Source organism: Niabella terrae, assembly GCF_054783135.1.
In genome coordinates this window covers 57,672-115,342 of record NZ_BAAGRD010000042.1, presented here as the reverse complement: position 1 = coordinate 115,342, position 57,671 = coordinate 57,672, and the positions used below count along the sequence as shown (strand labels likewise).

General features: G+C 47.8%; 45 protein-coding genes and 1 tRNA gene (2 of these 46 cut by a window edge). 22 read left to right on the top strand and 24 right to left on the bottom strand.

Translation table 11 applies throughout. The features are described from left to right. The 4 genes from ACYVI9_RS18405 to ACYVI9_RS18390 form a co-directional block, all read left to right on the top strand. Nucleotides 1–436, top strand: the 3' end of a protein-coding gene (locus ACYVI9_RS18405) for a hypothetical protein (RefSeq protein WP_460767728.1). The gene continues 587 nt to the left of window position 1, outside the view; the window shows 436 of its 1,023 coding nt (coding positions 588–1,023); the start codon falls outside the window, past its left edge; the stop codon is at nt 434–436. Continuing rightward, complete coding sequence (locus ACYVI9_RS18400) at nt 433–1,926, top strand: hypothetical protein (RefSeq protein ID WP_460767725.1); 1,494 nt, start codon at nt 433–435, stop codon at nt 1,924–1,926. The genes ACYVI9_RS18405 and ACYVI9_RS18400 overlap by 4 nt, the downstream gene beginning before the upstream one ends. Nucleotides 1,927–1,951: 25 nt before the next feature. Beyond that, nucleotides 1,952–3,325: a hypothetical protein gene (locus ACYVI9_RS18395; protein ID WP_460767722.1), complete on the top strand. Its 1,374-nt coding sequence runs from the start codon at nt 1,952–1,954 to the stop codon at nt 3,323–3,325. A 1,137-nt stretch (nt 3,326–4,462) separates the two neighbouring features. Beyond that, nucleotides 4,463–4,873 (top strand): hypothetical protein, encoded by a 411-nt coding sequence (locus ACYVI9_RS18390; protein WP_460767719.1) that lies wholly within the window; start codon nt 4,463–4,465, stop codon nt 4,871–4,873. 255 nt (nt 4,874–5,128) lie between these two features. Here ACYVI9_RS18390 and ACYVI9_RS18385 read toward each other — a convergent pair. Beyond that, nucleotides 5,129–5,202: transfer RNA gene (locus tag ACYVI9_RS18385), tRNA-Met, on the bottom strand. A gap of 197 nt (nt 5,203–5,399) precedes the next feature. Between ACYVI9_RS18385 and ACYVI9_RS18380 the strand changes: the two genes are divergently transcribed. From ACYVI9_RS18380 to ACYVI9_RS18350, 7 genes are all read left to right on the top strand, one after another. Continuing rightward, entirely contained in the window at nt 5,400–6,386 is a 987-nt protein-coding gene (locus ACYVI9_RS18380) for a WD40/YVTN/BNR-like repeat-containing protein (RefSeq protein WP_460767716.1), read from the top strand. A gap of 505 nt (nt 6,387–6,891) precedes the next feature. Further along, nucleotides 6,892–7,560 (top strand): hypothetical protein, encoded by a 669-nt coding sequence (locus ACYVI9_RS18375; protein WP_460767713.1) that lies wholly within the window; start codon nt 6,892–6,894, stop codon nt 7,558–7,560. After that, nucleotides 7,524–8,312, top strand: a complete 789-nt coding sequence (locus tag ACYVI9_RS18370; RefSeq protein ID WP_460767710.1) for a sensor histidine kinase — start codon at nt 7,524–7,526, stop codon at nt 8,310–8,312. The genes ACYVI9_RS18375 and ACYVI9_RS18370 overlap by 37 nt, the downstream gene beginning before the upstream one ends. After that, nucleotides 8,299–8,943 (top strand): response regulator, encoded by a 645-nt coding sequence (locus ACYVI9_RS18365; protein ID WP_460767707.1) that lies wholly within the window; start codon nt 8,299–8,301, stop codon nt 8,941–8,943. Before ACYVI9_RS18370 ends, ACYVI9_RS18365 begins: the two co-directional genes overlap by 14 nt. A gap of 52 nt (nt 8,944–8,995) precedes the next feature. Further along, complete coding sequence (locus ACYVI9_RS18360) at nt 8,996–9,517, top strand: hypothetical protein (RefSeq protein WP_460767704.1); 522 nt, start codon at nt 8,996–8,998, stop codon at nt 9,515–9,517. A gap of 7 nt (nt 9,518–9,524) precedes the next feature. Continuing rightward, nucleotides 9,525–10,169 carry a hypothetical protein gene (locus tag ACYVI9_RS18355; RefSeq protein WP_460767701.1) on the top strand — a complete coding sequence of 215 codons (645 nt, stop codon included), beginning with the start codon at nt 9,525–9,527 and terminating at the stop codon, nt 10,167–10,169. Then, nucleotides 10,153–10,938: a sensor histidine kinase gene (locus ACYVI9_RS18350; RefSeq protein WP_460767698.1), complete on the top strand. Its 786-nt coding sequence runs from the start codon at nt 10,153–10,155 to the stop codon at nt 10,936–10,938. The genes ACYVI9_RS18355 and ACYVI9_RS18350 overlap by 17 nt, the downstream gene beginning before the upstream one ends. 54 nt (nt 10,939–10,992) lie before the next feature. On the opposite strand, the gene ACYVI9_RS18345 is transcribed toward ACYVI9_RS18350, so the two are convergent. The 3 genes from ACYVI9_RS18345 to ACYVI9_RS18335 are packed head-to-tail and all read right to left on the bottom strand — an operon-like array spanning nt 10,993 to nt 13,151. Next, complete coding sequence (locus ACYVI9_RS18345; protein WP_460767695.1) at nt 10,993–11,337, bottom strand: DMT family protein; 345 nt, start codon at nt 11,335–11,337, stop codon at nt 10,993–10,995. 14 nt (nt 11,338–11,351) lie between these two features. Further along, nucleotides 11,352–12,092, bottom strand: a complete 741-nt coding sequence (locus ACYVI9_RS18340; protein WP_460767692.1) for a copper homeostasis protein CutC — start codon at nt 12,090–12,092, stop codon at nt 11,352–11,354. Nucleotides 12,093–12,134: 42 nt separating this feature from the next. Next, nucleotides 12,135–13,151 carry an isoaspartyl peptidase/L-asparaginase family protein gene (locus tag ACYVI9_RS18335; protein WP_460767689.1) on the bottom strand — a complete coding sequence of 339 codons (1,017 nt, stop codon included), beginning with the start codon at nt 13,149–13,151 and terminating at the stop codon, nt 12,135–12,137. A gap of 252 nt (nt 13,152–13,403) precedes the next feature. Here ACYVI9_RS18335 and ACYVI9_RS18330 point away from each other — a divergent pair, with 252 nt between their 5' ends. Next, nucleotides 13,404–13,949, top strand: coding sequence for an NADPH-dependent FMN reductase (locus ACYVI9_RS18330; RefSeq protein ID WP_460767686.1), 546 nt, complete (start codon nt 13,404–13,406; stop codon nt 13,947–13,949). A gap of 23 nt (nt 13,950–13,972) precedes the next feature. Here ACYVI9_RS18330 and ACYVI9_RS18325 read toward each other — a convergent pair whose 3' ends face one another. Beyond that, the gene (locus tag ACYVI9_RS18325; protein ID WP_460767683.1) at nt 13,973–14,452 is read right to left on the bottom strand and encodes a nuclear transport factor 2 family protein; all 480 of its coding nucleotides are present in this window, start codon (nt 14,450–14,452) and stop codon (nt 13,973–13,975) included. A 129-nt stretch (nt 14,453–14,581) separates the two neighbouring features. Between ACYVI9_RS18325 and ACYVI9_RS18320 the strand changes: the two genes are divergently transcribed. Further along, nucleotides 14,582–16,198, top strand: coding sequence for a beta-N-acetylhexosaminidase (locus ACYVI9_RS18320; RefSeq protein WP_460767680.1), 1,617 nt, complete (start codon nt 14,582–14,584; stop codon nt 16,196–16,198). Between the two features lie 137 nt (nt 16,199–16,335). Continuing rightward, on the top strand, nt 16,336–18,264 hold the full coding sequence (gene nagB / locus ACYVI9_RS18315) for a glucosamine-6-phosphate deaminase (RefSeq protein ID WP_460767677.1): 1,929 nt from the start codon (nt 16,336–16,338) through the stop codon (nt 18,262–18,264). 635 nt (nt 18,265–18,899) lie between these two features. Here nagB and ACYVI9_RS18310 read toward each other — a convergent pair. Next, nucleotides 18,900–20,441, bottom strand: a complete 1,542-nt coding sequence (locus ACYVI9_RS18310) for an alpha-N-arabinofuranosidase (RefSeq protein ID WP_460767674.1) — start codon at nt 20,439–20,441, stop codon at nt 18,900–18,902. Nucleotides 20,442–20,532: 91 nt separating this feature from the next. Beyond that, nucleotides 20,533–23,325, bottom strand: a complete 2,793-nt coding sequence (locus ACYVI9_RS18305) for a family 78 glycoside hydrolase catalytic domain (protein ID WP_460767671.1) — start codon at nt 23,323–23,325, stop codon at nt 20,533–20,535. Between the two features lie 211 nt (nt 23,326–23,536). Here ACYVI9_RS18305 and ACYVI9_RS18300 point away from each other — a divergent pair, with 211 nt between their 5' ends. After that, nucleotides 23,537–24,034, top strand: a complete 498-nt coding sequence (locus tag ACYVI9_RS18300) for a DinB family protein (RefSeq protein ID WP_460767668.1) — start codon at nt 23,537–23,539, stop codon at nt 24,032–24,034. 42 nt (nt 24,035–24,076) lie between these two features. Here ACYVI9_RS18300 and ACYVI9_RS18295 read toward each other — a convergent pair whose 3' ends face one another. The 11 genes from ACYVI9_RS18295 to ACYVI9_RS18245 form a co-directional block, all read right to left on the bottom strand. Beyond that, nucleotides 24,077–25,210 carry a glycoside hydrolase family 26 protein gene (locus ACYVI9_RS18295; RefSeq protein ID WP_460767665.1) on the bottom strand — a complete coding sequence of 378 codons (1,134 nt, stop codon included), beginning with the start codon at nt 25,208–25,210 and terminating at the stop codon, nt 24,077–24,079. A gap of 94 nt (nt 25,211–25,304) precedes the next feature. Then, nucleotides 25,305–26,228 (bottom strand): glycoside hydrolase family 5 protein, encoded by a 924-nt coding sequence (locus ACYVI9_RS18290; protein WP_460767662.1) that lies wholly within the window; start codon nt 26,226–26,228, stop codon nt 25,305–25,307. Between the two features lie 54 nt (nt 26,229–26,282). Beyond that, on the bottom strand, nt 26,283–29,120 hold the full coding sequence (locus tag ACYVI9_RS18285) for a glycoside hydrolase family 31 protein (RefSeq protein ID WP_460767659.1): 2,838 nt from the start codon (nt 29,118–29,120) through the stop codon (nt 26,283–26,285). Nucleotides 29,121–29,201: 81 nt separating this feature from the next. Further along, a complete protein-coding gene (locus tag ACYVI9_RS18280) occupies nt 29,202–30,950 on the bottom strand; it encodes an alpha-L-arabinofuranosidase (protein ID WP_460767656.1) in 1,749 nt (582 codons plus the stop codon). After that, on the bottom strand, nt 30,944–32,173 hold the full coding sequence (locus ACYVI9_RS18275; protein WP_460767653.1) for an AGE family epimerase/isomerase: 1,230 nt from the start codon (nt 32,171–32,173) through the stop codon (nt 30,944–30,946). The genes ACYVI9_RS18280 and ACYVI9_RS18275 overlap by 7 nt, the downstream gene beginning before the upstream one ends. A gap of 62 nt (nt 32,174–32,235) precedes the next feature. Then, entirely contained in the window at nt 32,236–33,420 is a 1,185-nt protein-coding gene (locus ACYVI9_RS18270) for a glycoside hydrolase family 130 protein (RefSeq protein WP_460767651.1), read from the bottom strand. Nucleotides 33,421–33,432: 12 nt separating this feature from the next. After that, on the bottom strand, nt 33,433–34,866 hold the full coding sequence (locus ACYVI9_RS18265; protein WP_460767648.1) for an MFS transporter: 1,434 nt from the start codon (nt 34,864–34,866) through the stop codon (nt 33,433–33,435). A gap of 71 nt (nt 34,867–34,937) precedes the next feature. Then, nucleotides 34,938–36,779: an IPT/TIG domain-containing protein gene (locus ACYVI9_RS18260; protein WP_460767645.1), complete on the bottom strand. Its 1,842-nt coding sequence runs from the start codon at nt 36,777–36,779 to the stop codon at nt 34,938–34,940. A 20-nt stretch (nt 36,780–36,799) separates the two neighbouring features. Continuing rightward, nucleotides 36,800–37,945, bottom strand: a complete 1,146-nt coding sequence (locus ACYVI9_RS18255) for a glycan-binding surface protein (RefSeq protein ID WP_460767642.1) — start codon at nt 37,943–37,945, stop codon at nt 36,800–36,802. Nucleotides 37,946–37,982: 37 nt separating this feature from the next. Then, entirely contained in the window at nt 37,983–39,668 is a 1,686-nt protein-coding gene (locus tag ACYVI9_RS18250; RefSeq protein ID WP_460767639.1) for a RagB/SusD family nutrient uptake outer membrane protein, read from the bottom strand. Nucleotides 39,669–39,678: 10 nt separating this feature from the next. Then, nucleotides 39,679–42,882, bottom strand: a complete 3,204-nt coding sequence (locus tag ACYVI9_RS18245; RefSeq protein ID WP_460767636.1) for a SusC/RagA family TonB-linked outer membrane protein — start codon at nt 42,880–42,882, stop codon at nt 39,679–39,681. 236 nt (nt 42,883–43,118) lie between these two features. Between ACYVI9_RS18245 and ACYVI9_RS18240 the strand changes: the two genes are divergently transcribed. The 6 genes from ACYVI9_RS18240 to ACYVI9_RS18215 all read left to right on the top strand — a co-directional run bounded on the left by ACYVI9_RS18240 (nt 43,119) and on the right by ACYVI9_RS18215 (nt 52,783). Beyond that, entirely contained in the window at nt 43,119–43,997 is an 879-nt protein-coding gene (locus tag ACYVI9_RS18240; RefSeq protein WP_460767634.1) for an AraC family transcriptional regulator, read from the top strand. 95 nt (nt 43,998–44,092) lie between these two features. Beyond that, nucleotides 44,093–44,701, top strand: coding sequence for a MiaE family protein (locus ACYVI9_RS18235; RefSeq protein ID WP_460767631.1), 609 nt, complete (start codon nt 44,093–44,095; stop codon nt 44,699–44,701). Between the two features lie 235 nt (nt 44,702–44,936). Then, nucleotides 44,937–46,175, top strand: a complete 1,239-nt coding sequence (locus ACYVI9_RS18230; protein WP_460767629.1) for an ROK family protein — start codon at nt 44,937–44,939, stop codon at nt 46,173–46,175. Nucleotides 46,176–46,234: 59 nt separating this feature from the next. Next, entirely contained in the window at nt 46,235–49,549 is a 3,315-nt protein-coding gene (locus ACYVI9_RS18225) for a SusC/RagA family TonB-linked outer membrane protein (protein WP_460767627.1), read from the top strand. 92 nt (nt 49,550–49,641) lie between these two features. Continuing rightward, a complete protein-coding gene (locus ACYVI9_RS18220; RefSeq protein WP_460767624.1) occupies nt 49,642–51,210 on the top strand; it encodes a SusD/RagB family nutrient-binding outer membrane lipoprotein in 1,569 nt (522 codons plus the stop codon). A 154-nt stretch (nt 51,211–51,364) separates the two neighbouring features. Continuing rightward, entirely contained in the window at nt 51,365–52,783 is a 1,419-nt protein-coding gene (locus tag ACYVI9_RS18215; RefSeq protein WP_460767621.1) for an alpha-L-fucosidase, read from the top strand. 46 nt (nt 52,784–52,829) lie between these two features. Here ACYVI9_RS18215 and ACYVI9_RS18210 read toward each other — a convergent pair whose 3' ends face one another. From ACYVI9_RS18210 to ACYVI9_RS18190, 5 genes are all read right to left on the bottom strand, one after another. After that, nucleotides 52,830–53,450 (bottom strand): DNA-3-methyladenine glycosylase family protein, encoded by a 621-nt coding sequence (locus ACYVI9_RS18210; protein ID WP_460767618.1) that lies wholly within the window; start codon nt 53,448–53,450, stop codon nt 52,830–52,832. Between the two features lie 61 nt (nt 53,451–53,511). Next, complete coding sequence (locus tag ACYVI9_RS18205; protein ID WP_460767615.1) at nt 53,512–54,072, bottom strand: NUDIX hydrolase; 561 nt, start codon at nt 54,070–54,072, stop codon at nt 53,512–53,514. Nucleotides 54,073–54,160: 88 nt separating this feature from the next. Further along, on the bottom strand, nt 54,161–54,688 hold the full coding sequence (locus ACYVI9_RS18200) for a YfiT family bacillithiol transferase (RefSeq protein WP_460767613.1): 528 nt from the start codon (nt 54,686–54,688) through the stop codon (nt 54,161–54,163). 2 nt (nt 54,689–54,690) lie between these two features. Beyond that, nucleotides 54,691–55,128, bottom strand: coding sequence for an FKBP-type peptidyl-prolyl cis-trans isomerase (locus ACYVI9_RS18195; protein ID WP_460767610.1), 438 nt, complete (start codon nt 55,126–55,128; stop codon nt 54,691–54,693). Nucleotides 55,129–55,236: 108 nt separating this feature from the next. Beyond that, nucleotides 55,237–55,998 (bottom strand): ABC transporter ATP-binding protein, encoded by a 762-nt coding sequence (locus tag ACYVI9_RS18190; RefSeq protein WP_460767607.1) that lies wholly within the window; start codon nt 55,996–55,998, stop codon nt 55,237–55,239. Between the two features lie 240 nt (nt 55,999–56,238). On the opposite strand from ACYVI9_RS18190, the gene ACYVI9_RS18185 reads away from it, so the two are divergent. Next, on the top strand, nt 56,239–57,525 hold the full coding sequence (locus ACYVI9_RS18185; RefSeq protein WP_460767604.1) for an aspartate kinase: 1,287 nt from the start codon (nt 56,239–56,241) through the stop codon (nt 57,523–57,525). Between the two features lie 27 nt (nt 57,526–57,552). Here the strand turns inward: ACYVI9_RS18185 and ACYVI9_RS18180 are convergent, their stop codons facing one another. After that, nucleotides 57,553–57,671 carry the final stretch of a GLPGLI family protein gene (locus ACYVI9_RS18180; protein ID WP_460767601.1) on the bottom strand. The gene runs 640 nt beyond the window's last position, so only the last 119 of its 759 coding nucleotides appear in the window; its start codon lies off the right edge, out of view — the gene reads right to left on this strand; its stop codon occupies nt 57,553–57,555.

Sequence of the window (57,671 nt, the reverse complement as noted above, 5' to 3'; positions counted from 1 at the left end):
CCTGGATATCCTTGATAAAAAGATTTTTTCAAAAATAAGGAAGGAATTTCATTCCGATTACTATGTGCTCAGAAATGCTGCCATCAGATATTTCAGGTCTAATGAAGATTTTGAACTAGAAGATTTTATTAACGAAACCTTTGACGGCTATCAACCCCTGAACGACGGTTTTACCCCCGCCAAGGTCGAGAGTTACAAGAAAAAGATTCGCGAGCTTCCCGAAAAATGGAAGTTTGATCAACGATTTTCAATTACTCGGGCCGATGTCAGCAAGAGAGTGAGCAATCGGTTTAAACTTACGGACACTATCGAACTGGTATTAAACGACTATGTCCCCGACATCGAAAACTCAATAGTAAGCGAGCAGGATGAGGAAGGGACAAAATGGGTTAAAATAAAATCGGACATTGGATACGAGCAATTCAAAAAATTATGAGTTTCAGAGATATCATACAGCAAATATTTCCCATAAAAGACTTGGTATCAGTTTCAGACAAAATCTCTGAATATAAGATTAGTTATACGACCACCCAAGAAGGTTTAAATATAGATGGTCTGCCGCAGTGGTTTCATAACCTGGAAACATCCGATAAAGTAATACTCAGCGTTAAAATTTATGATACGCTTACAATTGATTCTACGGCGGCATCTTTCGATCCTTTTATAGGAAAAGTAAAGGAAGATATCCTCATTGTTGAAGATGAAGACATCGAGGTGACCTTCACCGCTTCCAAGGCTAACAGTAAGGGTACAGTAAATATTTATGATTTTACAGAATTTAATAACTTCTTTCAGGCAAGAACTATTTCAGAAGTATTAAACCTATTATCCCCGTCGCTGATCCGGAATAATACCATAACTTTCAGGATTCTTTACGACGAAGTGGATGAACTTTATAGCGAGCAGATACATTTTCTGAATGCATCCTCACTGCCAGTTGCAACTCCAATCGGCAAAATTGACTCCAATAAGATCAGAACGAATTGCCATTTCGAGAACTTCTCTAACTTCCCATTTACAGCGCACACGTTCAAACTAATTAAAAGGCCGGATGTCCAAAATGTCATCGCCGAAAAACTGGATAGGCTAACATTTATTTTCTATATCGTCGGCCTGTTCGATATAACTTCGATCAGGGAAAATATATTCTACTCGAAGGTGAACGGTTTCAAGTCTTTTGAATTTACCGACAACTTGGATACAATAGACATCGGTTCCATTGCTGAGTATCAGAAAATATATGAATGGGTATACGCAGACACAAGCCATGTAACTGATAAGATTGGACTTGTCCGAAATATATTATCCGTCCACCTTGCTACCAATAGTTATGCCATCAATGACAACGTATTCACTTCCGTAAACTCTGGTTTTAAAACCTATTTACAGAACAACATTAACAAGTATATTGATGTTAGAGGCAGAATTACAGATCAGGTGAATCTAATCTCTCAAAAATTAAACGATCTGGCTGAAAAATATCTGAATAATTATCAAAAAAGCAATTTTGCCTTTATCTCATTTTTCATCTCCGTCTTTCTAATCCGGGTTCTAAGCGCGAAAGACACCAGCCATTTACAAAGCGTATTTGATAGAGACACAACGCTTCTTTTCTTTTCCCTAATAGGGGTTTCACTCCTATATTTTCTTTTTTCTTTAGCAACCTTCGTCACCGATATTAAGAGATTAAAAGTAAAATATGAATTGCTTAAAAGTCGAAACGAGGACTTGTTGGACAAAATAGATATTCAAAAAATTTTAAACAACGACCAGGAATTCAACTCGGACATCGGATATATCAACAAGAGAAAACACTTTTATACTGTCTTGTGGATCATAACAATCCTGATATTTGTCTGTGCCGTGCTTTCTCTTTCCAATCTTATTAACTGGTCAACAATTTTTCACTGCACACACAAAAAGTAATATAAACCATAAAATTCTCATATTCATGGAGGATATTCTTTCCTATTTAAAAAACGTTCCGGATGCATTGCCCTTCCGCACCGATTTTGATGAGCCGAACACCGAAGTAGTTTTTTATGAAGGCGACTACCAACTGAAAATAGGCGATATCTATCACAATATAATGGGCAAGTTGGTATATTCATGGACGCCCGAAATTCGTGCAAAGTTTACCGGCACAATTAGCACTGGCGGTCTGCACGCAGCCCACTCCTTGTTGGGAAGCACCCTAAAAATATTTGTGGGCGACATCCTCGTAGGTCAGGGGTTTATCATGGATATCCAGGTGCCGTCGGAAGGACGGCTTTCCCTCAACGGCATTTTTTCAGGAAAGATTATCCTGGGTGATGAAAAACGTAAGGTGGATAAGGTTTCCTTTTCTATCCCGAACCATTATGAATACCATGGTGAACCGGTTAAAACCAGTATTAGCGTTGGGAACTATCGGCTGCAATTCTCAACAGAAGATCACAAAATCATCATTGATAAACATCCAAAATATAAACAAAGAACTGAAAAGCTTAAAGCTCAGGGAGGTTACCTAATCCTCTGTACAGGAGAGATCCAGTTTAAGAAAGACAAGACTATCGACCAGGCGACAAAGCTCTGTCACTGCTTACGCTATTTCCTCAGTTTTTTGAATGGTCAAAGGACGGCACCCCTGTTCCTCTTTGGCCACAAAAATGACGAGATCGTCTGGCAACACTATGGCAATTTCAATCCATCTCCTTTCATGCAGATCGAGAACTGGGGCACTCGGTATTCAAAAATGGAATTAGGCCCCGCTTGGGCCAATTTTCTAAAACTATGGGATGTGCCCGATCATGCCAGCTTTCTGACTTTCGCCATCCGGTGGTATGTAGAGGCCAACACCAAAAATGGTTTTCCTGAAGGTGCACTTATCATGGCGCAAACAGCGCTGGAATTGATCTTTAACTGGTGGATCGTTGAGAACAAAAAGATCATTCTTGGTAGCGACGCAAAAAACCTCTCCGCCGAAAACAAAATCCGGCTGATACTATCCAATAGTAATGTGCCGGCGGAGCTGCCGCTATATATTCTGGCCGATTTTAAACAACACAATTACAAGGAAGAACATAACGACGGCCCAAACTTCATCGTTACACTCAGAAATGCAATTGTTCATGCAAATCAAAACAAAAGGAAAAAGATATTCGAGCTATCTTCCCGTATCACTTTCTTGGCCCTGCAACTCAGTCTGTGGTATGTGGAAATGGCATTGTTAAGAATATTGGAGTATCAAGGAAAATATTATGACCGCAACAATTCAATACGCTGGCATGGGACAGATCACGAACATTATGTTCCCTGGGTGACACCTCTGAAAGGCCAAGAGTAAAAGAATAAAAACTTGGATAATTAACGCATATATCTAATAACTTACAATTTATCAAAGCGATACGAAGAAAATAAAAACGGGAATTCTCATTTTTTAGATGAAAATTCCCGAATAGTAGCGGAGATGGGACCATATTTGAACACCTTCTAAAGATTTCGCGAGTAATCCGGGATTACGCGACAAAATAATTCCGCGCAAAATAAGAGGCGGCCAAACGGCCACATCTTTTAATGTTTTGGAGCCCAGGGGTACCGGCAGCATTCCCCGGAGTGGAGGCATATAGCCCTTATAACTCCAGAACATAGGTAAGGAGAATGGCTTTTTACTGGTTAGTTGTGCAAAAAGTATTCAGCCTTCAGCACTTTTTCGCAATTCTTTTGGGGGAAATAAATGCTTATGACAAAGACTGAAATCAATGAGCTGGATGCAATTCTGGCTGCATACCATGCAAACGGGAGTCAATTAAAGTGGGATGAGTACAAAAAAGATCATCAGGGTTGACGGATGCTAATATTGCAAATTATAGAAATCGCCTTGTTGCATTAGGGCTGATTTCAATAGTTAGACCGCCGACTCAATTGAAGCTCTCCGGAGAAAATCAGTGCATCACTTCATTAAACGACATCGGAAGTCTGACTACATCGGTGGCGAAATACATGAAAGATCAAAAGACACTGCATTCTGGTGCCGTTTCCAAAGCCTGGCGCGATAAGAACTGGTGGTTTGGATTCCTACTCGGATTGGCGTCCGGAATTATTAATTCATTGGTAGTTTGGCTTATATCGACCCACGACTAGAAAGGATGCCCTATTTACTATATAGGGCAGGTCCCAAAAAATAGGTGAAGACCAGCAGCCTTCACCTGCACCCGGGAGGTGATTGGTTACACCCGCCCCGGCAGCACAAATCTACGAAAAACCCAGGAAATTCATTTTTTCATGTATTTGAAACACCAACAACTGCAATATGACGAAAACGAATCAAAATTAACATGATGTCAATCCGCACCTTATATTGCCGTTCGATCCAAATTAATAAGCATTCGGTTTGAAAAAGACAATTCAGGATTTATAGCGAAAGAACAACTCGCCTTTGCAACCATCAATTAAAAAACTGTTTAACAATAAAACTAAATAAATGAGAAAAAAGTCTAAACTAGTTATTATCGCTGTCGCAGTATTACTAACGCAAAGTTGTGCAACCATTTTTACCGGCTCACGTCAAAAGTTCACTATCGAAAGTACTCCAAGTGAAGCTAAAATTACTATCACCGACATTGACCAGAAAGAAGTATTTACCGGCGTAACGCCCGCCACCGTAAAACTAAAAAAAGGTGCAGGCTTCTTTTACAAAAATGAGTACCTCGTTAAATTATCTACTGATGGGTACGAAGATAAAATCGTGCCTATTAAATTTGGCATCAATGGTTGGTACTTCGGAAACATAATAGTTGGAGGAGCGCTTGGGATGGTAATTGTTGATCCGGCTACTGGGGCTATGTGGCAGTCCCGAAAAAGTGAAATTATCGAGGAATTGAAGAAAAAATAATCGTACAGCAATGAGAAAGGATTGATGTGGGTTACTATGGTTACCGATAAATCCGAACCCATAAGTAAAAGAACCAATTTGCTTCTCAGGTAGTTCAGATGGCTTGAGCATTCAAACTCGTTGCTGTAATCAATTATTGCGGTCCCTGAAAGATAAAAAAGAATAAATCTTGAATTCCAGGCACCACTTTGGGCATAACAAAGCACAAAAAAGGACCTAATCTATTAAATATTAATTGATTAGGTCCATATCATGTAGCGGGGATGGGAGTTGAACCCATGACCTCAGGGTTATGAATCCTGCGCTCTAACCGCCTGAGCTACCCCGCCCTAATTTTTCGGATTCCGTACCTGAAAAGGTGGCCTCCTTTGGCTGCAGTTTGAACTGCTACTGACGTATTGCGGTTGCGCCAGCCCGTAAACGGGGTGCAAAAATAGAGATTTCAGGTTTAATTCTAAAATGATTTTTCAAATTATTATTCCTCATGCAGGTACGTAAAAAAAAGGGTTTTCAGTATTTTTAGTTCATGAGAAATCTAATCATTTGTTTCCTTTTGGGTCTGGGTGGGCTCTCGGCAGGCGCCCAGGAACTGACTTTATTACCCGGCCATGGGAAAACCAGCTTCCGGGGACTGAGTATCGCCGGCAATGCCATATGGGTTAGTGGCAGCCAGGGTACTGTGGGCAAGTCCCTGGACGGGGGCCTTAATTGGGAATGGCTACCGGTTCCGGGCTACGAAAAAGTAGATTTCAGGGACATAGAAGCTTTTGATGAAAACACTGCCATCATCATGGGGATCGCCAGCCCTGCCTACCTATTAAAAACCACCGATGGCGGTTTGAGCTGGAAAAAGGTTTATGAAAATACCGATCCCAATATTTTCCTCGATGCCATGGCTTTCAAAAACAGAAACGAAGGTCTGGTCATTGGCGATCCTATTGACGGAAATATCTTTGTTGCCGCCACGACTGATGGCGGTGAGAGCTGGGAGCCATCCAATATATTACAACTGCCAAAAGCCCTGAATGGAGAAGCTTTCTTTGCCGCCAGTGGTACTAATATCAGCTGGTCCGGGCGGCAGTATCTGCTGGTGAGCGGGGGAACGCATGCCCGCTTTTTTTCTGCCGGGTCCGTCCTTGTCCTACCCACCACGCAGGGCGGTCAAATGACCGGATCCAATAGCATCGCTGCCCGGGGTAAAACCCTGATGGTAGCTTCCGGTAATTACACCGATCCTACGCATCGGGACAGCAGCTTTGTCCTGAGCCGGGACGGCGGACTTAGCTGGCAACTGCCTGAAGTCATGACAGGCGGGTACCGGAGTTGTGTAAGTATCATCAATGAAAAACTTGCCGTCACCTGCGGACTCACAGGCATTGACCTGTCACGGGACGGGGGACTGCGCTGGAAATCTGTCAGCCGGGAAAGCTTTAACAGCTGTGCCTACAGCAAGGCCGATCATGCCGTCTATTTTGTCGGAAATAGTGGCAGGCTGGGTAAAATGCTGTTATAGCATCCCCCAGCCCGCCTAATTGCTCTCCACGGTCAGTTTTGGCGCTTCTCAGAAGTTAGCGGCTATTCGTTTCAAATTGTCCAGACAAAAATAAGCCGCCTGACCGGTACCCGTCAAGGTGGAAATCCCCGTTTTTAATACGGGAAATTTCCCGGTATGGGGTTGAGAATAAGTATGTATGTTTGAATAGTAATTATTTATTAACCTCATAACAACAAAACATGGCGAACAAAGAATGCAAGATCGAGTATTGCTTTACCCGGGAACACATCGAAGAATTGCTTAAAAACAATCCCAGGGCCAAAAACATCATTGTCTCTCACAGTATCGTTATGAAAAGAATTTCCAAGACAGTCACGCTTCCGGTTGTGGAAATTCAGGCTTGTGCTGATAACGGCGGTAAGAAGTCCCGATCAGTAAAAAAGACGGAATGCGTCCCTGGTTGTCCTTATCCCCCCGGATGTCCTACACCCAGAAAAAATAATCCGTCATAAAAGTTCAGTTTTTGAATTTCCTCTATTTTATATTGAATAATTTTGACATTATCGGTCCGTTGTTCCCCATCATCATTTTTCTGTTCAAGAAAAAGGACTTTCCCCCGGAACTTCGGCTGGTCTTCATTTTCTGTTTAATCCAGTTGCTCTGCAACACCACCGCCCAGATTATCGGAACGGGCATGAAATTAAACAATTACTGGGTCTACAAACTCAATACAATCGCTTCCTTTATTACACTTACCCTATTATTTGGAAAACATTTATTAAAAGTCAGTCGCACCAAACTAACTATGATGGTGATTGTGTGGCTGCTGTTCAGCTTTATTCCATTCGCATTTGGGGATGGTGTCATTACCTACAATAGCTATAGTGCCGCTTTAAGCAGCATAGCTATTGTAGCGTATTGTCTTTACTTTTTCTATATCAAACTAATTCAGTCTTCTCCTGAAGAAAGTGTCCCCTCCACACCCGTTTTCTGGTGTGTTATCGGACTTTTCACCTATTATGCCGGCGGGTTCTTTATTTTCATATCTTACAAACTTTTAATTGAGGAGACAACTGGAAATAGTGTAGGTCGCCTGTGGCAGTTTCATAATCTGCTGCTTTTTATTTGCTGTCTGTACATTTGTTACGGCATAATATGGAAAAATTATCAGAAGATATCATTGTCGTCTTAGGCGCATCAGTATTCCTACTACTGATTACCCTATTCATTGTTTTTTTATTGATGGCCTACAAAAAAAGAGATAAAACACATGTACTGGAGCGTAAATCGCTGCAGGAAAAATTCAATACCCAGCTGCTTCAGTCTCAGATTGAAGTGCAGGAACAGACTTTTCAGCAAATCGGCAAAGAGCTTCATGACAATGTCGGGCAGCTACTGAGTACTTCCAGAATGCTGATCGGACTGGCCGAACGCTCCATGAAACAACCACCCGATACCCTCCTGACCGCCAATGCGACCCTGGGCAAAGCCATCAGCGAACTCCGTTCCCTTTCCAAATCCCTGGACAAGGAATGGCTGGAGCAATTCGACCTGATGGACAACCTCCACGCTGAAATCGACCGGATCAATGCGGCGACCATACTGGAAGCCACACTGACTGCCAATGACAAACCAAAAATGCCTTCGGCCAGCCAGATCATATTATTCAGGATCATTCAGGAAGCCATGCAAAACGCCATTAAACACGGACAAAGCAAGCACCTCGATATCCAGATCAGTGCCGCAGGACAACAGTCCCTGATTATTATCAGGGACGACGGCCTCGGATTTGACAGATCCAAAAAATCCAGTGGTATGGGCCTTTCCAATATGCGCTACCGTACCGAACTATTGGGCGGTCATATTGAATTTGATGCCGCACCCGGAGCAGGAACCTGCATAACGATTACCATACCCGAAAAACCTGACAATGGAGAAAATTAAGATCGGTCTTGTTGACGACCACCAGCTATTTTTGAAATCACTAAGCCTGATGCTGGACAGTTTCAAAAATTATGATGTTATTATAGAAGCTTCCAACGGCAAGGACCTGCAACAAAAACTCAGCGGCAAGAAAGAACTGCCCGAAATCATGCTTATTGACGTGAATATGCCCGTCATGAACGGCATCGAAACCGCACGCTGGCTGATGGAAAACTATCCACAGATCAAACCCGTTGCCCTGTCGATGAATGCAGATGACAACGCCATTGTAAGTATGTTCCGCGCGGGATGTTGCGGCTACCTGTTAAAAGACACCCATCCCAATGAACTGGAGAAAGCCCTGGATGAAATTCACAGGAAAGGATATTATAATGCAGATGCCGGCAATATCAATTTCAGGAGATTGCTGACAAAGGCGGACGAGAAGGACAATCTGTCCATTACCCCCCGTGAACTCGAATTCCTGAAATATGCCTGCAGCGATCTTACTTATAAACAAATTGCGTCAGAAATGTCACTCAGTGAGCGAACGATCGATGGGTACCGGGAGTCTCTTTTCAAAAAGATGAATGTATTGAGCCGTGTCGGTCTCTGCCTCGAAGCCCTCCGCCGTGAACTGGTGCAGTTGTAAAAATATATTTTACGTAGATTACGCTTCCTAATTCACCAAAAAACCATCAGTTATGAGCAATTCTGCCAACCTCAGTTTTAAGAAAACCCCGTTATATCTGTTATTGATCCTCCTGGGCATGCTCCTGGCTTATATTATCGGTCTTGCCGGTATTAACAGAGATCCGGTCATAAAGGTGGAAAACAGTGCCGAACTCATCGACGACAGTCTGGCGCGCGCTTTTGTGATGGCCTACGCCGAGGACCAGCGCAAGCTTCCGGAAGCAGACCGCCTGGTGGCGGCAGCTGCACCCCAGGAAGGCTTACAGGGATTCTGGGTCACCAAAGCCACACTGGAAGAGCTGGACAACGCCATCAAGAAAAACAATGTCAAAGCGAAAATTGTAGGATACAGCCTGCTGTTAGGGAAAGCCGATCCGGGCCTGAATAAACGTGCTTATAACCTCGTTATCCGGGGCAGTTTGCTGAAAGAAGACGAGGCGGCCGGCTCCGGAACGGCACAAAAGCTGCTGCGAATTGAAAATTATCAGGATTCAGAAGAAGCCATAGAAATGGTGGATCCTATTATTAACTGACAAGGTCGTGAGAATTGAGCTGCGCTTTATTGTTTATCTGCTGTTATTACTGGCCATCACCGTATTCGGATGCATTCACTATAAAAAGCTTTCGACTTCGTTTCGGCTGATTGTCCTGTTTATCGGCTATACTTTTCTGAGTGAACTGGGGACCCGTTTTCTCAAAAATGGAGGACCGTTTTACCATTTTTTCATTCCGGTACAGTACCTGGTCCTCACGGGCTTTTACAGTTTCTACCTGGAAAAGTTCAGAACCCTTCTTAATTGGTCGGCCCCTGTATTTGTTCTGTTATGTATTATCAATCTCAGATATTATCAGTCCGTTTATGCCATTCCTTCCAACCCCACGCTGGTAGCCGGACTCATTATTACCATCTGTGCCCTGCTCCTTTTTCAGCAAATGCTGAAATCACTGAGCGGCCTGCCCATCTACCGTCAGGAACTGTTCTGGTTCAATACCGGAGTACTGATCCAGTTCAGCATCACTTTTTTCTGCTGGAGTTTCTATAATTATTTTAGAAGAACGGGTATCGATGTCGGCGTGCTGATGAACATGGTCTATTATATTGGCCTGCTGTACAATTGCTTCATTGGGGTGGCCCTGTATTTGAATGCCAGAAACCATAAAAGCGTTAATGATCATGCAAATTAATGCCTCGGAAATATATTTTTTTATCGTTACCGCTATTCTGTTGATCAGCGCCCTGGCCATTTTCATCATATATTTCATCATCACTTATTATAAAAGGCAGAAAGAGAATGAGCGGGAAAAACAACGCCTGGAATCCCGGTTCAGGGAAGACTGGCTCAGGAGTACCATTGAAATTCAGGAAAAAGTATTTGAAGACATCAGTCGTGAACTGCATGATAATATTGGCCAACAACTTTCTGCCGCCTCAATTTACCTGAATCTGGCTTCCCAGGACCCCGGAGAACCCGACCCGAAACTGCTGACCTGCCGTGATATCATTTCCGGCAGTTTACAGGACCTGCGCAGCCTGTCGCAGACCCTGCTCGGTGAAAAGATTTCAGACCTGGGCCTGATCGGATCTTTGGATTTGGAAATAAAAAAAATAAATAAACTTGGTATCAGCACGGCCCGGCTTTGCACTACCGCTTCCGATATAGAGATAGATCGGCAGAAACAGATTATCCTGTTCCGGATCATTCAGGAAGCCATCAGCAATGCGATCAAACACGCGCCAGGTTGCAGGATCGACATTCATCTGGATGAACAGCCGGATCAGATCCGTATACGGATTGCAGATAACGGAAGGGGCTTCGACACAACAGCCGTCAGCCAGAATGGTATCGGGCTCCTGAATATGCACCGGCGGGCCCAAACGATTGGTGCCGATTTTTCATTGCAAAGCAGTCCCGGCCAGGGGACGCAGGTCACGATTTGTCTGCCGACCCGCTGAAAGCGTCACGCCCGGGGGCCGGGTAGATTTACCACGGGGATCCCTGGCAGACAATTATTTAATATCGGCAAAGGCAAAATAGACCGCACCCAACAGTAAAAGAAAACTAATCAGGTATTTCCAATGAAAAGGGTTATTGGGGGTAAAAAATACTGCATAACTGCAGAAAACGACCAATGTCACCACTTCCTGAACCATTTTAAGTTGAAAAAGACTGAGTCCGGATTTATCGCCCAGGCGGTTGGCGGGTACCGTCAGGCAATATTCAAAAAATGCAATACCCCAGCTGATCAGTACCGCCTTCCATAAAGGCCACCCCTGGTGCTTGAGATGAAAATACCAGGCCAGGGTCATAAAGACATTCGAACAGACCAGCAGCAGAATGGTTCTTATCGGCATAGCAGACAGCAGGTTTACTGTAATTGCGCTTTTAACTTTCGGACGGCTGCTGCCTGGACGGTAAAATGATCATTCTCTGCATGGCCCTGAAAAGCCGGTGGAAAAAAATCCATCCGGCTGGGCTCCGGCTCCCGCATCGAAGCATGAAACTCCCGGCAACCTGTATGATCCCGCAACTGACGGACATTATCGGGATGCACCCCGCTTCCGGGCATAATAATAATTCTTCCGGCCGCCTGTCTGTTCAGTGCAGCAATCTGCTCCATACCCTGCGGTGCTGTCGGCTGCTGACCACTGGTCAGAATTCTTTCGCAGCCGATCTCGATGAGTTGCTCCAGGGCTTTTTCCGGCTCCAGGCAACGGTCGAAGGCCCGGTGAAAAGTAACCCCCAAGGGATAAACGCTTTCCACGATGGCGGCTGTCCTTTTGGTATCGATACTGCCGTCACGGTTCAGAAAGCCAATTACTACGCCATCGCAACCCAGTTCCCTGCAAGCGAGTGCATCGGCCTGCATACAGTCAAACTCTTCCTGGGTATACAGGAAATCCCCGCCCCTCAGGCGAATGATCGGGTATAACTTAATGTCATAGGCTTCCCGCAGTTTCCGGATAACACCGATGGACTGTGTGGTACCGCCTTCACCCAGATTGGCGCAGAGTTCAATTCGGTCCGCACCGCCGGCAATGGCATTTTGAGTAGAAGTAAAATCTGAAGTCGCTATTTCGACGATATAAGGTCCAGGGGCATCTTGCATATATACTATTATTGAAAATTCAACGAATCCTTCTTATATAGTTTAGTCATTGAACCAGCTTTTGACGGCTACCAGTCTTTCTCCCGTACCCGTTTTGATGGCATAACTGAAGCCTTTGTGCAGGGCGCAGGCTCCCACGACGCCGTTTTTGTTCAGGGCAATAAAAGCTACCTGAATTTCTTTGGCGGCTTCGCCTTTGATACGGGCGATGCGTTCAATAATTTTCTGGCAGGCCAGTTCAGGGCCATAACCTTGTCGCATCATTTCAACGACGGAATGTGAACCGGCTACCCGGATAACGTCCTCTCCCTGACCGGTAGCAGTGCAGGCACCCACTTCCCCATCCACATAGAGTCCGGCGCCAATTATGGGTGAATCTCCTACCCGACCCCGCATTTTAAATCCCATACCACTGGTAGTGCAGCTGCCGGCCAGTCTGCCCTGGGTGTCGAGGGCGACCATCCCGATCGTATCATGGTTCCAGGCGCCGTCTATCTGATGGGGCGCAAAGGGGGCATGCCCTTTGGTTTCCCGGTTGATTTCGGGATGATAATCAGATTTTTTCAGCCATTCCTTATAAGCTTTTTCGGCATCCGGTGAAAGTTCCTGGGGTTCCAGCGCAAATCCTTCTGCAACTGCAAACTGTTGCGCCCCACTACCCACCAGCATTACATGGGGGGTTTTCTCCATAACTTTTCTTGCTACCGAAATGGGATGTTTGATCCGTTCCAGAAATGCCACACTGCCACAATTGTACTGATGATCCATAATACAGGCATCCAGTGTGACGATCCCATCACGGTCAGGATTGGCGCCCAATCCCACACAACAGTTAATTTCAGACTCGGTCACCATCACCCCTTTTTCAACCGCGTCCAGTGCTGCGCCGCCACTGCCCAGGACCTCCCAGGCGCCCTTATTGGCCCGCAGACCGGCGTCCCAGGTAGAAATGACCACCGGCCCGTTATAGCCAACCGGATTACGGGCCTGTATGGATCTGCCCACCGTGGTGGCCAGCCCGGTCAGGGCCCCTATTTGCAAAAATTTCTTTCTGTTCATCTTTACACCAAATAAGCCGAAGTGCTGAATACTGCATGCGGTCACGGTGTGGCGACCAACTGCTTCGGCGATTAAAACCTGATAACGAAATTAAGGTTTAAACCGATATTGCCGGGGCAGCGCACTGTTTTTTAAAAAGCCGGTTCCTGCCTGTAATAGCACGGATAAGCGGACGAAATCCGAATTTTCAGGCCCGATTGTCAACAATTCTGTTACTTCGTTGTTATTTAGTAAAATTTTTCTGATCCATTCATGAATATTGAAATCATCTCCGGCAGTGCCCGAAAAGATAGTCTTACCGTCCGTGCTGCCTATGCGGTACAAAAATGGCTGACCGAAAACACTGATCATCATATTGGCCTGATTGACTGTCGCGAAGTCCATTTACCCTGGATAGAACGGGTATTTAATTCGTTGGATAATACACCGGACGAGTGGAAACCACTGTTTAGCCGGATTTTTGATGCCGATGCATTTATATTTGTCACGCCTGAGTATAATGGCAGTTACGCACCCAGTCTGAAAAACCTGGTAGATCATTTTCCCAAACAACTGCACAAGACCTTGGGCATTGTGACCGCCTCCAACGGTGGATTCGGTGGTTTGCGCAGCGCACAGCAACTGATACTGCTGGGTGCCGGTATTTTCACCGTTGTCAGCCCGCAGTTACTGGTAATTCCGCAGGTAGATAAAAAATTTGATGCTGAAGGTAATTTGACCGACCCCGCATTCGAAAAGAGCATCCACAATTTTGCATCCGAATACCTCTGGCTGGCAGAGCGTGTCGCAGCAAAATAGGCACTGTCTCTCAAATGCCGGTACTACTGAATCTCGGGATGGGCCAATAGAAAAGCCTCCAGGTTCCGGAGCGCCTGCTTATGAACCTTTTTCTTCATCCAGCCGGTCCAGCCCAGCAGTTTTCCTTTCCATCCGAAAGCCTGTCCCAGCCAGGTACTCAGTCGGAACCCGTCGCTGTGTTCAATGATCAGGCCATCTGCAATCTTCATAAAAGCTTTGGCTCGGTTGGTGACGTGATTTCCGGTGCCGCTGAAACTGTAATCAGCGACCCAGTTACAGGTAATATAGGCTTCGTCCACATCGGCGATTTCACCGTAATTCAGAGTAAAATCCCGGGCGTTGGATAATAACATGGCCCACATACCCCTGACCTGGCGTCCCTCCAGAAGGCCAAATACCGGATCACTAAATAGTATGTCGGCACTGTAACAGCTGTTCATGGACTTATAATCCTTGTTTTTAAAAGCCTCATAGAAAGTTTCCACCAGTTCTTTATTCGTCATAATTACATTTTTAAGGCAAACGTTTGCACGCCCTGCCATGATCATTTGCTGTCCAAAAATACTTATCTTGGCTTCATGAATAGCTTAAAATTTATGCGATGGCCCCTTGCCGTCTTAACGTACTGCCTTTTGGGTCAGGCACTATTTGCCCAATCCCCTCAAATCATCCCCAAACCCCTTGAACTTAGCGTACAATCCGGAAATTTCCTGATTACCAAAAATACACCGATCATTGCCACCACCGGTGAGGACAGAAAATCTGCAGCATTTCTGAATGATTACCTGCAACATTGCTATGGTTTTAGTCTTCCGGTACAACGCTCCGGTAAAAAAGGCATTCTGATCAGCTCCAAAAAAGGAGACCGCGATGCTTATACCCTGATTTCAGGCAAAAACGGTGTACAAATAAAGGGCAGCAGTGCCGCCGGTGCTTTTCTGGGTCTTCAGTCCCTGATCCAGTTATTGCCCACAGAGCGCTCACAGAGCCTTTCCATCCCGGCTGTGACCATAACGGATGCCCCGGCCTCTAAATACAGGGGCCTGATGCTGGATGTTGGCCGGCATTATTTTCCGCTCTCTTTTGTAAAAAGGTATATCGACTATATCGCCTTGCATAAAATGAATTATTTCCACTGGCATCTCACCGAAGATCAGGGCTGGCGGATAGAAATCAAAAAATATCCCAAATTGACCGAAGTGGGTGCCTGGAGAAACGGCACCATCGTCGGCAGGTTCCCCGGCACCGGCACGACCAACGAAAAATATGGCGGTTTTTATACACAGGACGAGGTAAGGGAAATTGTCAAATATGCGGCCGACCGATATATTACCGTAATTCCGGAAATAGAAATGCCCGGGCATGGCAGTGCAGCGATCGCCGCATATCCTTTCCTGAGTTGCTTTCCGGAAAAAGCCACTTTTGAATTTTTCAAAAAGAATAAAAACAAACCCGAATTCTGGGCCGGACCGCAGGAAGGCAAACAGGTCATGCAGAGCTGGGGTGTCTATGATGATATTTTCTGTGCCGGTAAGGAAAGCACTTTTGAATTTCTGCAGAATGTACTGGATGAAGTATTGCCCCTGTTCCCATCCAAAATTGTGCATATCGGCGGGGATGAAGCGCCGAAGACCAATTGGGAACAATGTCCCAATTGTCAGCGCCGGATCAGCGACCTGCATATCAAATCTGATGATAAGCATAAAGCCGAACACTACCTGCAGAGTTATTTCGTACAAAGAATTGAAAAGTACCTGAACAGTAAAGGCAAGACACTGATTGGCTGGGATGAGATCCTGGAGGGCGGACTGGCACCCAATGCCTGGGTGATGAGCTGGCGTGGTGAAAAAGGTGGTATCCAGGCAGCGAAGGAACACCATAATGTGATTATGACGCCGACAACCTACGCCTATATAGATTACCAGCAGGCGCCCAAAGAAGATTCCGTCACTATTACCAATAATAATGGCAGGTACCTGGACATCGCAAAAGTCTACAGCTGGAAACTGTTGCCGGATGCGCTGAGCCCGCAGGAGCAGCAATATATTTATGGCGGCCAGGCCAATCTCTGGACCGAATATATCGATAATGGTTCCAAGGTGGAATACATGATTTTCCCTAGGGTGGCGGCAGTTAGTGAAGTCCTATGGACGCCCCAGAAGAACAAGAACTGGGAAGACTTTTCAAAGCGGCTCATTACCCAGAAAAAACGTTATGATCTCTGGGGAACCAATTATTATGGCAAATAGTCTGGAGATTTATCAGTCCGGCGAAGTCAGCAATCCTGAAAATAGATTAAGTTTGCTGCGCTTTGTTATACCCCCTGCCGGCCGTACCGCCTGAAGGGTACGCTCCATCATAAAAATGACAACTAACTAATATACAGATGAACAAGAAAACAGCACAGGTCGGACAATTAGACAGCCTGGAAAAAATAGGTATTGATATTTACCCGGATGCCCGGGCAGGTTCACTGGCCATCGCCAGGACCATCGCCGACCTGATCCGCAAAAAGCAGAAACTGAAGCAAAACTGTGTACTGGGTCTGGCCACCGGTTCCAGCCCCAAGACCGTCTATGCCGAACTGGTTCGGATGCATAAGGAGGAAAAGCTGAGTTTCAAAAATGTAATCACTTTCAACCTGGATGAGTACTATCCGATCAATAAGGAAGCGATTCAGAGCTATAACCGTTTTATGGATGTGCACCTGTTCAGTCACGTGGACATCAAGCGATCCAATATTCATATACCCGACGGCGAAATATCCAAGGACAAAATTAAATCGGTCTGTGTCGATTATGAAAAGCAGATCGAAGCGGTCGGCGGCATTGACCTGCAGATCCTGGGTATCGGCAACAATGGCCATATAGGTTTTAATGAACCCGGTTCCGGTATTTACACCAAAACCAGGCTGGTCAACCTGACCAATAATACCCGGATGGCCAATGCCTATGAATTTGCCACGATTTCCGAAGTTCCCCGGATGGCCATTACCATGGGCATCAGCACCATCCTGAAATCCAAACAGATTATTCTGATGGCCTGGGGACAGAGCAAGGCCGATGCTGTTAAAAAAGCGGTGGAAGATGACGATACCGATACCGTACCGGCTTCTTTCTTGCAGAATCATGACAATGTTCGCTTTGTCCTGGACGAAGGTGCGGCTTCCAGCCTGACCCGCCTGAAGTCACCCTGGCTGACGGGTGAATGTGAATGGACACCGGCGATGACAAAAAAAGCGGTCGTTCATATGGCACTGAACCTGGGCAAAACCGTACTGAGCCTGACCAATGAAGATTATAATGATAATGGGCTGAGCGACCTGCTGGTGGAAAAAGGGGACGCTTATGAGATCAACCTGGAAGTGTACTATATGCTCCGGGACAGCATTACCGGCTGGCCGGGTGGTAAACCCAATGCCGTTATTCCCAACCATCCGGAACGTTCGGAACCTTATCCCAAAAGATCAGTGATCTTTTCTCCCCATCCGGATGACGATATCATCAGTATGGGCGGTACTTTCCAGCGCTTGGTTGATCAGGGCCATGAAGTGCATGTCGCCTACCAGACTTCCGGCAATATCGCTGTCACCGATGAATTTGTCACCCGTTTTCTGGATTTCGCCGTTGGCTTTAATGAAATCGCCAAAATCAATTCAGAAATTCCGGAAAAAATTCACAAACAGGCCCGTAAATATATTTCCGGCAAGAAACCCGGTCAGACAGATTCGGCGACCATCCGGGCGATCAAAGGACTGATCCGCCGCGGAGAAGCCAAAGCCACTTGTAACTATGTGGGTGTCCAACCCGGGAATGTGCATTTTCAGAACCTGCCCTTCTATGAGACGGGCACCATCGAGAAAAAACCGCTGGGTGAAAAAGACATTAAGATTACCATGGAATTGCTCCGCCAGATCAAACCCCATCAGGTATTCTGCGCCGGTGATTTTGCGGATCCTCACGGTACCCATCTGGTCTGCTTCCAGGCGGTACTCTACGCCCTGCAAAGAATCAAGGCAGAAGGTGATGATTGGGTCGATGACTGCTGGATGTGGCTGTATAAAGGCGCCTGGCAGGAATGGAATATCGAAGACATTGAAATGGCCATTCCCATGAGTCCGGAACAGGTCATGAAAAAGCGTTTTGGCATCTTCATTCACCAATCCCAGAAAGACGCTGTACCCTTCCAGGGAGCCGATGACCGCGAGTTCTGGCAACGCGCCGAAGAAAGAAATGCAGCAACAGCAAAGATTTATGCTGATCTGGGACTAACCCATTATGCAGCAATGGAAGCCTTTGTGAGATGGCATTATTAAAACGGTTCTTATTTAATGTTTTCCGGAAATGTCTTTTTAGTTGAATACAAGGCTTATATAGAGATTATCAAAAAAGTTAGATTACTGTTTGGCAGTAGAGGCTTATTGATTAGTTTCAAACTATTTCCGGAAGATTTAAAAAAATGCAAAAACTTGCAATCCGTGGATTGTAAATTTTCTATAAAATCTTAAGAATATCCTGTCGCTTTAAAATTTATTTCGCTCAAAAATAAGGATTAGCACCAGCTCCAATTGTCAATTTAAACAAGGCCAACTGAAAATCGCTTTTCCTTTATTGACACTGTTTATATTCATAGGTCATAGTGAAAGAGAAAAGTAATATTGCCTTATATTCCGCCAAAACTCACTTTTTTTACTACTTGTGGCGAAATATATTTTTTAATATTATTGGGAACAAGACAATTTTAGGCTGTAACATCTACTCAGTAAGGGTTACAGCTAAATAACCCATATTTAGCCGGATAACAATGTCAAAACATAAAAATAAGAAGTTTACATAGTGTAAAAAAGACGGCGATTAACGCCGTCTTTTTTTTGCAAACCTATAAAGTGCTGAGGGAGGCCAGATAGGGGAAATAATAGCGATCCTCCCACTCGATTACCCTTCCAGCAATTTACTCGAGTACCAAACACACCACACTGAGTGGCGGCAGCTGCAGCTCCAATTTATCTTTTGAAATCTTCGCCTTTGTAAAGGATTGCGGCGTGACCTTGTTTTTATCTTCAAAGCTATTGATATCGGTAAAATGATCGGCTGTGAGGATGCGCCCCGTTACCTTACGAAAGCTTTTGCCGTCCAGTCCCGCCTGTACCGGCAGGGTCCGGTTGGGATCCAGATTGGTCAGGGTGATGCATAATTTTCCGGTACTGTCAAGAGAAGCGGATCCGTTAATCGCCGGTATTTTTTCTCCACCCTTAACATAATCAGGCACTTCCATCTGCAATGGTACAAGTCGGCTGTCCATATGGTGCTGAAACAGATCAAAGACATAATAGGTCGGCGTCAGCAGCATGTCCTTTCCTCGGGTCAGCACAACAGATTGCAATACGTTCAGGGTCTGGGCCAGATTGGCCATTCGTACCCGGTCGGCATGGTTATTAAATATATTGAGGGTAGTCGCGGCAATCAGGGCATCGCGCATACTGTTCTGCTGGTAAAGAAAGCCGGGGTTGGTACCGGGTTCCACATCGGTCCAAATGCCCCATTCATCCACCACCAGGGCTACTTTCTTTTCCTTATCGTATCGATCCATGATTTCCGAATGCCGGCGAACCAGGGTCTCCATTTTCAGGCAATTGGCCATCGTATTAAAATATTCCTGTTCGTCAAACGCCGTTGCAGAACCTTTCTTGCCCCAGTTACCGGTGGGGATGGTGTAATAATGAAGGCTCAGTCCCCACATCTGCGAGGCGGGCACTTTCTTCATCAGAACTTCCGTCCAGTTATAATCAAAGGAATTGGCGCCGCCTGCAATTTTTTTCAGTGGTGCCCCCGGATAATTGCGGGTATAGGTTGCATAGCGACGATACTGGTCGGCATAAAATTCAGGCGTCATATTGCCCCCACAGCCCCAGCTTTCATTACCCACGCCCCAAAACGCTACCTTCCAGGGTTGTTCCCGCCCATTGCTGCGACGCATTTCTGTGACGGTAGAAACCGCAGGTGAGTTTAGGTACTCGACCCATTTGGCCATTTCCTCCACGGTACCGCTTCCGACGTTTCCGGCGATATAGGGTTCGGTGCCCAGCAGTTCACAGAGTTCCAGAAATTCATGGGTTCCAAAACTATTGTCTTCTGAAACCCCGCCCCAATTGGTGTTGACCATTTTGGGCCGGCTTGCAGGCGCCCCGATCCCATCCCGCCAGTGATACTCATCCGCAAAACAGCCACCCGGCCAGCGGAGATTGGGAATATGGATTTTTTTGAGTGCTTCGACAACATCCATGCGGATGCGGCCCTTCTTTGCTACATCCAGACTGCTGTCCACCCAGAAGCCATCGTAAATACACCGGCCCAGGTGTTCTGCAAAATGTCCGTAAATATGGCGGCTGATCAGCGTTTTAGCCTCCCCCACTGACAATCGGGCCGTGGCCTGTTGGGCTGAGATTCCCATAGTCGTCAACATCGTAACACAAGCAATAATAATTTTTTTCATGGCAAATTTTTTAATTGTCATTTAAACAATTAAATATAGGAAATAATTACAAAACAGGCATCGGTTTTTTAACTTTTACGGTCATGCCCGCCTATAAGGGTTCAATTTTTCCAAAACGATACTGCCCTGGCTCCAGCTGGTAGATAAACATACCATCCCGCTGGTCCACCTGCTGTACACCCCGCATGGCTGCGGCTCCGGTAAAAGCATCCGCAGCCGGTACGACGAGTCTGGCGCTGGTATTGGGCGGTACCCGCAAGGCCAGGGCCAGTTGACCGGAGGCGCGCGACCAGTGCAACTGAATGCGGCCCGAAGGGGCGTCAAAACTCGTGCGCACCCATTGCAGATCGGTCGCTGTTGCGGCTGGGGGACGGATGTCAAAACTGGTGAAGCCCGGTGCCGTTTTCTTAATGCCCGCCAGTCCGTCAATCATCCAGGCACCCGGATATAAATAAGAACTGTGCAGTAAGGAATGCCCCGGAAGGTCCTTCTCCCACATTTCCCAGATCGTAGTAGCGTCATTCGCCTTCATAAAGCCCCAGCCAGGATACCCTTTCTGAGACAGCATCGAATAAATCAGGTCATTACGGTTCTGTTGCCGCAGCCATAGAAACAGCAGGGCGCCCCCCGTAATGCCCGCATGAATATGTCCCTTGCGATGTACCAGGATCTCATGCTCCAATGCCGCTTCCACTGCTGCCTGCTGATCGGCCGGCACAACGCCCGCCAACAGGGCGGCCGCCAGATTGGCCATTGAGCCGTCGGCATAAATCTTTTTCTGGTGATCATAAAACCGCTTATGGATGGCAAGGGAAGCGGCATCTGCCTGTTGCTGCCAGCGACGGGCATCAGCTGTCCTTCCCAATACCGTAGCGATTTTGACGGCCGTCCTTAAATTAAAGACTCTGTAACTATTATTCAGACAAAGGGTTTCGGGTTGATCATTGTTCATACCCTCGGCCGTGGCATTCGGCCAGAGCCAATCACCCAGAAAATCCCATTTACCACCAAAGCGCTGTAAGATATCCCCTTCGACATGGGTCTCAAGAAATCCCAGCCAGTTGGTGATCAACGTATAATTGTCTTCGAGGATACGCCGGTTGCCATAATGCTGATAAATAAACCAGGGCAGGCTGACGACAATGCCACCCCAGGCGGGGCCGCCACCACCCCAATAAGTCGGCGCAGTATGCGGCAAGATGCCATTATTCATGATCCGGCCGCTGGTCACTGCCCGGCGTGCATAGCCGGTATCCCGCATATTGCCCACCATGGGTTCGGTTCCCTGTACATCCCGCCAGTCCTGCATCCATTTATTGTAGAAAGCCTCCAGGCCATAATGATACATTCCCGTTTCACTGGTGGCATGGGCATCACCACCATAGCCCATACGTTCCCTTTGCGGACAATCCACGACATAGCCTCCTAACGAAAGATTTTCAAAAGTCCACCTGACCCGGTCTTCAATCCAGTTGATCAGGGTATCCGAACTACTGAAACTGGTTTGATTGCTATAAGCGGTTCGGATCATCCAGCCGGTAATATCTTTCAGCTCCGGTGCAGCATCGAGTCCCCGAATGGTCATCCAGCGGCCGGAACTATAATTGAATCGGTTGCGAAATACACCTTCGCCCGCCGGCCCGATGATAAAGGCACTGCGCATATCGAAAGTCATGGTTTCCTGTGCACGTTCTGAAAATAGCAGGTCAATCCGAGCCCCCGGTTGCCCGCGTAATCTTACCTGAGTCCAGCCTGCGAAATTTGTTCCAAAATCCACCCGGTAATCCCCGTTGGCGAGCCGCTCTATTTTCCGGGGCCGGATCTCGGTTACCTTTTCGTTTCCTTCGACCATCTGAGCCGAAAGCCCGAGCGGGATCCGGTAGCTTTGCGCCTGCTGCCAGCCCGGATGCTGGCAGTTCCCTTGATTCCAGCAACTATCGGCTTGCCGGTCGTCCCAAAGCTCCCCACCCATCTTGGCAAAATCCCAGCTACCCAGTAACTGATTCGGGCTCGGCTTGGTCATCCAGCTTACATCGCTTGAAAGCTTCATAAATGGCACTGAATTACCGGCAGTATAAAATCCGCACCAGGCGGTAAATAGCGGTCGAAGCGGGCGCTGATTACTGACAATATAGGGCGCAAATATCGACCAGGAGGTACCCAGCCATACACCCAGGGTATTGGCCCCCTGCTTCAGGTAAGGGCGGATATCATAGGTAAAATACCTGGCCCGTTTGGTATGATCGGTAACCGCGGGTGCCAATACCTGATGGCCCACTCTTTGTCCATTAACATAGAGTTCATGATAACCGATAGAGGCGATATAGAACATGGCCCGGTCTGGTTGCTGCTCCAACTGAAAACTTTTCCGAAACCAGGGATCCCGGATATTACAGTCTTTCTGCGTCGGATCATACACCTGATCATCCCCAATCCAGTCAGCCCGCCATGCTGCCGGATCCAGAAAACCCGTACTGAACCGGGTGGTTTCACTCCAGTCGGAGCTACGCCCTTTTTCATCCCGTACCCGAACCTTCCAGTAGTAAGTACGGTCGGATTGCAGGGGTTGGCCGCTATATCGGATATGACTCGTGGCTGTCGAAGACACCCAGTGGCTGTCCCAGAGATCCGCCCGACCTGCTACCAGGAGCTTTGGAGAGGAAGCCACCAGCACCTGATATGCCGTCTGGGCCTGTCCATAATCATCCGGCCGGCGGGCGACCAGCTTCCAACTGAAAGGCGGCAGGCTGTCATCGATGCCCAATGGCTTATTGAGAAAGGCAACCCGCATATCATAAATGCCCAGGGAGCAAGGGGGATCGCCGCCGGCTTTCGCCTTTGAAAAGAACAACAGACCTATCAGTATCCAGGACAAGCATTTCATATGTATCGATTTATTTCTATCAATCGTCCGGGGGTATCATTTACGCCCCTGAGCTGCAGGTACAGTATAAGTCAATGATCATGTTCGCTTATACCCGACAACCAACAGGTTCACAATTTAAAAATTATATATTAATCGAGCAGTTTTAAAAGCTACTGACAAGCCGTTGTCACCGGCTTATTTTTTCTTTGCTGTATTAAACAAAAACGATATGACACAATTAGCAACCCTCTCCAAAGATTTTGAAAATGAAATGATCACTACCAGAAAGTTTCTTGAAATTGTACCGGCGGACCGGTTTGATTGGCAACCCCATCCGAAAAGCATGACCCTGAAACGGCTGGCCACGCATATTGCGGAACTACCGGGCTGGGTGCCAATGGTCTTTCAAACTGATGGTATTGATTTTGAAACCGGTGACTATCAGCCTGAAGTGGTTGAAAGCAGGGAAGCCTTACTCGCTTATTTTGAAAAAAATATGGCGGCCGCCAGAACTTATTTTAACGACGCTGAGAATGAACAATATCTGGACCTGCCCTGGACCATGCGTGGTGGCGCAGTCGTTTACAGTACCGATCCCAAAAAAGCGGTCATTCGAACCAGCATCAATCAAATCATTCACCACCGCGCCCAACTGGGTGTTTACCTGCGTCTCCTGGATATCCCCATCCCGGGCAGTTATGGTCCCAGCGCTGATGAAACTTTTTAAACAGGGAAGGGACAGGTGGCATCCGTGCGGCCTGTCCCTTTATTATTTTTTCCGATACAGTCCGAACCGACAGGCCTCTTTTTCGAAAAGGGTGTTTTTAAGCTGGTAGAACTTTTTGAAATCCGGCGCCGAACTGTGTCCCTTATAAGGCAAATAGAATTCAGTTTCCTTACTATGGGGTTTATAACCGGCGTTGCGCCAGAAAAGCACATAGGAAAATTTGTGACGGTCAAAGACCGGGGCCAGGACCTTGATGAACCATTGCGTATAGGGTATGCCATTGAAACCTATCTCTCCGACAGCAGGGATCTTACCTCGTTTTGTAGCGATACGACTGACCACACCCAGGCATTGATCCAGTTGACGGACAAAAGCGGAATCATAAACCCCGCCCCCCCGCTGATAGGTATCAAAAGAAATGATATCTACATAATCATCTCCCGGATAACGCGCCAGAAGCTCGGTTTCATTCTGAAACTCAGTACCCGTATTATAACCAATCAGCAATTGGTGCAGTCCTTTTTCCTGGCGTAAATAATCCACAGAAAAACGAAACAGCTCCCGGAACTCCTCGTCGCTACCACTCTTAACGCCCCACCAGAACCAGCCACCGGTATGTTCATGAAAGGGACGCCACAGCAATGGAATCGGTCTTCCCTGATCATCCCGGACAGCGGCCAGGAATGCAGCCACTTTATCAAGGTAACTTTTAAACAGTTCGTGTTTTTCATGACCCGGCAGGACGGCAGCTACTGAACCCGGCGCTGCATCCCAGGCATTTTTCCCGGTCAGGGGATTATTCAGGTGCCAGCTGATGGTAATCAGGGCACCGCGCCGGTAGCCATCCTGTATATAGCTTCTCATTCGGTCAAAAGGCACCCCGTCCAGGTTTTGCGCATGGCCCAGTTCGAGATTACCCAGTTCCCATCCGTAAATGCCGGGATAATCACCCGTCACTTCCCGTACATCGCTGCGACCCGGTTCATATTTCCAGTGAACCCCATAAGCCAGGTCGTCCTGATGACCCACCAGATAGCCTCGCTTCATCAACTGCTGCAGCCGGGTAAACAGATAGCGTGCTTCTGGTGTCGCTTCCCGGTCAGCTGGAGCCGGTTGCGCAGCAATCAGCTGAAGCAATAACAACCCTATTGCTAACATCGAAATTTTATTCATCATACGGCATCAGATTTAGTTGGTTGCAGCAATATACTCAAAAATAACCCCATTAAAGTGCATCAGACAGGACTGTCGCCCCGGCCTGCCGGTGATCTTAGTAGTCCTTCAGGTATTCTTGTACCATTTTACCGGAGCGTTTGATATCCCCGGGCTTCCAGCCTCCCTCGGAAGCAGCCGAGGGGTTGAGTACGGAACAGGTTTCATCTTTATCCGAGACGGACCAGGTAACCCAGCTCAGGTTATGCTCCCGCATCCAGTCGATATAAGCTTCCCACTCCTGCTGATCTATCGGTCCGTCACCGGTCGCTTCCATGCCGGCAGATTCTGAAACGAACACAGGAAGTCCCGCCGCGATAGCGGCCCCGGCATGGTCCCGTAATGCCTTCTTATGCGTTGCTGCATAAAAATGCAGGGTATACATCAGGTTCTCCTGACCCCTGATCGGGTCTGCGGCTGCCAGATGCAGGTCCTGCGACCAATGGGGTGTTCCCACCAGAATAATGTTATCGGGATCAATAGCCCGGATGGCACTGATCAGCTTTTCGGAATAAGCTTTAACTTCTGCCCAGGTTTCCTCATCCGGCTCATTGAAGATTTCATAAATAATATGGGGCTGGTCCTTATAGCGGCTGGCAATTTTCGTAAAAAACTCCAGGGCAGCTTCCAACTGGATATTATGACTATGCCAATCGACAATGACATAAATCCCCTCCTGAATGGCGGCGTCTATCACCGTGATCATCTGTTGCCAGGCCGCTTCTTTATTCTTCAGATACCCCCCTTCAGGTTCCACACCCAAGGCAGCCCGGACCACATTACAATGCCATTGCTCCTTCAGCTCTTTTACAGCACCGGCGGTATAGAAACGCGGATGGAAGCAACTCCATCCAAAACTCATACCTTTTAGTCTGAGCGGCGTTCCCTGTTGGTCCAGCAGGCGGGCGCCGGCCACCTGTAATGCACCGTGGATGTCTACCGACCGCTCCTGCGCCGAGACAGAAAGTATTGTAAAACTCAATATAACACACAATATTCTTTTGAAATTCATCGTATTATCTTTTAATATTGAATACTAGAGGGGCACTGTAATCGCTTTTCCCCTGTAAATAATCTTCGTTGTAGGCGGTGCATCCAAATCCCAACCTGAAGGATCTTCAGGGCTGATGACCCGTATATTAAAATGTCGCTGTTCCAACATGCCCGGAAAATGGCCCTTACGTACGCCCAGGGTCAGCTGCCGGCGGCTGGCATCATAATGAATGGGAATTTCCGCATAGCGCCCTTTCTCATACTGATAATTCACCCCTTCATCTTCATAAAGGGTAAAACTGCCATCGCTGCCGGTATAAATATACAGGGTAATGGGGTCCGCTTTTTTCTCATCACTGTATTGCAGTTCCGGACCAACGGGCAGGATCGCACCTTCTTTGACAAATAAGGGCATGCGCTCATAAGGCGCAGTGGCTGTGATCCATTGTCCCCCTTTATAATAAACTCCGGTATAGAAATCATACCAGCCCTGACCCGCTGGCAGGTAGAGGCGCCGTTCGCGGGCTTTATATTGGTAGACAGGATTAACCAGCAGCGAAGGACCAAACAGGTACTGATCGCCAATATGGGTCACTGTGGTATCGGCAGCAAAATCAAATACCAGCCCCCGCATCATACTGCCATCGCTGTGGTAGACCTGACCAGCCAGCGAATAGATATAAGGCATCAGCCGGTAACGCAGGCGGTTATAATATAACATGCTTTTATAGGCAGGATGCGTTGAAGGCGCAATATTGTAGATCTCACGGAAAGGGAACTGGCCGTGGACCCGGAACAAGGGAACAAAGGCTCCGAACTGGTACCAGCGGGTATTGAGTTCCCGCCATTCTTCCAGGTCTGCTGCATTGGGATTTTCATACCGCCGTTCCACTGAAAAACCACCGATATCCATCGTCCAGTAGGGCAGTCCTGAAAGTGAAAAATTGATTCCCGCAGAAATCTGGGCTTTCATATCCTCCCAGCGCGAAGCAATATCACCACTCCAAATGACCGCCGCATACCGTTGCGAACCAGCAAAACCCGAGCGGGTCAGCAGGAAGACCCTTTTATCCGGATCTGTTCCCCGCTGACCTTCATAAATGCCTTTGGCATTTTGCAGTGGATAGGCGTTCAGAAATTCGGCTGCCGTTCCCAGCGCCGTCGGCCGCATCTGTGCCTTGCGTTTCTCAGGCGATACATTGGAAAGTATATCCGGCTCACTGGCATCCATCCACCAGGCATCAATTCCTTTGGTGTACAGCTTGCTGCGAATCAGTTCCCAGAATCCCGCTCTGGCCTCCGGGTTAAAAGCATCATAAAATGTGGAAGTGTAGCCCTTACCGATCCAGTCCCGCTGACGGTCTGCGATATTGCGCCGGTACAACCAGCCCCTGGACATAAAACTGTCATAAACCGGAATGCCTTCGTAGAATTTTGGCCAGACTGAAATCATGATATGGGCATTCAGGTCATGCACTTTTCGGATCATTCCGATCGGATCCGGGAAACGGCTTTTATCAAATTCCTGACTTCCCCACTGGTCTTCGGCCCAGTAACTCCAGTCCAGCACAATATTGTCCAGCGGAATCTTCCGCTGACGAAAATTCTCTACCACAGCTTCCAGTTCGGCCTGGGTTTTATACCGCTCCCGGCTTTGCCAGAAGCCCATCGCCCAACGGGGCAGCATGACGGCCTTGCCCGTCAGCGTCCGATAGCCACTGATCACTTCGTCCAGATCCGCACCATAGACAAAATAATAATCCAACTGCCGGCCGGCTTCGCTTTCAAAATTCAGGCGATTGCGGTCTTCAGCAGGAACCGGTGACTGGTATTGCAGACTGAGATAAGATTCTCCACCATCAGGAATCCACTGAATCCTGAAAGCATATTTTCTATCCGCTTCCATATGTAACGGAATGCATCCGGAACCTGGGTTCCAGGCCTGACGCCATTGATCGAAGACCAGGCTGTCATCGATCCAGACTTTTGTATATCCTGCATAGTTGACGATCAACTGATGCCGTCCTGCTACACTGCTGGCAACAGCGCCTTCCCAGGTGACCAGGCCTTTTTCAGGCGTAAAGCCTGGCGGTAATTTAAGACGGGAATCATTGAGATAACGATAGCTGATTTCCGAGGCTGCCAGGACTGTATCGGGGCGTGGCTGGTCCTTGTTATTACTAAAAGTAGCTGTAAGCCAGCCTTCATGGCCCTGTTGATCATAGAGGCGTAAGGCCGACAGTTCCTGTAAAGGCCGGGTGTCGCCCACCCGCGTCAGCGAATAATTGTCCCAAAGGATACCATAATGTTTGTGGGAAACCAGGAAGGGTACGGCGACTTCGGTATTATTCTGAAAAAGCAATACCTGCTGGCCTTTATAATCAAACTGATCCTGCTGGTGTTGTCCCAATCCGTAATAAGCGTCGTCGGGGCTCATTTCAAATGCCTGCCGGACACCATAGAGGTTCTGGCCCTCCAACACCACCGGTCGCAGGGTCCTGCCCGCAGGTGATTCACGGATCAGCGACCTGCCCTGGCGGTCATAATAGCTGAGTGTGCCGGTCTTTAGCTGAATCCCGGTTATCAGTAAGGGTGTGGTCAGCACCAGAGAATCCTCACCGGCCGGATTTATCTGCCAGTCGGCAGTGTGCTGCTGCGGTATTACACAGAGACTGGCATCCTGCCTTTGGCTTCCTGCGGGCAGGGCGGTCACCCGCAGGATCTTATTGCTGATCACCTGTAATTGCAGGCTATGAATCCCATTGCCGGCAACGGGGTCGGGATAAATGATTACCCCGTCCGGGGTAGTGGTATAACCAGGCTGTGCCTGCAGGAATTTTAATGAAAAACATAAACAAAGAAAAAATCCGGCATATCGCATCTGTTCAAATTTTATTTGTACAACCATCGACGGTTCGGGTTTCCAACGGATCAAATCATTCTACTGCAGCTGAGGGCAATCCTATTGATGGTCCACCACCAGATAAACGGCAGCTTGGGCCGGGACCGTAACCCGAATACCCTGAGCCGCTGAAGCCCGGTAGGCGGGTATGCTGGTATAATCAGCCGGTCCGCCGGCAACACCAGCAGGTCCTTTTCCGTTGACATAGACCTGGCGTGAAAAAGCGCCGTTATCGGTACCACCGTTCAGGGTATACCAATAATAATCATCACCTTTCAAGAAATTATCAATCTGCAGCTCCACAGACTTAGCCGTCGTCGCACTATTAATCAGCACCGCCCCCATTTCGCCGGAACTGAAAGAAGAAACATAGGCTTTCAGATCGGCATTGCTATTTTGTACCTGTACCGATCGGTCACCCAGTACCCGCTGAAAATAATACATATGGTAAAAAGCGGGTCGCGGTGTCCACCTGGCAATGCCACCGGGGTCATCGCCCTGACTGAACCATCCGTGATCATTGCCGTCTTCCCAGGCATTGGCCAGGTCCCAGCGACAGGCCAGACCATAGTCCTGCTGCAACATTTCTGCCAGCACGGCACTGGCATGCAGCCCGCTGATATGGGAAACCATCTGGCCGGAACCAGTAGCAAATATATTCCATTCATCCATCACAACAGGCTTGAGAGCAGCACCATGATCCTGTAGTTGCTGACGCACATATTGCATCACCTGTCGGGTCACCGACCCGGCTGACTGCATGATTTCCGCAGCCGTGGAATTCGTATGATAGGGCGTGTAATAATTATGGGTGACATAAAAATCAGCGGCGCCGGCTATGGCGGGGATGGCACCTTCGTTCCAGGTCTTGAATGTAGCAGTTTCCCAGCTGGCAGGCACTGCATCCCGGATGACGGCACCAATATAAATTCTGGCACCGGTCTCAGCGGCGGCCTTGCGCATAGAGTCGGCAAAGACTTTAAAATGCTGACCATATAACTGGCCGTTGACATATTCGGGCTGGCCATCCTGATTCAGGCTGGTATTGATCCGGTAACCGGCTTCCCAACTCCCGAATATCTCATTACCGATTTCCCAGTAACGGACCCTTCCTTTATCATAGCGGACCCAATCGGCAGCCAGATGGGCCGCATCCGCCACCGGATTGGCTCCTGTACCATACCGGGCATACCCGTAATTAATCGTAATCAGTCCCTGGTTGCCCGTTTGTTCCAGCATCTGATAATAGTTGTCTACACTTAGTGTCCAGCTGGCGGTGTTCCGACCATACCAGTAACCGGCCGCTGCAGGATTGCCGGCTGCGTCCCTTAACTGTGCAGGCGCGGTTGCCGGTGGCTGATCGGGCAGTGCATTCCAGAAAAACAAATCGCTGATGCTGCCCCCCGGAAAACGGATGATTCCCGGTCGGTTCTGACGCAGATGATTCATCAGCACCGGCTGATCGACCATTTGTGTCATCCAGGTATTGGCATTATTCCCAAACAGGGTCGGGGGTACTTTTCCGGTCACCTGACTTCTGTCGGCACGGATGATTAATGAAGCGGTAGCCGGTACGGAACCACTGGTAAAGGAAGCGGGCATTTCAAAGTTCCGCGGCAGCCAGGGGTCCATAAAGAATCCCACTGTAGCGGCCAGCGGCGGATCTGTCTGGGGCCGGATGGTAACCGTATCCGGATCTGGTGTACTGGGTTCGGGATCGGTTGGTGCTTCCCTGGCCGGCGTTTTTTTGCAGGCAACCAGCAGGACCAGCATCCCCATCAGATAAAATGGCTGTAAGGTCTTCAACATTTGGATTCTTTCATACCGGTTCTTTTAATTAATTCCATACAGGCCCTGGCATTGTGATAGGGACATTTCCAGAACCCCGCAATGGGTTCCTGCATTTTTTCATGATTTGCTGTCACCCCCCAATACCACTCCCCCAAGGCCTGGTCCAGCAGGTGCTGACAGATAAAATCCCAGATTTCCAGGGCCTGCTGCTGATACCCTTGTTTCCCGGTTAACTGATAGGCATTATAAAAACCCACCATGGCTTCCGCCTGCACCCACCAGTGTTTTTCCCGGTTTTGGATACCTGTTGTCGGGTGTACTTCATAGATCAGGGCACCATCTCCGTCAATGAAGGCCATGGCCGCTTCGCTCATGTTGATGGCTGTCCGCTGAAACTCCCGGGTCAATAGGGGATCCCCCAGTACCTCAGCACATTGTTGCAATAACCAGGCGGCTTCAATATCGTGACCCGGAGAAATCTCATCTCCGGTTGGTTGCCAGTCCATGGTAAAAAAAAGTTGTAACCCGGCCCGTTTCGGATCCATGATCCGTCTTTCGAAAAGGGTCAGCAACTGCCGGATACCGGCAGCCAGTTCAGGATCGGGCCATACGGCATATAAAGCGGCAAAGGCTTCGAGTACATGCAAATGGGTATTCGTCGTCTTAGGTGCATTCAGGTCCCGGGACGATAATCTCAGATCGTTCAGCGGCTGCCACCGCCGGTCAAAGGCTTCGATATATCCGCCATATTGCTGATCCAATGCCCTGTGTTGTAGTTGGCGGAAAAGGCCGGTTGCCAGTTCCAGCGCTTTTTCATCGCCGGTAAGTTGCACATAGGCACTTAATCCATAGATGCAGAAGGCGATGCCATAGGTTTGCTTTTTACTGTTACGGACGATTCCATCGGCATCCAGCGACCAGTAAGCGCCCCCATATTCCGGATCTATGAAATGATCGCTGATATACCGGTAGGCCCGTTCCGCCAGTTGCCGGTAGGGTTCATGGTTACAAAATGCAGCCGCTGAAGCAAAAGTCCATAAAATTCTGCTATTGAGTACCAGACCTTTATCTGCATCGGCATCTACGGTACCGGAGGCATCCATGCAACCTATAAAACCTCCCTTTTGCAGATCCACCGTCTTTGCTGCCCAGAATTGCAGGATCCTGTCGACTTCCAGATGGAGCGCTGCTGAAAATCCGGTTAAAGGATCAAACTGTGGTTGTGGGGTTAGATTCGACATATCCAATGGGTCTCCGCTCCAGGGAGCGGTTTTTAGCCGGCTACTGCCGCGCCGGCAGGGAATCAGTTTCGCTGCAGCAGCAGCTCGTTCTGCTGAATTACCTGCTGGACAGTCAATACTGTATTAAGGGAATTAAAGCCGTCCTCAGGGGTATGCATAACATAATCTACCAGTCGGTCAATGGTAGAGGTAGCCACATGCATTCGGGTATCCGAAGACGCATAATAGATAAATACTTTTCCGTCATCATCAGCAATCCAGCCGTTATTGAAAACAACATTGGGCACATCCCCCACCCGCTCCTCGCCTTCCGGAGCCAGAAAATAACCTGCGGGCTTATGGATGATCCTGCTGATATCTTCGAGATCGGTCATAAACATATACAGCACATAACGAAGACCTGCCGCCGTGTTCCGAACCCCATGGGCCAGATTAAGCCAGCCCCGGGTCGTTTTGATCGGCGCCGGTCCCATACCATTCTTCAATTCCGCGATCGTGTGATACCTGCGTGGGTCGATCACGGTTTCAGCATGAATTACTGCGTGTTCGATATCCTCCGCAAATCCCAGACCAATACCTCCACCACTGCCGGCTTCAATAAAGCCATCCTGGGGCCGGGTATAAAATGCGTATTTCCCCTTAACGAACTCGGGATGCAGTACGACATTGCGCTGCTGAGGTGAAGGGGTAATCAGATCATCCAGCCGTTCCCAGCTTTTCATATCTGTAGTGCGCACAATGCCACATTGGGCAATCGCAGAAGACTGGTCGTCATCCGGCACATCCGGATCCTTCCGTTCGGTACAAAACAGACCATAAATATAGCCGTCCTCATGTCGCACCAGACGGATATCGTAAATATTCGTATCGGGAATACTGGTTTCGGGTATCAGTACCGGATGGTCCCGGAAACGAAACCCGTCAATTCCATTATCACTCTCTGCAATGGCAAAAAAGGACTTCCGGTTAACGGCTTCCACCCGGGCCATGACCAGGTATTTATCCTGCCACTTGATGGCACCGGCATTCAGTACGGCGTTGATACCCATCCTTTCCATCAGATGGGGATTGGACTGTTCGTTCAGATCGTATTTCCAGAACAGTGGTGCGTGCGCGGCAGTAAGAATCGGATACCGGTACCGCTCATAAATGCCGTTCCCCGGCGCACAGATGACATTCCTCCGATTCACCAACGCTTCATAGGCTGCTGTTAAGGCCTCCCTGCGTGCTTCAAAAGCCGTATTCATACTTTTAATATTTTATACTGTATTGTTTAATTTTTGCGCCCTTTTACGTTCCAGCGATGCGGTAATTTCCCGGACTTTTTCATCTGAAAGCGGGTAGAACATCATTCCGATAAAGGCGAGCAGACAACATCCGGCCGGCAGGAGACTCATCATAATTTTTTCGCCGAAGAGGGTGTTTGCCGTTTGATGTAGGGCATCGGGCTGGTACTGAAATATGGCCAGGAGCCATCCGCTTAATGCGGCACCGAGTGCCCAGCCCAATTTCTGGGACATGGAAGAAGAAGAGAAAATCAAACCCGTCGCCCTTCTGCCTGTCTGCAATTCCTGGTGGTCTACAATATCAGCAAACATGGACCAGAGCAACGGTAATACATAGCCTGCAAAAACAGAAATAAGAAATTGCAGTAAAAAAATCATTACCAGACTATCCGTAACCAGATAAAATAAAACACTGAAAGCCCCTGCCATCAGTACAGCGATCATATAGGTTTTCTTTTTTCCGTACCGCGAAGAAATTGCAGGCGCAGCCATCACGCCGATCAGGTTGGCAGCCTGGCCAATAAGAAAATAAATCGTCGTGAGATCCCAGCCGGTGCCCGGCATTCTGTACGAAGCCTGTAAATAATCCCGGAAATAATAAATCGCCACACTGTCCCGAATAGCATTAAACAGCAAAGCCGCCAGCCCGGTGGCGACCAGGATCCACCAGGGTCTGTTTTGCAGCAGCTTTCTTAAATCTTCTTTCACCGAAGGGCGGTTTTCCGTTTCGATCTGAACGACTCTTTCCCGGGTCCATCGGAAGCAGGCCAGAAACAGCAGTACACAGAGTAGTCCGATCACACCAACGGCCATGGTCCAGGCGATCGCGGAAGTACTGACCGTCGTTTCGGCAGCGTTCCCTTTTAATTCCGTTGCATCGAAACGGCCTGCAAAAAAATCAATCAGCGGCTGCAGCAACATAAAAGTCACGAAGCTGCCTATGAAAGCGAAGGACATTCGATAGGAAGACAATTGATTGCGCTGACCCGGATCCGATGAAATTACGCCCAACAGTGAAGCATAAGGCACATTGATCAGGGAATAAACAATCATCATCAATGAATAAGTAATATAGGCATATACAAGTTTGCCGTCCTGACTGAAGTCGGGGACAAAGAAAGTAAACACCCCCATTAAAGCAAAAGGCAGGGCAAACCAGAGCAGGTAGGGCCGGTATTTGCCCCAACGGGACTGTGTCCGGTCCGCCGCAATACCCACAAATACATCGAATACAGAATCCCAGAGCCGGGCAATCAAAAACATGGTTCCTGCTGCAGCTGCTGTTATGCCGAAAACATCGGTGTAGAAAAACAGGGAATACATGCCAAAAATCTTCCAAAACATGGAGGACGCGGCATCTCCCAGCCCATAGCCTATTTTTTCTTTCAGACCAATTGATTGCGCCATAACTTATCAGAGCCAGTGCGTTGTTCCTGCTGCGGCATTATTTTTAATTATACTACTGTTTTTCTTCCGGATTAATTAAATCCGATTTCATCCAGGTAAATGGTAAAGTTCCCGTCCATCTGCTGGAAGGAAAGTTCCTTGATACCCGTCGCTGTTGCCGCCCTGGAAAATGCGGAAAGCGGCAATGCCACATCATGCCATTTGCCCGCCTCACCAAACGTATAGGCATAGGTGTTGGCATTCCCATCGCCATCGGAAGGCAGGTAAGGATCAATCATGCGGATGGAGACTCTCTTGCCAACGGCTTCCGGTGTCACATAGACCGAAAATTTCAAAACCGTTAAACTGCCAAAATCCAGTGAACCGCCGCCAAGCTGCAGGGCGGCACCCCAGGCGTCCCCGTTGACAACTTTAATAGATTTATTACCGATACGCACCGGGCTTTCATTGGCCAGGTCGACACTATTGCCATTGCCCCAGCCGCCCCAGGCGCCAAAACCATTTACCAGATTTTCGTTATAAATATAATGGCTGATCTGGGGAGGAGGCGCCGCACCGGCAACTTCCAGCACCATCGCGGAACTGGTCGTAACGCTGGCATTTTTAATACCCAGTCCGACCTTACCATTGGCCGTTCCCGCAGGTACCGTCACCGTAATGCTGGTAGCAGACTGACTGATAAAACTGGTAACCGGCGCCACGTTTTCCAGGTTGACCGAGCTTACCAGATCCAGGTGGGTACCGGTGATGGTCAGGTTGTTCAATGGTGTCACCGGATTGGGCGACAGCAGGGTAATGACCGGAATAATCAGTTCCAGGTCCGTCGCCGATGGCGCAGTGACGCCTGAAGCAACGGCTAATTGCAGGGGACCGGATTTGGCGCCCGCCGGCACTTTAACCACCAGCTGTGTAGCCGACTGACTCACGAAACTGGTCACCGCTGCCGGGTCGTTTGTAAAATATACGGCGCTGACCAGATCCAGGTCAGTTCCGGTAATCGTAATATTCTCACCATGTTTTACGGCTGCGGGTGCGATACTTACCGCCTGCGGTAAAATGATTCCCAGTTCTGTCGTGGAAACAGTCTGTACGCCGGAAGCTACGCCCATGGTAAGGGGTCCTTTGATCGCCCCGCCCGGTACCTTTACTTTCAGTGCTGTAGCAGCCTGACTGATAAAACTGGTCACGGGTAATTCCACACCGGTAAAAAACAGCTGGGTCACCAAATCCAGGTTGCTGCCATTCAGCGTTATTTCGGCATCATGACGTGCGGCAACCGGATCCAGGCTGCTGATTTCCGGCAGGCTGACGGTAAGTACCTGCTCGGTCTCAAAATCACCGGCTTCCGTACCGCTGTACTGAATAAGCAGTGAACCGGTCCGGGCATCCAGGGGTACCTGTAGTACCAACTCATCAAAGGATTGCTGTTCAAATTCGGTTACCGGTTTATTCTCCGCAAAAGTAACCGCAGTCACCCAGTTCAGAAAACTGCCTTTGATGGTTACGGAACTGCCCGGCCTTGCTTCCGCTGTCAGGGAACTGACCGTGGCACCGATACCCATATCAAACATGGATTTGGATTGTATATCCCCCTGGGAAGTTTTAAGGATGACGCGTCCACGCTGTGCCATCTGTGGCACCACCAGCGTGATCAGTTCCGCGGACTGACTACTGAATGCACCCTGCTCTACTGTGGCGTTTTCGCCCGCAAAAACAATGGCAGATACCTGGTCCAGATGCTGTCCGATGAAACGGATCTCTTCGCCCGGCTGTACGCCCGTGGGTCCGAAACTCAACAGAACGGGTTGGGAACTTGTCGCATCGGATTCATCTTTGGAACAGGCCGGAGCCAGTAAGATGAATGCGATCATACTACAGATCAGGGCGAGGACCGGCTTTTTAATAAAATACATAAGCGTTAGTTTTGGTTTATTTATTCGGCCAGCCGGGGTACAACCCGGAAATTATCAAAACAGATATCAGCATCCCAGGCACCTGCCGCATTGCCCACCAACAGGCGCGTCCAGTAACCATCAGCGCTGACTACCGGTTTGGGATTATAGGAATCAAAAACTTCTGTCAGCGGTATTACGACTGTCTGCCAGGCACCTTTGGTATCATAGGGCGCCGGCCAGATATAACCCTGATTCTGTTCCGCAGTAAGCCCCACATTGATTTTAATGGCATTGCCGTTATATGGTGTCAGGGTGTTTACTTCAAATTTAAGCAGGTAATTTTCAGGATGCAGAATCGCTTCATCGGGAATATTCTTGCTGTGAACCGGCATGGAAGATGCCGGCCCTCCGGCCAGTTCTGTCCAGCTCCAGGCTGCTACCGCCTTTTTCAGGTGAATATAATTACCACTGATCAATGGAGGTTCGCCACTACCCGGGCTGGAAACCACCAGCGAGCCGTTCCACCATCCTTCATAGGGATCGCTGCTGATGAACAGGTTTCTGTTATCCCTGAACCAGAAATCAGAAACCGTCTCTCCGAAATTGGTCTTGATGGTAACCGGCCCGGGCTGCGCACCGGCCGGTACAATGACTTTAACCATCTCATCCGCTATATCTGTTACTTCGGCAGTCGCACCCCCGTTAAAAGTCACCGTAAGCGGCGCATAAAAATAATTGCCGTTGATAGTGGCCATATCGCCTTCATTCACAAACTCGCAGAGCATGCCACTAATGGCAGGAGCGCTGATGGCGACTTCAAAATCATATAATAGTTCCGAACCATTTTTAAATACAATTCGGATCTTATTGGTGATGTCCACCGGTACCAGACTGGGTACGGAAGTCAGAATAGAGGTCGCGGTAATATAGGTGGGTGTGATGACGGTCGCCCGGTCATTGAACCAGACTTCAATAGCGTCCTGCAGGTTCTCCCCTATGATCGCCACCAGCTGCCCCTGAGCAGCCGCCGCCAGCAGTGAATCAGAAGCCGCAGGATCGGTAATCCTGACATAACTGATGCGGGGTTGTGCATTACCGCTGTCGTCTTTTTCGCAGGAAATCAGAAAAGCCGTGGCCATCAGGAGGACCGCCGCTACCAGCAATAATTTATAAATTTTATGCATAGTCTTTCAATTTCTTTTTTAACAATAAAACTTCGCGTTACGGATAGTCTACCGCAGGCTTCTTCAAATTAGGCGCCTGACTGAGTTCAGTATTGGGAATCGGCATATAAAAATTTCCACTACCCACCACCGCTGCTCTTTCTGAAAACCAGCTGGTTTTCGTAATGGTCCATTCGGTGGGATTGGGCATGATATCCGGCTGAACAAAGAAAAGTCCGCGATCCTGGGCGTTGATGATATCATACGCTTTCTGGGGATTCCAGTATTGGAGGCTGACCAGATCATACCAGCTCATCCCCTCCATGGCAAATTCCTTAAATCGTTCACTGAACAGTTCATCCAGGGTCAATGGGCCACGGGCGCCCTCCCCGGTAACTTCATAGGGCGGCAGCCCGGCGCGGGTATGCACCGCGTTGAAATAATCAATAGCAGTAGGATCCGTTGTGGAACCATTGTTGCCAATGGTGGCCTCCACATAAATCAGGTACATTTCCGCAAGCCTTTGCATATAGGTATTCTGCGGATAGTTCTGCTGCGCCGAAAGTCCATCCAGCGTATTATTACCCACCAGATATTTTTTAATATTGGCAGCATTATAATCTGTGCCGCTCATGGGAAAAACATAAGTTGATCCGTCGTCCACCTTTATACCCGGATACGCAAATCCCGGTAACAGAAAGCTGGCTTTCAGCCGTTGGTCGAGCGTGCGGCCTTTCAACGTACCTCCGGTAGTAAGGTTAAACCCATCGTATTGACTGAGCAGCCACCAGCTGGCACTGTACCCGCCGCCCCAGGCGTTCAGGGCCAGATCGGTACTCGGACTGATCTGATCGATCACACTGTTCCCCAGTCCGTAGGTGCCGGTCCCACCCGTAAATACCCATTGCAGTTCAAACAATGATTCCTCATTATTATCATAAGGGTAGGTAAATAAATCTTCGTAGTGATCCAGCAGTTTTCTGCCGCTTTGGCTAATGACCCTTTGCGCATAATATTTGGCACTATCCAGAAAACCCTGATTGCGGCTGCCACCACTGGACTCTACACCCGCCCGGGTAAGATAGAAGCGGGCCAGCATACCTTCCGCCGACCATTTGGTAAGCCTTCCGGGATTGTTGACCGTTGTGGGCAGGTCCTCGGCGGCTGCTTTCATTTCCCGGGTGATAAAGCGCCATACACTGGGAATGGTATTACGGCTGATGGTCGTGTCATATAATTTCTCAAAATTGTTCTCGATAATGGGAACCGCCCCCCAGTTCATGACCAGGTAACGATAAGCCAGGGCCCTCATGTACCGGGCTTCTGCAATGGTTTGTCTTTTAACCGCATCGGAGAGTTCTTCCCCACCGTACCTTTCTATATTATATAAAAACAGATTGGCCTGGGCCACGACGGTAAAAAAAGCGTTCCAGGAGGCTGTCACATGGCCATTATCTCCTGTTGCCGTAAAAAGCACATGCGCCCTGAAATCTCCGCCCCAGGGGTAAAATACCGTCCCGCCGCGGATATCCCCGATTGAGAAACTGGCTTTATCATTATAGCTGAACCATACTTTTGAATAAAGCAAACTGGTCGCTGCCAGTGCCTGTTCATCTGTCTTATAAAAATTTGCATCGGTAATGGAACTCAATGGTGGTTGTTCCAGAAAACTTTTCTTACAGGCAGGCAGCACGATGACCAGCAAGAAACCCAGCGCAGCAACCAATTTAATTCTATTTTTCATTTGAGCAGTTTTAGAAATTAACACTTATTGAGGCATTATACATGGGTGTCAGCGGATAGCGTCCAAAATCCAGGCCGATGGCCTGATTGGTGGCACTTGCTCCCGCACCTGTATAAGCACCCACCTCGGGATCGTACCCCTTATACTTCGTAAACGTGACCAGATTTTGCATGCCCACACCCAGTCGCAGTCCCTTGATCACTTTGGTGCGATCCAGGAATTTAGCCGGGAAATTATAGGACAGCGTAATGTTCTTGATCCTCAGATAGGAGCCGTCTTCCACAAATCGGGAAGAGACCACCGACTGATTGTTTTCGCTGGCAACACCTGAAGTAGTAATCCGTGGAATATCCGTTCCCGGATTCTCGAGCACCGGGTTGGCCGCATCATCGCTGAGTCGGGCATAATTCATCATTTCGGTAAGAAAGTTGCGACTCAGGTTGACATTATTGGGATTGAGGCTGAGTTGCCGGATGGCATTATAGATTTCGTTTCCGTAAACCCCGGTTACCAGGATGCTTAATTCCAGTTGTTTGTAACTGAAACTATTCGTAAAACCACCACTCAGTTTGGGCCAGGGATTACCAATATCTGTCTGGTCATCCACGGTTATCACACCATCACCATTGATGTCCTTGTGTTTGACATCCCCTACCCAGATACCGTTATTGGAATTTTCGGCCGGCCGGCGGTCACCGTTACCGTCAACCGGTACCGCACTGTTATTGATATCCGCTACAGACTGGTACAAACCATCGGAGATATAACCCCGGAACATCCAGGGCTGTTGGTCGATTGATGCCCGCTGTACCCAGGGAAAAGTATAACCAAAAATCCAGTCTGAACGGCGGTCAATAAATGCACTTTCTGTATTGAGCGTCGTCACTACGGTTTTAAAATGAGACAGGTTCAGGTTGCTTTCCCAGCGAAAATCATTTTTCTGCACCGGAATGGCATTGAAAGTAATATTCCAGCCCTTGGTCTTCAGCGAGCCGGTATTCACCAGCGGCGCACCAACCGCTCCCACTGCATCATTAATCCCCATATAGTTGGGCAGGCTGGCCTGCATGATCAGGTTATCGGTGTTTTTCACATAATAATCTGCTTCAATGGTGAGGCGGTTTTTCCAGAATCCGATATTGATCCCGATATTATTGGTATTGGTTTCCTCCCATTGCAGGGCAGGGTTGGTAAAGGTAGATGGCAGGAATCCGGTGCCCCATTCTGTCGCACCCGGCGACATAGAAGCATAGATTCCCGAACCTGTACCCTGGTTACCGGTTAATCCGGTTTCCAGCCGGAGTTTCAGTTCACTGATAAAAGGCAGCTGGAAGAATTTCTCCTGGCTGATCCGCCATGCAGCAGATACAGAAGGGAAGCTCCCCCATCTTTTATCCTGACCAAAATAGGGTGATCCATCCCTACGGAAAGTTCCTACCAGGATATAACGGTTGTCAAAGTTATAATTCAGACGACCCAGATAGGATTCCTGTGCCCAGGGATAGGTACCGCCCCCATTGGTTGCACTGAGCGGGTCACCCGCTTCCAGATCAAATACATCATTGGTCAGAAAGCCGGTCCGGGTAGCCGAAATTACTTTGTACCGGGATTCCTGGGCTTCATGGCTGACCATCAGCCCCAGGTTATGCCGGCCAATCTGGCGGTTGTATTCGGCCAGTTGATTCCAGTTCCAGTACCAGCTGGAAAAAGTACGTTCCGTAAGCGAATTGGTTTCTCTTAAATGCCATTGATCCAGTTCATAATCGGGGGTATAGTACATGGCCAGTCCACTTCCCAGACTACCATTGAAGGAACTGCGCAGGGTCAGCCCCTTAAAAGGTTTGATCGCCAGGTTCAACCCGCCCAGAAACTGTCTTTTCATATTTTTATTCGAGATCAGGTTGGCGATGGCGATCGGATTGACCGGTGCGAACTGGCCCTGTCCATTGATCGGATCACTACCGCCCCAGCTGCCATCCAGGTTCCTGACCGGTATCTGTGGCGTCAGCCGCAGCGCGTTCGCAATCAGCGGATCCGAGGCACTGTAGTTCGTAGCGGTCAGCACTTCATTGGTCTGGTTAAAATTAAAATTGGCCCCCAGATCCAGCCATTTGCGCGGCTTGTTGTCCAGGTTGATCCGGAATCCGTACCGGTCAAAACCGGAACCTTCCGCTACGCCATCCTGATCCATATATTCTGCAGACATATAATAAGTAGTCGCATTACTACCACCACTGACGCTCAGCTGGTGTTTGTTCATACCCGCTACCCGAAAGAGTTCGCTTTGCCAGTCGGTGCCTTCGCCCAGAATCGAAGGATCCAGAAAGTTTTCCGGTATGTTTTGTGGCGTACCAAGCACATACTGGTAATCGTTCACCATCTGGGCGTACTGGCGCAGGTTCATCACATCCAGGTGTTGGGGTGGCCTTTGGGAATTATGCTGGTAGGCATAATTAATCTTAAAGTCACCCGCCCGGCCTCGTTTGGTCGTTATGATAATTACACCGTTGGTTGCCCGGGAGCCATAAATAGCCGTGGCGGAAGGCCCTTGCAGGATCTGCATGTCTTCGATATCAGCGGGGTTGAATCCCGATAGAGGATTGGATGAACTCTGGTCTCCATAGGAAACATCTTCCGTCGACTGGATCTGAATTCCGTCAATAACATACAGGGGCTGGGTCCGGTTCAATGAGCTGATCCCGCGGATATTCACCGAGAGCCCCCCGCCGGGTTGACCCGAATTCTGGGTCACATATACACCGGCTGCACGACCCTGCAGCGCCTGCTCCAGTGTAGTATTGACCGTTTTTTCAATGTCTTTGGCATCGACTGAAGTTTGGGCCGTGGTCAGATTGGACCTGCGGGCCGTACCGTATCCAACGACGACAACATCACCCAGTACATTGGCCGACCCGGCCATTGTTATGACCTGCAGCCCCGCTCCGGTCACTTCCACTTCCTTGGTAGGTAAGCCGACATAAGATACGACCAGGGTATGGCTTCCCTGGGGCAGGTTGATAACAAATGCACCCTTATCATCTGAACTGGTAAATATCTGGGTACCTTTTACCTGAATCGTGGCACCTGGCAAAGGCCCACCGTTCACATCATTTACAATGCCCGAAATCACTTTGGCGTCCTGTGCGTGAGTAAAAACAGCAGTAAGTAATCCCAGAATAAGCAGCCAGACATTGCGTCTTTTATTCCTGATCATATGGCAATTAAATTTTGATAAAATTACAAGATATTGCAATCGATTACCTAATACTTTTACTACAATTTATAATACATATTCTGCATATTTTTCAAACCCCATGTAAGCAATTATTATTATTTGATTGATTTTCAAATATATAAATATCAATTTGCCTGTATCCGGCAACTTGCACCCCCTGTGCGGATTAATACTATTACAACATAAAGATTATATAATTATCTATTTTTACAAATATGCTTCATAATATTCTCAGGGAGATTATACCACTCACGCCCAGTGATTGCTGCACCATTTTCAAAAGAAAGAAAACGGATTTTGATTTCCCTTTGCACAGCCATGAAGAATATGAACTGAACTTTATCCATAATGCGCCGGGCGCCCGCCGCATCATTGGCAATCATATTGGAGACACCGAAGCATTTGAACTGGTTTTGGTGGGACCCAACCTGCCACATGTATGGGAGACCCATCAATGTACGAGTGAATATATAACAGAGATTACCATTCAGTTTCCCAAAGACCTGCTGGATGAAAAATTTCTACGCCGCCACCAGATGAGCTTTATCCGCAAAATGCTGGAATTGTCTTCGCTCGGCATACTTTTTTCGCAGGAGACCGCCCGGGAACTCATGCCCCGGTTGGATGGTCTGGGACAGAAACAGGGCTTTGATTCTATACTGGAACTGCTGTCTATCCTGCATGATTTATCGACCTCCAGAAATCTCCGGTCACTTTCGGATGCGGGCTTCGCCAATGACTATACCTATACCAGCCGTCGGATCGAAAAGGTGGTGGACTATGTCAATAATAATTTCCATCGGAATATTTCCCTTAGTGATGCCGCCAAACTGGTTCATATGAATGACATGTCGTTCAGCCGTTTCTTCAAAGCACGTACCGGTATCAGCTTTATGGACAACCTTCTGGAATGTCGCATTGGAAATGCGACCCGGCTGCTGATCGATACCAGTCAGAGCGTTGCCGACATTGCCTATAACTGCGGCTTCAATAATATTTCAAATTTCAATCGTCTGTTTAAAAAACGTAAGGGATGTACGCCCATGAAATTCAGGGAAACCTATTTTTTCTATGGCAACCGGCGTTTTATCTGAGCCCTGAGGTCAACCAATCCCCTCCTCTGATCCGAATTCCCTTTCCCGGCCAGGGCCGGTGACCTGGAATGATGCGGATATCCTATTTTTGATCCATGGATTTATCGCCGGATACTAAAAACATTCTGGGCCTTCAATTGCCTACGGATCCCCGATGGGTGAACCTGGCCGAAATTTCACTGGAAGCCATCCTTACCGATCATGCTTACTGTGAACAGAAAGCCGCCACCAGTTGTATTTCACTGATTCAGAAATATAGTGACCGGGAAAAACTGGTAACAGAACTCGCGCCCATCGTCACCGAAGAATGGGGGCATTTCCGGCTGGTCCTGCAGGAACTCCATAAACGGAAACTGCGTCTGGGTAAACAGCGCAAGGACGCCTATGTCAATGCCCTGATCAGCTTTCAGACCAAAGGTGGCCATCCCGAAGAGCGCCTGCTGGATCAACTGCTGATGATGGCCATGATTGAGGCGCGCAGTTGTGAACGTTTCAAGCGACTCAGTGAAGGTTTGCAAGACCCTTACCTGGCCAAATTCTACCGGCGTTTTATGGAAAGCGAAGCCGGACATTATACCCTGTTCATCGAACTGGCTGAAACCTATCTTCCCAAAGACAAAGTCCGCCAACGCTGGGGCGCCTGGCTTGCACATGAGACTGAAATTATGGAAAGTCAGGAACTCAGGGGCGACCGCATTCACTGATCCGGATCCATTTTCCTGTTCTTATCCCGCCTCCGAAGCCGGCCCCATGCCCGGATTCCCAACCTGCTTCTCAGACATATATAAGCTGTCGGCCAAGTGCCGATCCCTCTTTTAGGTAAAAGCCGGGCCAAATGTTAATAAAATGTTTAGTAAATTTTTTAAGAAGTTTATTTTTTTATTATTAATTAGTCGTATGTTTATAATTAATTAGAAGAATTAAACCCAAATTTTACTAATGATTGCCGGAATACTATCCAAAAAACAGAAATTTTATCGGGAGATACTGAAGTATCTGTTTTTCAATAAGCAGCTCACTTGTGCTGATATCAGTAATCTGATCGGAAAAAGCATTCCACTCACCACACAATACCTCAATGAATTAATTGGGCTGAAATTGGTGGTAGAGAAGGGTTTTGCAGCTTCTACCGGTGGCAGAAGGCCCCAGACCTACAGCATAAAAACGGATTCGCTGTATATTATTTCTGTAGCCATGGATCAGTTGACGACCCGGGTCGCACTGATTTCCAGTGATAATACGGTAGTGGGAAGTATCGAGCAGTTTAGTCTGCCCCTGGCGGGCAATACCGGGACCGTTAACCTGCTGATTCAGTTGCTCCGGAAATTTATCCAGAAAACGAAGGTACCCCTTAACCAGTTGGTAGGTATCGGGATCGGGATGCCGGGTTTTGTGGATGCTGTAAAAGGGGTCAATCATACATTTTTGCCCGTGGAAAACGGGCAATCCCTGTCTGAAACCATACAACAGGCACTGGGCGTACCGGTACTTATTGATAATGATTCCAGTCTGATTGCATTGGCGGAATTAAAATGGGGCGCCGCCCGCTATCGCCAGCAGGTGATGGTAATCAATATTGGGTGGGGAATCGGTCTGGGTATTCTGGCCAATGGCAAATTATTCAGGGGGCATGACGGATTTGCCGGCGAATTGAGCCATATTCCGCTTTTTGAAAATAATAAATTATGTAGTTGCGGAAAATATGGTTGCCTGGAAACCGAGACATCCCTGATGGTCGTGGCACAGAATGTAATTGAGAAACTGAAAAAGGGCAAAAGACCGAGTTTACTCCAGAATCTGGATCCTGAACATATCGAAGATGCGGCCATAAAAATCATTGATGCAGCGCAGAAGGGCGATAAATTTTCCATTGAACAGATTTCGGCTGCGGCCTATAATATCGGTCGTGGGGTGGCGATACTGATCCACCTGTTAAATCCGGAACTCATTGTTATCAGTGGTATCGGGTCACTGGCGGGTAAGGTATGGATCGCTCCGATCCAGCAGGCGATTAACGAACATTGCATCCCGAAAATTGCGGAACATACTGAAATTAAAATTTCCACATTAGGTTATAAAGCAGAAATAATCGGCGCGGCTGCCCTGGTTATGGATCATTACGAAAAATTGCCAGTCAAATTAAACGAATCAAATATTCACGCCTCACAAATTGTATAATTCTCGAAAATCCACTTCTGAAATTTAAATCAAAATTTACTAAAACAAAAAGCACAAGTATGAAGAAAACAATGCAAAGAATACTGCTTCTTTGGTTTGCCAGCTGCATAGCGCTCCTCTCCTATGCCCAACAAAGAACAGTAACCGGTACTGTTACAGACGAGCAGGGCAATGGTCTGCCGAATGTATCACTTGTCGTTAAAGGCGCAACACAGGGAGGTGTTACTGATGAAAATGGTAAATTCTCGGTAACGGTGAACAGCAACGATGACATTCTTGAATTTAGTGCGGTGGGGTACAGCACCCAGTCTGTTAGTGTGGGTAGCAATCAGACATTAACAGTGGTTTTACTGAAATCCGGCGCCGAACTCGAAGGCGTAGTTGTTACCGCCCTGGGCGTAAAAAGACAACAACGCTCCCTGGGTTATGCCACTTCCACCGTTCCTGCGGGCGAGTTGATCAAAACCGCACCCACCAATTTTGCAGGCGCACTGTATGGTAAAGTACCAGGGTTACAGGTTTCTCAGGCGCCCGGCGGTTCTACTGCGGGGGTTGTTATGCAACTCCGGGGTGTTAACTCCATTAGTTTCAGTTCCACACCACTGATTGTACTGGATGGGATTCCTATCCGGGACGGCGCATTTAATAATGGTAATTACTGGGGCGATCAGCGTGTAAGAGGTAATGGCCTGGTCGATCTGAATCCCGAGGATATGGAATCCGTCACGGTCTTAAAAGGTGCAGCTGCCGCTGCCTTATACGGTTCAGAAGGTAAAAACGGCGTACTGCTGATCACTACCAAGAAAGCAAAAGGCAAGGGCTTCTCCGTAGATTTCAATGCGACTTATTTTCAGGATCAGGTAGCCTACCTGCCCCGCTTACAGAACGTAAGAGGTGGAGGGTTTCCGGTTCCCTATGAATTCTATGAATCAGATGAAAATGGCTTTGGACACTATACGCTGAATGGCACAGATTACAGGACAAGTGTACAGGCGGGTCTGAGTTTCGGGCCCAAATTTGACGGCCAGCCGATCCTGAGCTGGGATGGTCAGGTGCGCCCCTATTCTGCGCAGCCAGATCGTTATAAAAATCTCTTCCAGAAAGGGAACAATACAACCCAGAATATTGCCATCAGCAGTGGTACCGATAACGCGGATATTCGCTTTTCACTTACCCATCAGAATTTTGAAGGGGTTAGCAGAAACTCTCAGGATGAAAAGTTAAATGCCAACTTCAACAGTTCCATCCGCTTCAGCAAAAACTATTCGCTGGACATCATGATCAATTATATCAATCAGCATGTGCATAACCGGCCCTATATGATCGATCGGATGATCAATAATTTCACCGGTATGATGCCAAGCTTTGATAATGGCGACTGGTACTATGATAAATACAAAACCAGCCTGGGTTATAAATATGTAACAGGTGATAATCCCAGCCTGACGCCGGATGAAAACATCAGGATACCCAACTATCGCACCGATATCCTGGATTATGTTTGGAATATGATGTCTAACAATGTAGATGAATACAATAATCGATTGATATCCAGCATCACCAATAACCTGACTATCGCTAAGGGACTCTCCCTAAGAGGTCGTTTGGCAACGGATCTGACCTTCAATCGTACATTGAACAAATCGCTTTCTACCGTTCCCGTCCAATACAACCCTTCCGGGGAATATACGCAGGCGACGTTTAACTACAATATTCTCTATGGAGATTTATTACTGAGTTACGATACGAAACTGACCGATGATCTAAGCCTGAATGCCACCGCCGGATACACTGCCCGACAGGAGAAGGGTATGCGGACAAGTGTTGGCACTAACGGCGGTCTGGCTGTAGAAAATAAATTTGACCTCAGTGCTTCATATAATACGCCATATAATAGTTCTGGAGAGCAAACTTACCTGACTACGGATGCATTTCTGGGAACCGTAAATTTTGGCTATAAGGACTTTGCTTATCTGGAAGGAACGATCAGAAGAGACCGGACTTCCACCATGCACCCGGACAATAATGCTTTTGTCTACCCTTCCGTAAATGCCAGTTTGATTCTTTCTGAAATCTTCACATTGCCTCAGGCAATTGATTATGCCAAATTGAGGGCTTCCTGGGGAACAGTGGGAAGTTATCCAGGCGCTTATCTGGCCAACGTAGCCTACAACACCGGCAATCTTGGAATACAATTTCCAGATGGCAATCCGGTGCTTACCACTTCCACCATTACCAATCCTTACGGAAACGATAAAATCAGACCAGAAAGAAAGAAAACAGTGGAATTCGGTCTGGCGGTGGAAACCCTGAAAAGAAGGTTAAATTTCGATTTCAGCTATTATCATGACAATGTCTATGACCTGCTGATCAATTTATCCTTACCTCAGAGCATGGGTGCATCAACCATACTTTCCAATGTAGCGGAGCTATCCAACAACGGATTTGAAGTAGGTGTCAATGCTATTCCGGTCATGACCAATGATTTCCGTTGGAATCTTTCTATCAGTTATTACACTAACAAAAACAAAATCGTCAGCCTGGCAGACAATTCCAATGAACTGATTCATGCCGATTATGATGGAAATGCCTATCAGATCAAGTCAATTGTGGGCAAACCTGTAGGTGATATCTATGTCCATCCCATTCTGGTCAATGATGCGGGCGTGCCCATCGTTACTGAAGATGGTCTCTATCAGCAGGATCCCAACAAAATGGTTTCAGGAGGTAATAGCCAGGTGAAAGGTGCAGGGGGTATTCAAAATACATTCTCCTATAAAAACTTTGCCCTTTCCTTTAATACAGATTTTAAATATGGCGGCTATGTCATCCCAACCGGTTTGGCCTGGATGCACAGTCGTGGCATTACCGAGGAAAGCCTGCGGTATATGGATAACGGTCTTTCTTACTATCTTGATGAAAACTATAAAGGGATCGCTACCAGTGCCGCCACCGGCCCGAATGGTGAAACCGTCCTGCATGACGGGATGTTAATGGAAGGCGTTACCGCCGACGGCAACCCCAATACCAATATTGTTTCACAGGCTTATTATTACTATGCCACTTACCAATGGGGTGGCCCACAATATACGCCTACGGCGCTGTACAACTTATTTGTAAAGAAAAACAACTACATTAAAATGCGGGAGATTTCACTGGCTTATACACTGCCTACAAAAGTTTCCCAAAAAATATGGGCCAAGAGATTAACCGTATCCGTATTCGCCAGGAACCCCTTCTATTTCTACAGATCGATTAAGGATATGGACGCAGAACAACTGACTACCGGCAATGTTTGGTATAACAATTTAAACAACGCCGGAAGCCAGCCTTCAACCAGAAGCTTTGGCGCCATGATAAGAGCAAATTTCTAATCCAAAAAATGAAATGAAAGGAGCCATAACAAAAATCGATGATCTGGATATGGCAAATTCCATCTGACAATAATCAATATAAAATCAGACAGATGAAAAAATTAATATTTGGTTTTGCGGTTGTCTTTCTGGGGCTTATTTCCTGCACCAAAGAACAGTTTGCAGACGATTATGTAAATCCCAAAACAGTCGCTACCACCACTATCGAAAAGCAGTTCTCCGGGGTTCTGGCAGCAGACCTGGACTACAAAATGTATAAATACTGGAATTACTTTGTAGTACTTCAAAACACGGCACTGCCCTGGTCACAAGCAACCGGTGTCATTAACTCACAGGGGCGTTACGTTCCCGGAGCAGCAGCCATCACAGATCGCTGGGGTAATTTTTACAATTTCCTGGCGCAATACAAGGAGTTCCTGAATGTTTATAATAAGACTACGCCGGAGGAACAGAGTGCAAAAAGGATATATTATATCCTGGCAACCATCCACTTTTATGATCGCACCCAGAAAGTCGTCGACCTCCATGGTGCCATTCCCTGGTCAGAAGCGGGCTTGTTGAGCACCAATGTCGGGAATGTACAGGCTTCTTATGCCAAATATGATCCGGCGGACGAAATCTATACCAAAATGCTGGACGACTTAAAAGGGTTCGCCGATGAACTGAACAGTATAGATGTATCCAGTACAGTTCTGACGACACTGAAATCACAGGACTTTATCAATACCGGCGATCTTTCGCTATGGAAAAAGTATTGTAATTCACTGCGGGTGCGGCTTTTGATGCGTGCATCCGGTGTCGCTGCTTTTCAATCCAGAGCGGCTTCAGAGATCGGTTCTATTGTCGGCAACGCTTCGAGTTACCCACTGGTTAGTTCCAACGCAGACAAAATCGCCATTGAAGTCTATAGTTCAAGTTCAGGAATAAACAATGGTACCGGCACGGGGTTAGATGCAGACCTGTATAAAGGACTGATTGGCTGGGGTGGCGGTGATATCCCCAGTAAAAAAATGATCGACTTAATGAAGTCAACTACTGACCCCCGTTTGAGTTTCATGTTCCAGCCGGGCACGAATGCGGGTGGAAATTATGCGGGTCTGGATCCTACACTTTCGTCAAATACACAAACTGACCTGTCAAATGGCGGAACACTTTCCCGCTACAACTTTGCGAATATCAGCCAGAATATCGGTTTGGCGGCTGTTCTAATCAATGCAGCAGAAACCTATTTTTATCTGGCGGAATATTACCTGAATAACGGCGCAGACGGATCGGCGAAAACCGCCTATGAAAATGGTGTAAAAAACTCTATTGGGTATTATTTTCAACTGGCTGATGAAACGCCCTCCAATAGTACCCTGACAACTTACCTGGGTAAACCGGGTGTGGCCTGGAGCGGATCGGCTGCCAACAAGCTGAACCTGATTGCTACCCAGAAATGGATCAATTACAGTGTGCTCCAGCCCCTGGAAAACTGGGCAGAAATCAGGCGCCTGAAACTTCCGGCACTTACTTTCCTGGAGGACAACTCAAATGCACAGAAGTTACCGCCCAACCGCTGGTTGTATCCCACAAATGAACAAACATACAATCCGGACAATTATGCCGCGGTAAAAGACCAGGATAATATCACCACCAAGATATTCTGGGATGTAAACTGATCAGGCAATTATTGATTTTCTTATGATTCAAAGCCGGCTTACCACCGGCTTTGAATTTTTGAATAAGTTTTTATTCGAATAAAAGACCCTTTCATTTCACCTGGTTCAAATTATAGCTGAACTTTAATTCAAAAAAAATTAAATACGCAAACGGATGAAATACCTGTTTTTACTGTTTTTTGCAGCTGCAGGCCTTGGACTTCAGGCACAGCCGAATGTCCACCCTGTCTCACAGCAATACCAGTGGCCAAAGGACAGCCTGGTACGTCAGAAATTGGACCAGTGGCAGGACCAGAAGTTTGGCATGATCATCCATTGGGGTCTCTACGCGGTTCCGGGTATTATCGAATCCTGGTCGCTTTGTTCAGAAGACTGGATCACCCGGGACAGCAATTCCAATTACGGGGACTATAAGAAATGGTACTGGGGACTGAAAGACCGGTTCAATCCGGTAAATTTTGATCCTGATCAGTGGGCCACAGCTGCCAGTAACGCGGGCATGAAATACCTGGTATTCACCACCAAACACCATGACGGATTTTGTATGTTCGATACCCGTCAGACCGATTTTAAAATTACCAACGGGCCTTTTGCAGGATCGCCAAAAGCCAATGTGGCCAAATACGTGTTCGAAGCTTTCCGGAAGAAAGGGATGATGATTGGCGCGTATTTTTCCAAACCGGACTGGCATAGTGAAAATTACTGGTGGCCTGTGTATGCAACGCCCAACCGGAATAATAATTACGATATCCGAAAATTTCCCTGGCGCTGGGAGCAATTCAAACAATATACCTTTAACCAGATTCAGGAGCTGATGCAGGACTATGGTGCTATGGACATACTCTGGCTGGATGGCGGCTGGGTACGCCCCCGCGAATCAGTCAATGAGGAAGTGCTGAGTTGGGGAGCGCCAATCCCCGAATGGAGTCAGGATATCGATATGCCAAAGATTGCGGCCATGGCCCGAAAGGAACAACCCGGGCTTTTGATCGTCGACCGGACTGTGCACGGCCCTTTTGAAAATTACCAGACCCCGGAACAACGGGTTCCCGATCATAAAATAGACCACCCCTGGGAGAGTTGTATGACATTGGGCTCGGACTGGGGATATGTACCCCGTCAAAAATTTAAATCCACGGCAACGGTAATCAGTAATCTGATTCAGATCGTTGCCAAGGGAGGCAGCCTGCTGTTGGGCGTAGGCCCTCGTCCAGACGGCACCCTGCCATCAGAAGTTCTGCAACGGCTGGACAGCATCGGCCATTGGATGGATCGCAATGGGGCGGCAATTTATAATACCCGAACCACGGCTATTTATCAGGATGGGAATGTTTATTTTACAAAATCCAAAGACGGCAAGACCTGCTTTGCCCTGGTTCCGTTGACAACCGGTCAAACCATACCCGCTACGATTAGCTGGTCGGGCAATCTACCCGAAAAGGGCAGCCGGATCACCCTGCTGCAAACCGGTCAAAAACTCAAATGGAACCTCCGCGATGGTAAAGTGCAGGTTCAGGTCCCCCGGGGAATAAAAACAGCGGCGCTGGCACTAGCTTTCCAACCTGCCCACTGAACAGTAAATTCTGTAAGGGATGAATTGACCGGAACCGGACCATAACTCAGGTTTTTGAAACCGGTACCAGGGGACTGTCCAGGTACTCCCATAAATACCGGCAGGCATAAGTACGATAGGGCTTCCAGTCATTCGAAATTTCAATAATTTTCTGCGTCAGCTCTTTTGTGTTTGTATATTCAATATCGTAAAGCCGGATCATGGCTTTCTGCAGGCCCAGATCTCCCGCAGAAAAAACGTCCTGGCGGGCGAGGGTAAACATCAGAATCATTTCGACCGTCCACTGCCCCACCCCTTTGATACGGGTTAACAATGTGAGCAATTCCTCGTTGCTCATCCGATTCAACCTGGCATCGGTGAGCTTGTTTTCCAGAAAGAAATGGCAGACATTCTTAATGTAAACGGCTTTGGAATTCGACAGACCGATACTGCGTAAAACTTCGTGATCCAGGGCCAGGATATCAGCCGGCTTCGGGTTCTTCTTTTTTAAAACGGTCAGAAACCGGTCATAAATAACAGCCGCTACTTTGGTGCTTAATTGTTGAGAGATAATGGAGGCACAAAGTCGCAGGCAAACATTTTTGCGGGGTTCGAGCTTGTAGAATCCCTGTTGACGCATCAGCAACTTCAGGACTTTGTCTTTCTTAAAATGGTTACGGTAGGGCAAGGTATTTCATTTTGGGGTTTCTTCGAAAGGACCAATTGGCTTCGAGCAATAAGACCAGGTCTTAAACTTTAAGCAATCCCAGCTCCATCAATGCATAGGTCATACAGGTCACATGCATAGACTGGATAAAGGTATTGCTTCGGAATAACTGCAGGAATTCCTCCATTGAAAACAGGGCGATTTCAATCTCTTCATTAGGATCCAGATCCTGTTCGGCGGTTTTCCGGCCGCCTTTTCCCAGAAACATATGCATCCAGTTGCTGTTGGTAGATGGGTTGGCACAGGTTTTTCCCAGATAGATCATATCCTGGAAGCTATAGCCTGTCTCTTCCTGCAACTCCCTTCGTATCGCTGTTTCCAGATCAGGATCTTCCTCATCCACGCATCCGCCGGGTATCTCCCAGCAGGTAGCACCGATCGCATGACGGTATTGCCGCTCCAGTATTACCTGTCCTTCTTCCGTCATAGCAAAACAAGTCACCCAGGTAGGAAAATCATAAACATAGTAGGGGTCGACGATTTTCCCTTTGGGCGTTTCACAACGCTCCTGGCGAACTTTAAACCAGAGTTCATCGAATAACAATTTCGAATCCAGCGTCTTCCAATTCATATCTGTTGCCATAGTAATCCGTCATTTCAAGTAGTCAGTTTCCGGCCAGGAATTCCATGCATTATCATTAAACCTGTCCGGTCATCATCCGATCATTTCCTTACCAGCCACGAGCCGCACGCAGGCCGTTGATCTGGGCGACATGATGACGGCCATGCCAGGAATAAGACTGCAGCAGATACCAGAGGCTCAGTTCCTGCTGAGATCCGGGATGATATACACTACGCTCCCAGTCGGCAGTTTTCAAATCCCTGATGGCGGCGAACCAGCGGTGGTGAAGCGCATAAAGCAAGGTAACTGAAATATTTACCGGCAATTCTTTCACGTCTTCCAACTCCGCCCATAGTTTTTCCTCGTAAGGTTTTATTTCAGGCAGGTCCTCAGTCATTGCGAGCTTAAACCGAATATAGGCATTCATATGGCTGTCGGCAATATGATGTACCAACTGGTGCACGGTCCAGCCGCCTTCCCGGTACGGCGTATGAAGCTGTGCTTCATCCAGGTTATTGAGTGCGGCTTCCAATGTATTGGGCAAAAACCGGATATCTCCCAATGCCTGCAACTTGAGGTCCTCGTTATAATCCTGAGCTTCCAGTTTGCCGATGGGGTACTGATTGAAGATTTCCATTTTTAACGATTGACTTTAATGAGTTCTACTTCGAACATCAATGTGGCGCCTCCCGGTATATCGGAACCAGCGCCCCGGTCACCATAAGCCAGATCAGAGGGAATCCACAGCCGCCAGTGACTGCCTTCTTTCATCAGCGGGATGGTTTGCTGCCAACCGGAAATCAGTTGGGTCAACCTGGCGGTAAAGGGTTGATTGCGCTCAAAGGAGCTGTCAAAGACTTTCCCATTTAACAAGGCACCCTTATAATGGGCCGTAATGGAATCCGTCGCCGCCGGCTGCAGGCCGGTTCCATCTTTAAGAATTTCATACTGTATGCCGGAAGCCAATTCCAGAATGCCTTCTTTGGATTTGTTGGCTGCCAGAAAATCACGGCCTTCCTGTTTCTGTTGGTCAATTTTTGCATTCATAGCGGCTCTTAATTTTATCTGTAAATTCATATTTGAGGAATGAGAATATATCCAATTCGGAATATATTATTTGAACTAAAAAACAAGTTAAACATATTTATATGCTAATAATCAGCATATAATGAAATTAAATTTAAGTCAGGCATCACGCAACATCTTTCCGGTCAGGTGAATGAAAACATCCTCAAGATTGGCTTTCTTTACTTCCCGGGGACGCTCAAAACCGGAATCCACCAGGTTATCAATCAATTGATCGGGTGTATCCATCGCGACGATATTTCCGGAGTCAATTATTGCGATCCGGTCGCAGAGGTATTCGGCTTCGTCCATATAATGGGTCGTAATGATGATGGTTGTACCCTGCTGATTGATCATTTTTATCAATTCCCAGAGGTTCCTTCTGGCCTGGGGGTCGAGTCCCGTCGTTGGTTCATCCAGAAAAATGACTTTGGGTCGGTTGATCAGCGTGGTAGCTACGGAGAATCTTTGCTTTTGCCCGCCACTCAGGTCCTTGTACAGGGCTTTCGCTTTTTCCTCCAGATTCACCGATTTCAGCAATTCCATCCCATCTACTTCGCGGTTATACAAGCCTGAAAACAAATCGATAAGCTGCAATAGGTTCAGTCCGGGATAATAGCTGCTGGATTGAAGCTGGACCCCTATAATGCGCTTAATGGCATCGGGCTCCCGGTCGAGATCGAAACCCCCAACTGAGATACGCCCCCCCGTCTTTTTACGAAGGGTTTCAATAATTTCCAGGGTCGTCGATTTTCCGGCGCCATTTGGGCCCAGAAGTCCGAATATCTCATTTTCGTACACTTCAAATGAAATCCCCTTTACCGCATTGAAATCCCCGTAGTTCTTTACCAATTGATCTACCGAAATAATTGTATCCCTCATGCGCTAAAGCTACAATTTAGTTTTAATAAATCAGATAGTTTAAGCCATAAGTCGCTGCGTCGGTCCGACGAATCCCCCTAAAATGCCATGATTTATTTCGGTAACTTTTTCCTCCCGGATTATATAGTATGATGTCAAAAGTAAAAAGCGCGCCTGATTCAAGCTGAAATCCGGGCTTATATACCATAGGTGAGGGCAATTAACCACAAACCACGACATTTGCAGTTCAAAAAAAAGGCGATGATCAAGGTATTTAAATTTGGGGGCGCATCTGTCAATAGTGTGGAACGAATCAAAGCGGCTGCGCTGATCCTGGAATCCTACCGAGGCACACCCCTGCTGCTCGTGATTTCTGCGATGGGCAAAACGACCAATGCACTGGAAAAAGTCGCTTCCGCTTTTTATAACCGGCAAAAACAAGAAGCCCTGGACCTGTTTGAAGAAGTTAAAAAACAGCACCTGACAACGGCCAAATACCTGCTGGTTACACGATACCTTGCTTGTGAATCCCAACTCCGGGATTTTTTTACCGAAGTCGAATGGTTATTACATGATGAACCCGTTCGGGAATATGATTACTACTACGATCAGATCGTATGCTGCGGCGAGCTCCTGTCGACGGCCATCATCAGTCATTTCCTGAATGAAACCGGTATTTCCAATCAGTGGATGGATGTCAGGGACCTCCTGCGTACGGATGACAATTTCAGGGACGCCAATGTGGATCTTACCATCAGTTCAGAAGCAGTAACCGAGCAGGTGAAACCCCTGCTGTCGACCGGTGGACTCGTGATTACTCAGGGCTTTATTGGTGCCACCGATGAAAATGAGAGCACCACACTGGGCCGTGAAGGGAGTGATTATACAGCCGCCTTATTTGCCCAGTTACTGGCTGCCGAAAGTCTGACCATCTGGAAAGACGTACCGAGTGTAATGAACGCCGACCCAAGACAGATTCCAGACGCCCAACCGATTGCAGAACTCAATTATAACGAGGTGATTGAGATGGCCTATTATGGGGCCCAGGTGATCCACCCCAAGACCGTCAAACCCCTGCAAAACAGTAATATTCCCTTATACGTAAAATGTTTTCTGGACCCACAACTAGCCGGCACGATAATACATAATAGCAAAGTAAAAGATCTGCCGCCCATCATCGTTTTAAAGCAGGATCAGGTGATGATCGAACTCAGATCAAAAGATTTTTCTTTTATAGGAGAGCATCATACCGAAACCCTCTATGAAATTTTTGAGCAGCTATATATCCGCCCCACCCTCACACAGAATGGGGCCATCAGCATCATTTATGCATTTGACCATTGGCCGGAAAAAATTAGCCGATTTGCCTCAGCTGCTTCAGTTTATTTTGATGTTACTGTGACACCAGGTCTCAACCTGCTCACCATTCACCATTATAATGAAGCCGCAATTCAGCAGTATGCCAACGCAAAAGATTTTCTGGTAAGACAGCAGACAGCAACTACACTGCGGCTACTGTTCCGGGAAACGAACGGGGTAGATATGTGATTTATCCAACTGCGATTTTAGCCCTGCCTACAGAAAGGTACGCCAGATCATTGGATGCATCCAGCGGTTGACATCCTTGCCCCATTCTTTGGCCCTGGATTTCCCTACTTCCAGCAGGATGGATTTCATTTCCGCTTCAGATTTCT

Coding starts and splice junctions, on each gene's coding strand:
- ACYVI9_RS18400 (WP_460767725.1), top strand. CDS start 433: ATGAGTTTCAGAGATATCATACAGCAAATATTTCCCATAAAAGACTTG.
- ACYVI9_RS18395 (WP_460767722.1), top strand. CDS start 1,952: ATGGAGGATATTCTTTCCTATTTAAAAAACGTTCCGGATGCATTGCCC.
- ACYVI9_RS18390 (WP_460767719.1), top strand. CDS start 4,463: ATGAGAAAAAAGTCTAAACTAGTTATTATCGCTGTCGCAGTATTACTA.
- ACYVI9_RS18380 (WP_460767716.1), top strand. CDS start 5,400: ATGAGAAATCTAATCATTTGTTTCCTTTTGGGTCTGGGTGGGCTCTCG.
- ACYVI9_RS18370 (WP_460767710.1), top strand. CDS start 7,524: ATGGAAAAATTATCAGAAGATATCATTGTCGTCTTAGGCGCATCAGTA.
- ACYVI9_RS18365 (WP_460767707.1), top strand. CDS start 8,299: ATGGAGAAAATTAAGATCGGTCTTGTTGACGACCACCAGCTATTTTTG.
- ACYVI9_RS18360 (WP_460767704.1), top strand. CDS start 8,996: ATGAGCAATTCTGCCAACCTCAGTTTTAAGAAAACCCCGTTATATCTG.
- ACYVI9_RS18350 (WP_460767698.1), top strand. CDS start 10,153: ATGATCATGCAAATTAATGCCTCGGAAATATATTTTTTTATCGTTACC.
- ACYVI9_RS18345 (WP_460767695.1), bottom strand. CDS start 11,337: ATGCCGATAAGAACCATTCTGCTGCTGGTCTGTTCGAATGTCTTTATG.
- ACYVI9_RS18340 (WP_460767692.1), bottom strand. CDS start 12,092: ATGCAAGATGCCCCTGGACCTTATATCGTCGAAATAGCGACTTCAGAT.
- ACYVI9_RS18335 (WP_460767689.1), bottom strand. CDS start 13,151: ATGAACAGAAAGAAATTTTTGCAAATAGGGGCCCTGACCGGGCTGGCC.
- ACYVI9_RS18330 (WP_460767686.1), top strand. CDS start 13,404: ATGAATATTGAAATCATCTCCGGCAGTGCCCGAAAAGATAGTCTTACC.
- ACYVI9_RS18325 (WP_460767683.1), bottom strand. CDS start 14,452: ATGACGAATAAAGAACTGGTGGAAACTTTCTATGAGGCTTTTAAAAAC.
- nagB (WP_460767677.1), top strand. CDS start 16,336: ATGAACAAGAAAACAGCACAGGTCGGACAATTAGACAGCCTGGAAAAA.
- ACYVI9_RS18310 (WP_460767674.1), bottom strand. CDS start 20,441: ATGAAAAAAATTATTATTGCTTGTGTTACGATGTTGACGACTATGGGA.
- ACYVI9_RS18305 (WP_460767671.1), bottom strand. CDS start 23,325: ATGAAATGCTTGTCCTGGATACTGATAGGTCTGTTGTTCTTTTCAAAG.
- ACYVI9_RS18300 (WP_460767668.1), top strand. CDS start 23,537: ATGACACAATTAGCAACCCTCTCCAAAGATTTTGAAAATGAAATGATC.
- ACYVI9_RS18295 (WP_460767665.1), bottom strand. CDS start 25,210: ATGATGAATAAAATTTCGATGTTAGCAATAGGGTTGTTATTGCTTCAG.
- ACYVI9_RS18285 (WP_460767659.1), bottom strand. CDS start 29,120: ATGCGATATGCCGGATTTTTTCTTTGTTTATGTTTTTCATTAAAATTC.
- ACYVI9_RS18280 (WP_460767656.1), bottom strand. CDS start 30,950: ATGTTGAAGACCTTACAGCCATTTTATCTGATGGGGATGCTGGTCCTG.
- ACYVI9_RS18275 (WP_460767653.1), bottom strand. CDS start 32,173: ATGTCGAATCTAACCCCACAACCACAGTTTGATCCTTTAACCGGATTT.
- ACYVI9_RS18270 (WP_460767651.1), bottom strand. CDS start 33,420: ATGAATACGGCTTTTGAAGCACGCAGGGAGGCCTTAACAGCAGCCTAT.
- ACYVI9_RS18265 (WP_460767648.1), bottom strand. CDS start 34,866: ATGGCGCAATCAATTGGTCTGAAAGAAAAAATAGGCTATGGGCTGGGA.
- ACYVI9_RS18260 (WP_460767645.1), bottom strand. CDS start 36,779: ATGTATTTTATTAAAAAGCCGGTCCTCGCCCTGATCTGTAGTATGATC.
- ACYVI9_RS18255 (WP_460767642.1), bottom strand. CDS start 37,945: ATGCATAAAATTTATAAATTATTGCTGGTAGCGGCGGTCCTCCTGATG.
- ACYVI9_RS18250 (WP_460767639.1), bottom strand. CDS start 39,668: ATGAAAAATAGAATTAAATTGGTTGCTGCGCTGGGTTTCTTGCTGGTC.
- ACYVI9_RS18245 (WP_460767636.1), bottom strand. CDS start 42,882: ATGATCAGGAATAAAAGACGCAATGTCTGGCTGCTTATTCTGGGATTA.
- ACYVI9_RS18240 (WP_460767634.1), top strand. CDS start 43,119: ATGCTTCATAATATTCTCAGGGAGATTATACCACTCACGCCCAGTGAT.
- ACYVI9_RS18235 (WP_460767631.1), top strand. CDS start 44,093: ATGGATTTATCGCCGGATACTAAAAACATTCTGGGCCTTCAATTGCCT.
- ACYVI9_RS18230 (WP_460767629.1), top strand. CDS start 44,937: ATGATTGCCGGAATACTATCCAAAAAACAGAAATTTTATCGGGAGATA.
- ACYVI9_RS18225 (WP_460767627.1), top strand. CDS start 46,235: ATGAAGAAAACAATGCAAAGAATACTGCTTCTTTGGTTTGCCAGCTGC.
- ACYVI9_RS18220 (WP_460767624.1), top strand. CDS start 49,642: ATGAAAAAATTAATATTTGGTTTTGCGGTTGTCTTTCTGGGGCTTATT.
- ACYVI9_RS18215 (WP_460767621.1), top strand. CDS start 51,365: ATGAAATACCTGTTTTTACTGTTTTTTGCAGCTGCAGGCCTTGGACTT.
- ACYVI9_RS18205 (WP_460767615.1), bottom strand. CDS start 54,072: ATGGCAACAGATATGAATTGGAAGACGCTGGATTCGAAATTGTTATTC.
- ACYVI9_RS18200 (WP_460767613.1), bottom strand. CDS start 54,688: ATGGAAATCTTCAATCAGTACCCCATCGGCAAACTGGAAGCTCAGGAT.
- ACYVI9_RS18195 (WP_460767610.1), bottom strand. CDS start 55,128: ATGAATTTACAGATAAAATTAAGAGCCGCTATGAATGCAAAAATTGAC.
- ACYVI9_RS18190 (WP_460767607.1), bottom strand. CDS start 55,998: ATGAGGGATACAATTATTTCGGTAGATCAATTGGTAAAGAACTACGGG.
- ACYVI9_RS18185 (WP_460767604.1), top strand. CDS start 56,239: ATGATCAAGGTATTTAAATTTGGGGGCGCATCTGTCAATAGTGTGGAA.